The organism is Micromonospora sp. NPDC047074 (assembly GCF_040643815.1).
Classification (GTDB): Bacteria; Actinomycetota; Actinomycetes; order Mycobacteriales; family Micromonosporaceae; genus Micromonospora.
This window is the reverse complement of record NZ_JBEYVB010000010.1, coordinates 116,884-173,623: the sequence shown is the minus strand read 5'-3', so window position 1 is coordinate 173,623 and position 56,740 is coordinate 116,884. Positions and strand designations below refer to the sequence as shown.

General features: G+C 72.9%; 50 protein-coding genes and 1 pseudogene (1 of these 51 cut by a window edge). 20 read left to right on the top strand and 31 right to left on the bottom strand.

Features of this window, described 5'->3' with window-relative positions:
• From sufD to ABZ809_RS16130, 3 genes are all read right to left on the bottom strand, one after another.
• On the bottom strand, nt 1-902 hold the 5' portion of the coding sequence (gene sufD / locus ABZ809_RS16140) for a Fe-S cluster assembly protein SufD (RefSeq protein ID WP_357563270.1). The gene continues 244 nt to the left of window position 1, outside the view; only the first 902 of its 1,146 coding nucleotides appear in the window; the start codon lies at nt 900-902; its stop codon lies off the left edge, out of view.
• Between the two features lie 112 nt (nt 903-1,014).
• Entirely contained in the window at nt 1,015-2,445 is a 1,431-nt protein-coding gene (gene sufB, locus ABZ809_RS16135) for a Fe-S cluster assembly protein SufB (protein ID WP_181569380.1), read from the bottom strand.
• A complete protein-coding gene (locus ABZ809_RS16130) occupies nt 2,442-3,200 on the bottom strand; it encodes a transcriptional regulator (protein ID WP_357563269.1) in 759 nt (252 codons plus the stop codon). Before ABZ809_RS16130 ends, sufB begins: the two co-directional genes overlap by 4 nt.
• Before the next feature lie 97 nt (nt 3,201-3,297).
• On the opposite strand from ABZ809_RS16130, the gene ABZ809_RS16125 reads away from it, so the two are divergent.
• Nucleotides 3,298-4,260, top strand: coding sequence for a COX15/CtaA family protein (locus ABZ809_RS16125; RefSeq protein WP_357563268.1), 963 nt, complete (start codon nt 3,298-3,300; stop codon nt 4,258-4,260).
• Nucleotides 4,261-4,294: 34 nt separating this feature from the next.
• On the opposite strand, the gene ABZ809_RS16120 is transcribed toward ABZ809_RS16125, so the two are convergent.
• From ABZ809_RS16120 to ABZ809_RS16110, 3 genes are all read right to left on the bottom strand, one after another.
• A complete protein-coding gene (locus ABZ809_RS16120; RefSeq protein WP_357563267.1) occupies nt 4,295-5,215 on the bottom strand; it encodes a hypothetical protein in 921 nt (306 codons plus the stop codon).
• Nucleotides 5,216-5,223: 8 nt separating this feature from the next.
• Nucleotides 5,224-5,553, bottom strand: a complete 330-nt coding sequence (locus ABZ809_RS16115) for a hypothetical protein (protein ID WP_357563266.1) — start codon at nt 5,551-5,553, stop codon at nt 5,224-5,226.
• Nucleotides 5,554-6,025: 472 nt separating this feature from the next.
• Nucleotides 6,026-6,985, bottom strand: a complete 960-nt coding sequence (locus ABZ809_RS16110) for a heme o synthase (protein WP_357563265.1) — start codon at nt 6,983-6,985, stop codon at nt 6,026-6,028.
• 266 nt (nt 6,986-7,251) lie between these two features.
• Between ABZ809_RS16110 and tkt the strand changes: the two genes are divergently transcribed.
• The 6 genes from tkt (at nt 7,252) to pgl (ending at nt 15,858) form a co-directional block, all read left to right on the top strand.
• Complete coding sequence (gene tkt / locus ABZ809_RS16105; protein ID WP_357563264.1) at nt 7,252-9,390, top strand: transketolase; 2,139 nt, start codon at nt 7,252-7,254, stop codon at nt 9,388-9,390.
• Nucleotides 9,391-9,406: 16 nt separating this feature from the next.
• A complete protein-coding gene (gene tal / locus ABZ809_RS16100; RefSeq protein WP_357563263.1) occupies nt 9,407-10,585 on the top strand; it encodes a transaldolase in 1,179 nt (392 codons plus the stop codon).
• 76 nt (nt 10,586-10,661) lie between these two features.
• Nucleotides 10,662-12,311: a glucose-6-phosphate isomerase gene (locus ABZ809_RS16095; protein ID WP_357563262.1), complete on the top strand. Its 1,650-nt coding sequence runs from the start codon at nt 10,662-10,664 to the stop codon at nt 12,309-12,311.
• Nucleotides 12,312-12,313: 2 nt separating this feature from the next.
• Entirely contained in the window at nt 12,314-13,864 is a 1,551-nt protein-coding gene (gene zwf / locus ABZ809_RS16090; protein WP_357563316.1) for a glucose-6-phosphate dehydrogenase, read from the top strand.
• Nucleotides 13,865-14,001: 137 nt separating this feature from the next.
• Nucleotides 14,002-15,018: a glucose-6-phosphate dehydrogenase assembly protein OpcA gene (locus ABZ809_RS16085; RefSeq protein WP_357563261.1), complete on the top strand. Its 1,017-nt coding sequence runs from the start codon at nt 14,002-14,004 to the stop codon at nt 15,016-15,018.
• Nucleotides 15,019-15,087: 69 nt separating this feature from the next.
• The gene (pgl, locus tag ABZ809_RS16080) at nt 15,088-15,858 is read left to right on the top strand and encodes a 6-phosphogluconolactonase (protein WP_357563260.1); all 771 of its coding nucleotides are present in this window, start codon (nt 15,088-15,090) and stop codon (nt 15,856-15,858) included.
• Nucleotides 15,859-15,935: 77 nt separating this feature from the next.
• On the opposite strand, the gene ABZ809_RS16075 is transcribed toward pgl, so the two are convergent.
• The 8 genes from ABZ809_RS16075 to rapZ all read right to left on the bottom strand — a co-directional run bounded on the left by ABZ809_RS16075 (nt 15,936) and on the right by rapZ (nt 23,040).
• Nucleotides 15,936-16,286: an RNA polymerase-binding protein RbpA gene (locus ABZ809_RS16075; RefSeq protein WP_357563259.1), complete on the bottom strand. Its 351-nt coding sequence runs from the start codon at nt 16,284-16,286 to the stop codon at nt 15,936-15,938.
• 132 nt (nt 16,287-16,418) lie between these two features.
• Nucleotides 16,419-16,682 carry a preprotein translocase subunit SecG gene (gene secG / locus ABZ809_RS16070; protein ID WP_121400676.1) on the bottom strand — a complete coding sequence of 88 codons (264 nt, stop codon included), beginning with the start codon at nt 16,680-16,682 and terminating at the stop codon, nt 16,419-16,421.
• A gap of 95 nt (nt 16,683-16,777) precedes the next feature.
• On the bottom strand, nt 16,778-17,569 hold the full coding sequence (gene tpiA, locus ABZ809_RS16065; protein WP_357563258.1) for a triose-phosphate isomerase: 792 nt from the start codon (nt 17,567-17,569) through the stop codon (nt 16,778-16,780).
• Nucleotides 17,569-18,768, bottom strand: coding sequence for a phosphoglycerate kinase (locus tag ABZ809_RS16060; protein ID WP_357563257.1), 1,200 nt, complete (start codon nt 18,766-18,768; stop codon nt 17,569-17,571). The genes tpiA and ABZ809_RS16060 overlap by 1 nt, the downstream gene beginning before the upstream one ends.
• On the bottom strand, nt 18,765-19,769 hold the full coding sequence (gene gap, locus ABZ809_RS16055) for a type I glyceraldehyde-3-phosphate dehydrogenase (protein WP_357563256.1): 1,005 nt from the start codon (nt 19,767-19,769) through the stop codon (nt 18,765-18,767). The genes ABZ809_RS16060 and gap overlap by 4 nt, the downstream gene beginning before the upstream one ends.
• A 263-nt stretch (nt 19,770-20,032) precedes the next feature.
• Entirely contained in the window at nt 20,033-21,013 is a 981-nt protein-coding gene (gene whiA / locus ABZ809_RS16050; protein WP_132390411.1) for a DNA-binding protein WhiA, read from the bottom strand.
• Between the two features lie 54 nt (nt 21,014-21,067).
• Nucleotides 21,068-22,156, bottom strand: coding sequence for a 2-phospho-L-lactate transferase CofD family protein (locus ABZ809_RS16045; RefSeq protein WP_357563255.1), 1,089 nt, complete (start codon nt 22,154-22,156; stop codon nt 21,068-21,070).
• The gene (gene rapZ, locus ABZ809_RS16040; RefSeq protein WP_357563315.1) at nt 22,153-23,040 is read right to left on the bottom strand and encodes an RNase adapter RapZ; all 888 of its coding nucleotides are present in this window, start codon (nt 23,038-23,040) and stop codon (nt 22,153-22,155) included. The genes ABZ809_RS16045 and rapZ overlap by 4 nt, the downstream gene beginning before the upstream one ends.
• 296 nt (nt 23,041-23,336) lie before the next feature.
• Here rapZ and ABZ809_RS16035 point away from each other — a divergent pair, with 296 nt between their 5' ends.
• Nucleotides 23,337-23,681 carry a hypothetical protein gene (locus ABZ809_RS16035; RefSeq protein WP_357563254.1) on the top strand — a complete coding sequence of 115 codons (345 nt, stop codon included), beginning with the start codon at nt 23,337-23,339 and terminating at the stop codon, nt 23,679-23,681.
• Between the two features lie 191 nt (nt 23,682-23,872).
• Nucleotides 23,873-25,726 carry a DNA helicase RecQ gene (gene recQ, locus ABZ809_RS16030; protein ID WP_357563253.1) on the top strand — a complete coding sequence of 618 codons (1,854 nt, stop codon included), beginning with the start codon at nt 23,873-23,875 and terminating at the stop codon, nt 25,724-25,726.
• A 69-nt stretch (nt 25,727-25,795) separates the two neighbouring features.
• Here recQ and ABZ809_RS16025 read toward each other — a convergent pair whose 3' ends face one another.
• Entirely contained in the window at nt 25,796-26,638 is an 843-nt protein-coding gene (locus tag ABZ809_RS16025; protein ID WP_357563252.1) for an NmrA family NAD(P)-binding protein, read from the bottom strand.
• Between the two features lie 81 nt (nt 26,639-26,719).
• On the opposite strand from ABZ809_RS16025, the gene ABZ809_RS16020 reads away from it, so the two are divergent.
• Entirely contained in the window at nt 26,720-27,361 is a 642-nt protein-coding gene (locus tag ABZ809_RS16020) for a TetR/AcrR family transcriptional regulator (protein ID WP_357563251.1), read from the top strand.
• Between the two features lie 36 nt (nt 27,362-27,397).
• Here ABZ809_RS16020 and uvrC read toward each other — a convergent pair whose 3' ends face one another.
• A complete protein-coding gene (gene uvrC / locus ABZ809_RS16015) occupies nt 27,398-29,389 on the bottom strand; it encodes an excinuclease ABC subunit UvrC (RefSeq protein ID WP_357563250.1) in 1,992 nt (663 codons plus the stop codon).
• Nucleotides 29,390-29,584: 195 nt separating this feature from the next.
• Here uvrC and ABZ809_RS16010 point away from each other — a divergent pair, with 195 nt between their 5' ends.
• Nucleotides 29,585-30,862 carry an MFS transporter gene (locus ABZ809_RS16010; protein ID WP_357563249.1) on the top strand — a complete coding sequence of 426 codons (1,278 nt, stop codon included), beginning with the start codon at nt 29,585-29,587 and terminating at the stop codon, nt 30,860-30,862.
• Nucleotides 30,863-30,907: 45 nt separating this feature from the next.
• On the opposite strand, the gene ABZ809_RS16005 is transcribed toward ABZ809_RS16010, so the two are convergent.
• The 3 genes from ABZ809_RS16005 to rsgA form a co-directional block, all read right to left on the bottom strand.
• A complete protein-coding gene (locus tag ABZ809_RS16005) occupies nt 30,908-31,390 on the bottom strand; it encodes a Rieske (2Fe-2S) protein (RefSeq protein ID WP_357563248.1) in 483 nt (160 codons plus the stop codon).
• 139 nt (nt 31,391-31,529) lie between these two features.
• Nucleotides 31,530-34,469, bottom strand: coding sequence for an excinuclease ABC subunit UvrA (uvrA, locus tag ABZ809_RS16000; protein ID WP_357563247.1), 2,940 nt, complete (start codon nt 34,467-34,469; stop codon nt 31,530-31,532).
• Between the two features lie 270 nt (nt 34,470-34,739).
• Nucleotides 34,740-35,792: a ribosome small subunit-dependent GTPase A gene (rsgA, locus tag ABZ809_RS15995; RefSeq protein ID WP_357563246.1), complete on the bottom strand. Its 1,053-nt coding sequence runs from the start codon at nt 35,790-35,792 to the stop codon at nt 34,740-34,742.
• Between the two features lie 171 nt (nt 35,793-35,963).
• On the opposite strand from rsgA, the gene ABZ809_RS15990 reads away from it, so the two are divergent.
• Both ABZ809_RS15990 and ABZ809_RS15985 read left to right on the top strand, forming a co-directional pair.
• A complete protein-coding gene (locus tag ABZ809_RS15990; protein ID WP_357563245.1) occupies nt 35,964-36,680 on the top strand; it encodes a maleylpyruvate isomerase family mycothiol-dependent enzyme in 717 nt (238 codons plus the stop codon).
• 8 nt (nt 36,681-36,688) lie between these two features.
• Nucleotides 36,689-37,342, top strand: a complete 654-nt coding sequence (locus ABZ809_RS15985; RefSeq protein ID WP_357563244.1) for an MBL fold metallo-hydrolase — start codon at nt 36,689-36,691, stop codon at nt 37,340-37,342.
• 76 nt (nt 37,343-37,418) lie between these two features.
• Here the strand turns inward: ABZ809_RS15985 and ABZ809_RS15980 are convergent, their stop codons facing one another.
• Together ABZ809_RS15980 and ABZ809_RS15975 are read right to left on the bottom strand one after the other, a co-directional pair.
• Complete coding sequence (locus ABZ809_RS15980) at nt 37,419-38,030, bottom strand: VTT domain-containing protein (protein ID WP_357563243.1); 612 nt, start codon at nt 38,028-38,030, stop codon at nt 37,419-37,421.
• Nucleotides 38,031-38,128: 98 nt separating this feature from the next.
• Nucleotides 38,129-38,824, bottom strand: a complete 696-nt coding sequence (locus tag ABZ809_RS15975; protein ID WP_357563242.1) for a 50S ribosomal protein L11 methyltransferase — start codon at nt 38,822-38,824, stop codon at nt 38,129-38,131.
• 174 nt (nt 38,825-38,998) lie between these two features.
• Here ABZ809_RS15975 and ABZ809_RS15970 point away from each other — a divergent pair, with 174 nt between their 5' ends.
• Nucleotides 38,999-39,202 (top strand): cold-shock protein, encoded by a 204-nt coding sequence (locus tag ABZ809_RS15970; RefSeq protein WP_088983014.1) that lies wholly within the window; start codon nt 38,999-39,001, stop codon nt 39,200-39,202.
• Nucleotides 39,203-39,332: 130 nt separating this feature from the next.
• On the opposite strand, the gene ABZ809_RS15965 is transcribed toward ABZ809_RS15970, so the two are convergent.
• The 3 genes from ABZ809_RS15965 to ABZ809_RS15955 all read right to left on the bottom strand — a co-directional run bounded on the left by ABZ809_RS15965 (nt 39,333) and on the right by ABZ809_RS15955 (nt 42,574).
• Nucleotides 39,333-40,205, bottom strand: a complete 873-nt coding sequence (locus ABZ809_RS15965; RefSeq protein WP_357563241.1) for a hypothetical protein — start codon at nt 40,203-40,205, stop codon at nt 39,333-39,335.
• Between the two features lie 157 nt (nt 40,206-40,362).
• Nucleotides 40,363-42,054: a CocE/NonD family hydrolase gene (locus ABZ809_RS15960; RefSeq protein ID WP_357563240.1), complete on the bottom strand. Its 1,692-nt coding sequence runs from the start codon at nt 42,052-42,054 to the stop codon at nt 40,363-40,365.
• A 4-nt stretch (nt 42,055-42,058) separates the two neighbouring features.
• Entirely contained in the window at nt 42,059-42,574 is a 516-nt protein-coding gene (locus ABZ809_RS15955; RefSeq protein ID WP_357563239.1) for a MarR family transcriptional regulator, read from the bottom strand.
• Between the two features lie 159 nt (nt 42,575-42,733).
• Between ABZ809_RS15955 and ABZ809_RS15950 the strand changes: the two genes are divergently transcribed.
• Entirely contained in the window at nt 42,734-44,869 is a 2,136-nt protein-coding gene (locus ABZ809_RS15950; RefSeq protein WP_357563238.1) for an MMPL family transporter, read from the top strand.
• Between the two features lie 49 nt (nt 44,870-44,918).
• Here the strand turns inward: ABZ809_RS15950 and ABZ809_RS15945 are convergent, their stop codons facing one another.
• Nucleotides 44,919-46,316, bottom strand: a complete 1,398-nt coding sequence (locus ABZ809_RS15945; protein ID WP_357563237.1) for a DedA family protein — start codon at nt 46,314-46,316, stop codon at nt 44,919-44,921.
• A gap of 135 nt (nt 46,317-46,451) precedes the next feature.
• On the opposite strand from ABZ809_RS15945, the gene typA reads away from it, so the two are divergent.
• Complete coding sequence (typA, locus tag ABZ809_RS15940; protein WP_357563236.1) at nt 46,452-48,320, top strand: translational GTPase TypA; 1,869 nt, start codon at nt 46,452-46,454, stop codon at nt 48,318-48,320.
• 92 nt (nt 48,321-48,412) lie between these two features.
• On the opposite strand, the gene ABZ809_RS15935 is transcribed toward typA, so the two are convergent.
• The gene (locus tag ABZ809_RS15935; protein WP_357563235.1) at nt 48,413-49,078 is read right to left on the bottom strand and encodes a methyltransferase domain-containing protein; all 666 of its coding nucleotides are present in this window, start codon (nt 49,076-49,078) and stop codon (nt 48,413-48,415) included.
• Between the two features lie 65 nt (nt 49,079-49,143).
• Here ABZ809_RS15935 and ABZ809_RS15930 point away from each other — a divergent pair, with 65 nt between their 5' ends.
• Nucleotides 49,144-50,001 carry a serine hydrolase gene (locus ABZ809_RS15930; protein WP_357563234.1) on the top strand — a complete coding sequence of 286 codons (858 nt, stop codon included), beginning with the start codon at nt 49,144-49,146 and terminating at the stop codon, nt 49,999-50,001.
• A gap of 5 nt (nt 50,002-50,006) precedes the next feature.
• On the opposite strand, the gene ABZ809_RS15925 is transcribed toward ABZ809_RS15930, so the two are convergent.
• Nucleotides 50,007-50,804, bottom strand: a complete 798-nt coding sequence (locus ABZ809_RS15925; protein WP_357563233.1) for a tyrosine-protein phosphatase — start codon at nt 50,802-50,804, stop codon at nt 50,007-50,009.
• A gap of 116 nt (nt 50,805-50,920) precedes the next feature.
• On the opposite strand from ABZ809_RS15925, the gene ABZ809_RS15920 reads away from it, so the two are divergent.
• A complete protein-coding gene (locus ABZ809_RS15920) occupies nt 50,921-52,018 on the top strand; it encodes a dipeptide epimerase (protein WP_357563232.1) in 1,098 nt (365 codons plus the stop codon).
• 3 nt (nt 52,019-52,021) lie between these two features.
• On the top strand, nt 52,022-53,020 hold the full coding sequence (locus tag ABZ809_RS15915; RefSeq protein ID WP_357563231.1) for an NlpC/P60 family protein: 999 nt from the start codon (nt 52,022-52,024) through the stop codon (nt 53,018-53,020).
• 61 nt (nt 53,021-53,081) lie between these two features.
• Here the strand turns inward: ABZ809_RS15915 and ABZ809_RS15910 are convergent, their stop codons facing one another.
• From ABZ809_RS15910 to ABZ809_RS15895, 4 genes and pseudogenes are all read right to left on the bottom strand, one after another.
• A complete protein-coding gene (locus tag ABZ809_RS15910; protein ID WP_357563230.1) occupies nt 53,082-54,083 on the bottom strand; it encodes a TerC family protein in 1,002 nt (333 codons plus the stop codon).
• Nucleotides 54,084-54,472: 389 nt separating this feature from the next.
• Nucleotides 54,473-55,588, bottom strand: a complete 1,116-nt coding sequence (locus ABZ809_RS15905; RefSeq protein WP_357563314.1) for an AAA family ATPase — start codon at nt 55,586-55,588, stop codon at nt 54,473-54,475.
• Entirely contained in the window at nt 55,585-55,908 is a 324-nt protein-coding gene (locus ABZ809_RS15900; RefSeq protein ID WP_357563313.1) for a nicotinamide mononucleotide transporter family protein, read from the bottom strand. The genes ABZ809_RS15905 and ABZ809_RS15900 overlap by 4 nt, the downstream gene beginning before the upstream one ends.
• A gap of 94 nt (nt 55,909-56,002) precedes the next feature.
• Nucleotides 56,003-56,239: pseudogene (locus ABZ809_RS15895) on the bottom strand (nicotinamide mononucleotide transporter family protein); the annotation flags it as partial.
• 101 nt (nt 56,240-56,340) lie between these two features.
• Between ABZ809_RS15895 and ABZ809_RS15890 the strand changes: the two are divergent.
• Complete coding sequence (locus tag ABZ809_RS15890) at nt 56,341-56,634, top strand: antibiotic biosynthesis monooxygenase (protein WP_357563229.1); 294 nt, start codon at nt 56,341-56,343, stop codon at nt 56,632-56,634.
• Nucleotides 56,635-56,740: the final 106 nt, after the last annotated feature.

Here is a 56,740-nt window from a genome sequence, read left to right as displayed (position 1 = left end):
TCGGCCCGCGCGCCGTCGGTCAGCAGCAGGTTCCGGTTGATCTCGTACGTGTCGGTGCCGGTCGCCTCGGCCCGGATCAGCACGTCGCCCACCCAGACGGTACGCGCGCTCTCGCCCTGCAGGGCGCCCCGGTAGCCGACGTAGCTGCGGCAGTCCGGCACCGTGTGGTCCACCAGCTGGCGGTGCTCCAGGTGCTGCCCCGAGCCGGCGAAGTAGAGGCCGTACAGCTCGGCCTCGCCGCCCCGGTCGGTGTACTCCACCGAGGTGTTCTGCCGGACCAGGTCGCCGCCGAGCGAGACCTGGACGTGCACCACCTTGGCGTCGCGCCCCAGCCGGACCTTCAGGTGCTGGGCCTGGACGGCGTCGTCGGCCCAGTCGGCGACGGTGACCAGGGTCAGCTTCGCCCCGTCGGCCACGGCCACCTCGACGTTGTCGGCCAGCGTGGCCGAACCGACGTGCTCCAGCACCACCGTCACCTCGGCGAACCGCTGCACGTCGACGAAGGTGTGCCCGAAGGCCACGCCCTCGGCGCCGTCGCCGACGACCCGCAGGGTCACCGGCTCGGCCACCACGGCGTCGCGGGCGACCTGGACCAGCAGCGTCTGCCCGGCCGCCCCGCCGTAGGCCAGCGCGCTGACCAGGTCGACCGGGGTGAGCACGCTGCCCACCCGCGGGTCGTCGGAGCCGATCCGCTCGGCGGTGACGCCCTCCGGCAGGTCGCCGTACTCGTGGCGGACCGTGCCGGTGGCAGCCTGCGCCCCGCCGGTGAGCCCGCGCAGCCGCTTGAGCGGGGTGAAGCGCCACTCCTCCTCCAGGCCCGTCAGGGCCGGGAAGTCGGCGACGTCGTACGAGCGGAGCGCCTGCGACTTGGTGCTGGGCGGCGCGGAAGCCTGGGTAGTCATCTCTTCCTTGGTCTGTTCTACGACGATGTCATTAACTGGAGGGTGGGTCGGTGTTCGCGCGGCCCGGGCAGACGGGTCGGCGTTCGCGCGGCCCGCAGCGGGTCGGGCGGCGTCAGCCGACCGCGCCCTCCATCTGGAGCTCGATCAGGCGGTTGAGCTCCAGGGCGTACTCCATCGGGAGCTCCTTGGCAATCGGCTCGATGAAGCCGCGCACGATCATCGCCATCGCCTCGTCCTCGCTCAGGCCCCGGCTCATCAGGTAGAAGAGCTGGTCGTCGCTGATCTTGGAAACGGTGGCCTCGTGCCCCATCGACACGTCGTCCTCGCGGATGTCGACGTACGGGTAGGTGTCCGAGCGGGAGATGGTGTCGACCAGCAGGGCGTCGCACTTGACCGTGCTGCGGCTGCTGTGCGAGCCCTCCAGCACCTGCACCAGGCCCCGGTACGAGGTCCGGCCGCCGCCCCGGGCGATCGACTTGGAGACGATGGTCGAGGAGGTGTGCGGCGCGGCGTGCACCATCTTGGCGCCCGCGTCCTGGTGCTGGCCCTCGCCGGCCATCGCCACCGAGAGCACCTCGCCCTTGGCGTGCTCACCGGTCATGTAGACCGCCGGGTACTTCATGGTGACCTTGGACCCGATGTTGCCGTCGACCCACTCCATGGTCGCGCCCTCGTGGCACACGGCCCGCTTGGTGACCAGGTTGTAGACGTTGTTCGACCAGTTCTGGATGGTCGTGTAGCGGCACCGGGCGTTCTTCTTGACGATGATCTCCACGACCGCGCTGTGCAGCGAGTCGGAGGAGTACAGCGGCGCGGTGCAGCCCTCGACGTAGTGCACGTACGCGCCCTCGTCGACGATGATCAGCGTCCGCTCGAACTGGCCCATGTTCTCCGTGTTGATCCGGAAGTAGGCCTGCAACGGGATCTCCACGTGCACGCCCTTCGGCACGTAGATGAACGAGCCGCCGGACCAGACGGAGGTGTTCAGCGCGGCGAACTTGTTGTCGCCGACCGGGATCACCGTGCCGAAGTACTCCTTGAAGATGTCCTCGTGCTCACGCAGGGCGGTGTCGGTGTCGAGGAAGACGACACCCTGCTCCTCGAGGTCCTCACGGATCTTGTGGTAGACGACCTCGGACTCGTACTGCGCCGCGACACCGGCGACCAGCCGCTGCTTCTCCGCCTCGGGGATGCCCAGCCGGTCGTAGGTGTTCTTGATGTCCTCGGGCAGGTCCTCCCAGCTGGTGGCCTGCTTCTCGGTGGACCGGACGAAGTACTTGATGTTGTCGAAGTCGATCCCGGTGAGGTCGGCGCCCCAGGCCGGCATCGGCTTGCGGCCGAACAGCCGCAGGCCCTTCAGCCGCAGGTCGAGCATCCAGGCCGGCTCGTTCTTCTTCGCCGAGATGTCCCGCACCACCGCCTCGTTGAGGCCGCGCTGGGCGGCCGCCCCGGCGACGTCGGGGTCGGCCCAGCCGTACTCGTAACGACCCAGGGCGGCGAGCTGCTCTTCCTGGGTCAGGGGCTGGACGATCTGCTCGGTCATCTATCTGTCCTCACAGTGGTGACGGTGTTACCGGACTTGACACGCCCCGGCTGGGCCGGGATGTGCGTGGTGCACACCCCGTCGCCGTGCGCGATGGTGGCCAGGCGCTGCACGTGGGTGCCGACCAGGCGGGAGATCACCGCGGTCTCGGCCTCGCACAGCTGGGGGAACTCGGCGGCCACGTGCGCCACCGGGCAGTGGTGCTGGCAGAGCTGGCCGCCGGAGGCGATCGTGGACGCGTTCGCAGCGTAGCCCTCGGCGGTCAGCGCACCGGCGAGCGCCTCGGCCCGCGCGAGCGGGTCGTCGCCGGCGTCCTCCATGGCGGCCCGGCAGCGGGCCTCCAGGGCCGCGACCTGGTCGGCGGCGAACGCCTCGACGGCAGGTGATCCACCGTTGCGGGCGATCCAGCGCAGCGCGGCGGTGGCCATGTTGTCGTAGTGGTGGGTGCCGCACCGGCCCCGGGCCGCGTCGGTCAGCCCGAACACCTTCGCCGGCCGACCCCGGCCCCGGTGGCCGCGGACGGTCTGGTCGCGGGCGACCACGTCACCGTCGGCGAGCATCGCGTCGAGGTGCCGGCGGATCGCGGCCGGGCTGAGCCCGAGCGCCGAGCCGAGCTGTGCGGCGGTGGTCGCGCCCCGCTCCAGCAGCAGCCGGGTGACCCGGTCGCGGGTGGAGAGGTCGGCGACGGACGCGGACTGACCGGCGGCCGGACCGGCCGCCGGCTGGTGCCCCGAGAGCGCCGCCGCGTTTTTCACAACGCCAACGTTACGTAATTCGCCTGGGGCCTGCAAACCGGACCCCGGTGATCCGAACCACCGAGGGGGCGGAGTCACCCCATCGTGCTCCACTACGGTGCGTAGGATTTGCGCCGTGAAGCAATCCGCCCGGTTCCCGGTCTCCACCGCCCTGCTGCGCCGCCTCGCGTTCGCCTCGATCATCGCGAACGTTGGCATCGTCGTCACCGGCGGGGCCGTCCGGCTCACCGGGTCCGGCCTCGGCTGCCCCACCTGGCCCAGGTGCACCGAGGAGTCGTACGTGACGACACCGGAGATGGGCATCTACGGAGTGATCGAGTTCGGCAACCGCCTGCTCACCTTCGCGGTCGGCTTCATCGCGCTGGCGGTCCTGCTGGCCGTGCTGCTGCACCGTCCCCGGCGCCGGGACCTGGTCCCGCTCGCGGTCGCCGTGCTCCTCGGCATCCCGGCGCAGGCGGTCATCGGCGGGATCACCGTCCTCACCGACCTCAACCCATGGGTGGTCGGCCTGCACTTCCTCGCCTCGATGCTGGTGATCGCGGCCGCGTACGCGCTCTGGCGGCGGATCACCGACCCGGCGGGCCCGGCGGTGGCCGTCGTGCCGGCCCCGCTGCGGACCCTGACCGCGCTCACCACGGTGGTCAGCGCGGCCGTGCTGGTGATCGGCACCTGGGTGACCGGCAGCGGACCGCACGCGGGCGACCACGGCGCCGCCCGCAACGGGCTCGACCCGGAGACCATCTCCCAGGTGCACGCCGACAGCGTCTTCCTGCTGATCGGCCTCTCCGTGGCGCTCGTCTTCGCCTTCCGGGCGGTCGGCGCACGGCGGGCCGCGCGGGCCGCCGGGGTGCTGGTCGCCGTGGAGCTGGGTCAGGGCCTGATCGGCTTCGTGCAGTACTTCACGAACCTGCCGGCGGTGCTGGTGGGCGCGCACATGCTCGGGTCCTGCCTGGTGCTGCTGGCCACGCTCTCGGTCCAGTGGGCGACCCGCGAGCGCCAGCCCGTCGCCCCGGCTCCGGCCCCGGCACCCGGCGAACAGGCGGTCCCGGTCGCCGCCTGAACGCCGGCCCGGCGCCCGGGAGCCCCGGAGCCGGTCAGCGACCGGCGCGGCCCAGGTGGATCAGGATCCCGTCGGCCAGCCGCTCGGCGGCGCCGTCGGCGTGCCCGAGGAACAGCGACGGCTCGGTCAGTTCCAGCTCCACCAGGATCGGCGCGCCGTCCGGGCCGGGGATCAGGTCCACCCGGGCGTAGAGCAGCCGGCGCGCCCCACCGGGCACCGCCGCGAGGGCCCGCTCCGCCACCGCCAGCTGCGCCGGGGTGGCGGCGCGGGCGGCGATCTCCTCGGGCCTGAACAGCCCCTCGGTGCCGAGGTCCGGCCCCGCCAGCATGGGCCCCTTACGGATGGCGTGACTGAACGCCGGGCCGTCCGGGCCGGCCAGGAAGAGCAGCGCCGTCTCGCCGGCCGTGTCGACCGCGTCGAGGTACGGCTGCACCATGGTCAGCCGGCCCGCGTCCGACAGCCGCCGCACGTGCGCCGCGGCCAGGTCGCGGTGTTCCGGGTCGGCCAGGTCGTACCGGCCGGTGTCCCGGCTGCCCACGCTGACGGCCGGCTTGACGACGTACTCGCCCCGCTCGCCGGGCCGCCAGCTCTCCCCCGGGCCGACCCAGGTCGTCGGCACGGCGGGCACCCCGGCCGCCGACAGCTCGGCCAGGTAGCGCTTGTCGGTGTTCCAGCGCACCACGTCGGCCGGGTTGGCCAGGGTGGGCACGGTCGAGGCCCAGGCGACGAACTCGTCGCGGCGCAGCGGGTAGTCCCATGGCGAGCGGAGGACCACCAGGTCGTACGCGGCCCAGTCGACGGCCGGGTCGGTCCACTCGGCCGGCTCGGCGGTCACGCCGCGGCGGGCCAGCGGGGCGAGCAGCAGCCGGTCGTCGGGGTCGAGGTCGGGCAGTTCGGCACAGGTAACGAGAGCGACCCGGGGTCTCCCCCGGGTCGGCTGGTGGTGGGTGGTCAATTTCTATGTCAACGGGCCATCGTGCGCCGGGCCATCGACCGCCAGAGGTCGTTGCTCGGACGCATCTGGTCCATCAGTTCACGCTCCCAGGCGTTCTCGACGGTGACTCCCGCCTTCGCGCAGGCATGCCGCGCCTGAACGGTGTCGTCGGCGAACTGGTCGCCCCAGACCCCGTCCTCGCCCACGAGGACGATGCGCGCGCCACGCTTGCCGACGTACTCGATGACCGCCTTCGCCCCGCCGTGACCGGCGGCGAACGCCTTGATGCCCGCCACCAGCCCCTGGGGGGCCTGGGCGGCCTGTTCGGCGGTCAGCGTCGTATCGGAACCATCTGCCATGTCGGGAAGCGTAAGCAGAGTTGCACCCGAGCGGGCGAGAACCATGAACCTTTTGTGATGCCAATTACCCGAGGGTTTAAGGAGAACCAAAGGCGATTCGCCCTCTTTGTCCGGACATTATTGGACAAATTTTCGCCATCAACGGGCGTGGCTGGGGGCATCAGGGCGGTTCCGGACCGATGCCGATGGTGTCCCTGATGTGACACGAAACCCGGACAACTCATAAATGATGATGGTTTTACGGTGCGATACGCGCCGGGCAGCGAGACCGGCGACGAGGACTCGGCGGCACGCGGCCCCCGCGCGGCGGCCAGTACCCCGGACCCTCAAGATCGTGCTCAATCCTGGATCGAGTGGCATCCAGTCGCCAGATGGCCACTACATCCTGGATCGAGCACGATCTTGAGGGTCCGGGTGGGCGCGCGGGAGAGCGTCACGCCCCGGCCGCCACCGCCTCCGCGTGTCGGCGCGTTCAGATCAGCGCGTCGAGCGCGACGGCGGCGAAGAGGATCGTCAGGTAGGTCGTCGACCAGTGGAACAGCCGCATCGGCTTGACGGCCTGCCCCCGCACGACCCGCCGGGCGAGCTTGTGCGCCTCGACCAGGAAGATCGCGCCGACCACCAGCGCGGGTACGCCGTAGATGGCGCTCATCCCCAGCGGCCAGACCGCCAGCGAGGTGAGCACGGTCAGCCAGGCGAAGATGATGATCTCGGCGTTCACCCGCCGGGCGGAGGCCACCACCGGCAGCATCGGGATGCCGGCCCGGGCGTAGTCGTCCTTGTACTTCATCGCCAGCGGATAGAAGTGCGGCATCTGCCAGAAGAAGACCACCGCGAACAGCGCCCACGCGGCCGGCGCCAGGGTCCCGGTCACGGCCGCCCAGCCGATCAGCACCGGCGCCGCCCCGCAGGCCCCGCCCCAGAACGTGTTCGCCGTCGTGGTGCGCTTGAGCCACAGGGTGTAGACGACGTCGTAGTAGACGATCGCGGCGAGCGTGAGCCCGGCGGCCAGCAGGTTGGTGAACACCGCCATCAGCACGACCGACACCGCTGCGAGCACCAGACCGAAGATCAACGCGCTGCGCGGCGACACGGTGTGCGCCGGCAGCGGGCGCCGCTTGGTGCGCCGCATCAACTGGTCGATGTCCCGGTCGATGTAGCAGTTGATGACGCTGGCCGCGCCGGCGGCGAGCGAGCCGCCGACCAGCACCACGGCCACCAGCCAGAGCGACGGCATGCCGCCGTCCGCGAGCATCATCGCCGGAACGGTGGTGACGAGGAGCAGTTCCACGATCCGCGGCTTGGTCAGCGTCACGTACGCGGCGACCACCGCGCGGATGTCCCGGCTGGTCACCGTCGACGCCTCCGCCGCAGTCCGCACCGGCGGCTGCCCGGCAGAGTTGCTGACGGGGCGCTCGGTGATCATGCTCACGGATTGCCACCTTCCGGCGTCGGCGGGGGGAGATCGGCTCGGTCGGGTCCGCAACGGGTCCACATACCGCCCCACACACTACGCGTCGTCGTTTTGGCTGCCCGGGCGACCCGACAACGGTGCGGGCCGTCACACCCCCGGGCGAACCCCGGATCCGCCCGGACACGCACGGACCAGCATGCAGAGATCCCTGGGCGGACGTTTAGGACCGCTCGATAGGGTCACCAGTGAGGGTTCCGCCCATCTGCCGAGGAGCACAAACCATCGTGGCTGCCAACCGACCCGAGCACCCCGCACTCAACTGGTCCGACCTCGACCGCCGGGCCGTCGACACCGTCCGCGTGCTGGCCATGGACGCCGTGGAGAAATCCGGCAACGGTCACCCGGGCACCGCGATGAGCCTCGCGCCCGCGGCCTACCTGCTCTTCAACCGGGTCATGCGGCACAACCCGGCCGACCCGAACTGGCCCGGCCGGGACCGCTTCGTGCTCTCCGCGGGTCACTCCAGCCTCACCCTCTACATCCAGCTCTTCCTCTCCGGCTACCCACTCAGCCTCGACGACCTGAAGTCGCTGCGGCAGTGGGGCTCGCTCACCCCGGGTCACCCCGAGCACGGGCACACCCCCGGCGTGGAGACCACCACCGGGCCGCTCGGCCAGGGCCTCGGTAACGCGGTCGGCATGGCGATGGCGGCCCGCCGCGAGCGCGGCCTGTTCGACCCGGAGGCGGAGCCGGGCCGGTCGGTCTTCGACCACGACATCTGGTGCATCGCCTCGGACGGCGACATCGAGGAGGGCATCAGCCACGAGGCCAGCGCCCTCGCCGGGCACCAGCAGCTCGGCAACCTCACGGTGATCTACGACGACAACGAGATCTCGATCGAGGACGACACCCGCATCGCCAAGAGCGAGGACGTCGCGGCCCGCTACGAGGCGTACGGCTGGCACGTGCAGACCGTCGACTGGCGTACCGGGGACGCCGACCAGGGCGACTACCACGAGGACGTGGAGGCCCTCCACCAGGCGCTGCTGGCGGCGAAGGCCGAGACCGGCCGCCCCTCGTTCATCGCGCTGCGCACCATCATCGGCTGGCCCGCGCCCAACAAGAAGAACACCGGCAAGATCCACGGCTCGGCGCTGGGCGCCGACGAGGTGGCCGCCACCAAGCAGCTCCTCGGCTTCGACCCGGCCCGCTCCTTCGAGGTCGACGCGGAGGTGCTCAAGCACGCCCGCCTGGTGATGGAGCGGGGCGCCCAGGCCCAGCAGGAGTGGACCACGGCGTTCGACGGCTGGGCGAGGGCCAACGCGGAGCGCCGCGCACTCTACGACCGGATGGCCGGGCGGGTCCTGCCGACCGGCTGGACCGAGGCGCTGCCGGAGTTCCCGGCCGACGCCAAGGGTGTCGCCACCCGGGCCGCCTCCGGCAAGGTCCTGGAGGCGCTCGCCGGAGTGCTTCCGGAGCTCTGGGGCGGCTCGGCCGACCTGGCGGAGAGCAACAACACCACCATGAAGGGCGAGCCGTCCTTCGTCCCCGCCGTCCACGCCACCAAGGACTTCCCCGGCCACGAGTACGGCCGCACGCTGCACTTCGGCATCCGCGAGCACGCCATGGGTGCCATCCTCAACGGCATCGCGCTGCACGGCGGCACCCGCCCGTACGGCGGCACCTTCCTGGTCTTCAGCGACTACATGCGCCCGGCGGTGCGGCTCGCCGCGCTGATGAAGCTGCCGGTGGTCTACGTCTGGACGCACGACTCGATCGGCCTCGGCGAGGACGGCCCGACGCACCAGCCGGTGGAGCACCTGACCGCGCTGCGCGCCATTCCCGGCCTGGACGTGGTCCGGCCGGCCGACGCCAACGAGACCGCCTGGGCCTGGCGCCAGGCCCTGGAGCACACCGACCGGCCGACCGCGCTGGCGCTGAGCCGGCAGCCGCTGCCGACGCTGGACCGGTCGACCCTGGCCGGCGCCGAGGGCGTGGCCAAGGGCGGCTACGTGCTGGCCGAGGCGTCCAACGGCAAGCCGCAGGTCATCCTCGTCGGCACCGGCTCCGAGGTGCAGCTCTGCCTGACCGCGCGGGAGCGGCTGGAGGCCGACGGCACCCCGACCCGGGTCGTCTCGATGCCCTGCCAGGAGTGGTTCTTCGAGCAGGACGAGGCGTACCGGGAGTCGGTGCTGCCGCGCGGGGTAAAGGCACGGGTGAGCGTGGAGGCGGGCATCGGCATGTCGTGGCGCGGCATCGTCGGTGACTGCGGCGAGAGCGTCAGCCTGGAGCACTACGGTGCGAGTGCCCCGCACTCCGTGCTCTTCGAGCAGTTCGGATTCACCCCCGACCGGATCGTGGCCGCCGCGCACGCGGCACTGACCCGGATGGGCGACATCACCGGTTTCACCACCGGCAACTGAGGGGAGCGTGGACGGCATGACGGACAGGCTGAGTGAACTCACCGCCGCGGGCGTGGCGGTCTGGCTCGACGACCTTTCCCGGGTGCGCCTGAGTTCCGGCGGGCTGGACCAGCTCCGCCGGGAGAAGCACGTCGCCGGGGTGACCACCAACCCGACGATCTTCGCGAAGGCGCTGAGCGACGCCGACGAGTACGACTGGCAGCTGCGCGACCTCGCCACCCGTGGGGTGGAGGTCGAGGAGGCCGTGCGGATGCTCACCACCTACGACGTGCGGTGGGCGTGCGACGTGATGCACCCGTCGTACGAGCGCAGCGCCGGGATCGACGGCCGGGTCTCCATCGAGGTGGACCCGCGGGTGGCGCACGAGACCGACCGGACCGTCGCCGAGGCCAAGGCGCTGTGGTGGCTGGTCGACCGGCCGAACCTCTTCATCAAGATCCCGGCCACCGAGGCCGGCCTGCCGGCGATCACCGCCACCCTGGCGGAGGGGATCAGCGTCAACGTCACGCTGATCTTCGGCCTGGACCGCTACTCGCAGGTGATGGAGGCGTTCCTGGCCGGTCTGGAGCAGGCGAAGGCGAACGGGCACGACCTGTCCAAGATCGGCTCGGTCGCCTCCTTCTTCGTCTCCCGCGTCGACAGCGAGGTCGACAAGAGGCTGGAGAAGATCGGCTCCGCCGAGGCGAAGGCGCTGCGCGGCAAGGCCGCCATCGCCAACGCCAAGCTCGCGTACGAGCGCTACGGCGAGGTGTTCTCCTCCGACCGCTGGCAGGCCCTCGCCGACGCCGGGGCGCACCCGCAGCGCCCGCTGTGGGCCTCCACGTCGACCAAGAACCCGGACTACCGTGACGTCATCTACGTCGAGGAGCTGATCGCCCCCGGCACCGTCAACACCATGCCGGAGCCGGTCGTGCACGCGTACGCCGACCACGGCGAGACGCGCGGCGACACGATCACCGGCTCGTACGACGAGGCCCGCAAGGTCTTCACGGACCTGGAGGCGGCCGGGGTCGACATGACGGACGTGATCGAGACCCTTGAGCGCGAGGGCGTGGAGAAGTTCGAAGCAAGCTGGCAGGAACTGCTCGACGGCGTCCGCAAGTCGCTGGCGTCCGCGAGCCACGGCACCGACCGCCCGGGCAACGCCGCCAAGGGCAACGCAGAGGCAGCGCAGCAGGCAGGAGGCAACGCGTGAGCGAGCGTAGCGAGCGAACCATCGGGCACAGGGGGGTGGCGCCTCACGTCGCCGCCGAGCGCAGCGAGGTGGCGGCGTGAGTGATCTATTGGCTGGGGCGGTCGAAACGGCCGCCGGGCTCGCCGTGCACGGGGCCGACGCCGTCGACAGGTCGGCCCCCGCCTCGACCCGCGAGGCGCTGGTCAACGCCGGAGTGCCGGCCAAGCTGGCCGCGAAGGACCCGACACTGTGGGGCCCGGACGCCGAGGCCGAGGCGAAGATCCGCCTCGGCTGGGTGGACACCCACCTGCGCAGCCGCGAGCTGCTCCCCCAGCTCGCCGAGCTGAAGGCCGAGCTGGCCGATCTGGACCACGTGGTCCTCGCCGGGATGGGCGGCTCCTCGCTGGCCCCCGAGGTCATCGCCCGCACCCTGGGCAAGCAGCTGACCGTGCTCGACACCACCGACCCGGGGCAGATCCGGGCGGCGCTGGCCGACCGGCTGGAGCGCACCGTGGTCGTGGTGGCCAGCAAGTCCGGTTCGACGGTCGAGACCGACAGCCATCGCCGGGCGTACTGGCAGGCGTTCCTCGACGCGGGGATGACCGAGGCGGAGGCCGGCCGGCACTTCGTCGTCGTCACCGACCCGGGCTCGCCGCTGGAGGCCACCGCCGCCGAGATGGGTGCCTTCACCGTACTCGCCGACCCGAACGTCGGCGGCCGGTATGCGGCGTTGACCGCGTTCGGGCTGGTCCCGTCGGCGCTGGCCGGGGTCGAGGTGGCCGAGCTGCTCGACGAGGCGGAGGCGCTGGCGGCCTCCCTGGGCGGGGACCGCGACAACCCGGCCCTGGCGCTCGGGGCGGCCCTCGGGGCGGCGGCCACCATGGGCCGGGACAAGGTCGCCCTGGTCTCCGACGGCACCGGCATCGAGGGGCTCGGCGACTGGGCCGAGCAGCTGATCGCCGAGTCCACCGGCAAGGCCGGGGTCGGCATCCTGCCGGTCGTCGTGGAGTCGCCGCAGAGTCCCGGCGCCGCCGGCGACGACGTACTCACCGTGACCTACGGCGGCGCGCTGCCCGCCGGCGCCGTCCCCGCCGGCGGCGTCGACGCCGACGTGGCCGTCAACGGCCCGCTCGGCGCGCACTTCCTGGCCTGGGAGTACGCCACCGCGATCGCCGGTGTGGTGCTCGGCATCGACCCGTTCGACCAGCCCAACGTCACCGAGTCCAAGGAGAACACCAACCGGATCCTCGCCTCGGGTCCGCCGGCGGAGACGCCGTCGTTCACCGAGGGCGCGATCGAGGTGTACGCGCCGCAGGGCGCACCCGGTGACCTGGCCGGCGTGCTCCGCTGGCTGATCGACGGTACGGGCGCCGACGGCTACGTCGCGGTGATGGCGTACCTCGACCGGTTCGCCGACGCCGACGCGGCCCGGCTGCGGCCGCTGCTGGCCGAGGCGGCCGGGCGGCCGGTCACCTTCGGGTGGGGGCCCCGGTTCCTGCACTCCACCGGCCAGTACCACAAGGGCGGCCCGCAGGTCAGCAGCTACCTCCAGCTCACCGGGGCGGTCGCCGACGACCTGCCGGTGCCGGGCCGGCCGTACACCTTCGGGGAGTTGCAGGCGGCGCAGGCCGCCGGCGACCGGCAGGCCCTGGCCGAGCGGGAGCGCCCGCTGGTCCGCCTGCACCTGACCGACCGGTCCGTGGGCGTGGCCCAGCTGCTGGATGCGGCCGGAGCGTTGCGCACGTGACGATGAGGACCACGGACGACGCGGAGCGAGGAGGCGGCGTGAACCCGCTACGCGACCCGCAGGACCGCCGGCTGCCGAGGATCCCGGAGTCGTGCGCTCTGGTGATCTTCGGCGTCACCGGCGACCTGGCCCGCAAGAAGCTCCTACCGGCCGTGTACGACCTGGCGAACCGGGGGCTGCTGCCCCCGGGCTTCGTCGTGCTCGGCTTCGCCCGCCGGGACTGGGGCGACGGGGACTTCGAGTCACTGGCCCACGACGCCGCCAAGAAGCACGCCCGCACCCCCTGGCGGGAGGAGGTGTGGGCGCGGCTGGCCGGCAACATCAAGTTCGTCGGCGGCTCGTTCGACGACGACGCCGCGTTCGACCAGCTCGCCACCACGCTCGACGAGCTGCGCCAGTCACACGGCATCCCGGGCAACGCCGCCTTCTACTTCTCCATCCCCCCGGCGGCGTTCCCCGTGGTCCTCAAGCAGCTCGCCCGCACTGAGATGGCCGACAACGCCAAGTCCGGCGGCTGGCGCCGGGTGGTGGTGGAGAAGCCCTTCGGGCACGACCTGCCCTCGGCGAAGGCGCTCAACGACCTGGTCGACGACGTCTTCACCCGCAAGGACGTCTTCCGCATCGACCACTACCTGGGCAAGGAGACGGTCCAGAACATCCTCGCCCTGCGGTTCGCCAACAACCTGTTCGAGCCGCTGTGGAACTCCAAGTACGTCGACTCGGTGCAGATCACCATGGCCGAGGACGTCGGCATCGGCTCCCGGGCCGGGTTCTACGACTCGGCGGGGGCGGCTCGCGACGTGCTCCAGAACCACCTGCTCCAACTGCTGGCGCTGGTGGCGATGGAGGAGCCGACGAGCTTCGACGCCGACGAGATCCGCACCGAGAAGCTCAAGGTGCTCCGGGCGATCACCCTGCCGAAGGACGTCGCCGAGGGCACGGTGCGCGGCCAGTACCTGCCCGGCTGGGTGGGCGGCGAGCGGGCGGTCGGCTACCTGGAGGAGGAGGGCGTCCCCGAGGAGTCGACCACGGAGACGTACGTGGCCGTCCGGCTCGGCATCCAGAACCGCCGCTGGGCGGAGGTGCCGTTCTACATCCGGGCCGGCAAGCGGCTGCCGCGCCGCGTCACCGAGGTCGCCATCATGTTCAAGAGGGCGCCGCACCTGCCGTTCAACGAGGCCGACATGGAGTCGCTGGGCAACAACCAGCTCGTGATCCGGGTGCAACCGGACGAGGGTGTGGTGCTCAAGTTCGGCTCGAAGGTGCCCGGCACCACCATGGAGGTCCGCGACATCGCGATGGACTTCCAGTACGGCGAGGCGTTCACCGAGGCCAGCCCCGAGGCGTACGAGCGGCTGGTGCTGGACGTGCTGATCGGCGACCGCACCCTCTTCCCGGACGCCGCCGAGGTCGAGCAGAGCTGGCAGGTGGTGGACCCGCTGGAGCACGCGTGGGCGGGCACGAAGCCGGCGCCGTACCGGGCCGGCGAGTGGGGTCCCCGGGCCGCCGACGAGATGCTGGCCCGCGAGGGCCGCGCCTGGCGGCGGGCGTGAACCGGTTCTTGCGAGCCTCGCGGTCGCGAACAAGGCAGGTGCCGTGAGCGCGAGGAGTGAGCCGGTTTTGCGAGCCCCGCAGTCGCGAACAAGGCAAGTGCCGTGAGCAGGCGCAGCGAGCAAACCAGGAGGCTCCATTGATCGGCCTGTGGGACACCACCGGCAACGAGGTGGTCAAGGCGCTGGCCGCCGAGCGGCGCAGCGCCGGCGGGGTGGCCAGCGGCATGGCGCTCACCCTGATCGTGGTGGTGGACGAGAAGCGGGTCCGCGAGGCGGAGGCGGCGGCCACGATAGCCGCCGCCGCCCACCCCTGCCGGCTGGTGGTGGTGGTCCGCACCGACGTGGAGCGCGAACGCAACCGGCTGGACGCGGAGATCGTCGTCGGCGGCCGGCTCGGCCCCTGCGAGGCAGTGGTCACCCGGATGTACGGGCGGCTGGCCCTGCACGCCGAGTCGGTGGTGATGCCGCTGCTGGTGCCGGACGTGCCGGTGGTGACGTGGTGGCACGGCGAGCCGCCGGCCGAGATCGCCACGGACTTCCTCGGCGTGGTGGCCGACCGGCGGATCACCGACTCCGCGCAGGCCGCCGATCCCATCGAGGCGCTGCGCCAGCGGGCCCGGGACTACGCCCCCGGCGACACCGACCTGGCGTGGACCCGGATCACCCCGTGGCGCACCCTGGTGGCCGGGGCGTTCGACACCACCCAGGCCCGGGTGACCGAGGCGACCGTGGTGGCCCCGCCGACCGACCCGACGGCAGCGCTGATGCAGGGCTGGCTGGCCGCGCGGCTGGGCATCGAGCCGACGTGGGAACACAGCGACGAGTCCCCCCGGATGCGGGAGGTGCAGCTGCGCTGCGCCAACGGCGACTCGCTGACGCTGAGCCGGGACGACAGCGTGGCGACGTTCCGGCGTACCGGCCAGGACGACCGGCAGTTGCCGCTCGTCCGCCGGCCGCTCGGCGACGAACTGGCCGAGGAACTGCGCCGGCTCGACGCCGACCAGGTGTACGCGGAGGCGCTGGGCACCGCGGCCGGGCTGACCGGCCTGGACCAGCACCCGGCGCAGCGGGTGCACGTCTGGAAGGACCCGGCGACCGCCCAGCGGGCCGAGGCGGGCGTGACCGCGCACGCGGGCACGACCGCCGAACAGTGAGCGCCCGACGGCCGGCGGCACCACGGAACACCGACCGCGTGGGCGGCCGGAGAAACGAAGGCACAAGAGATGAGTGAGGCGAGTGTCGCCGTCCACGCCGACGCCGACCTGCTGGCCCAGGCGGTGGCCGCCCGGCTGCTGGTCAAGCTGCTCGACGCGCAGGCCGAGCGGGGCCAGGCATCGGTGGTGCTGACCGGCGGCCGGATGGCCGCGGCGGTGCACCGGGCGGTGGCGGCGTTGCCGGCCCGGGACGCGGTGGACTGGTCCCGGGTGGACGTCTGGTGGGGCGACGAGCGGTTCCTGCCCGCCGGCGACCCCGAGCGCAACGAGACCCAGGCCCGGGCGGCGCTGCTAGACGCGGTGCCGCTGGACCCGGCCCGGGTCCACCCGATGCCGGCCTCCGACGGCCCGGCCGGGCCCGACCCGGAGGAGGCGGCGGCCCGGTACGCCGAGGAGCTGGCCGGGGCGGCGCGCCCGGGGCACGCCGCGCTCCCCCACTTCGACGTGCTGATGCTGGGCGTCGGCGAGGACGGGCACGTGGCCTCGGTGTTCCCCGGGCACCCGGTGCACCATGACACCCGGCCGGTCAGCGCCGTGCGGGGCAGCCCGAAGCCCCCGCCGGTGCGGACCACCCTGACCCTCCCGGCGATCAACACCGCCGAGGAGGTCTGGCTGATGGCCAGCGGCGCGGACAAGACCCGGGCGGTCGGCATGGCGCTGGCCGGGGCGGGGCCGGTGCAGTTGCCGGCGGCGGGCGCGCGGGGCACGGGCCGGACCCTCTGGCTGCTGGACCGGGCCGCGGCGGCCGACGTGCCGGCCCGACTACGCAGCCTGCGCTGAGGTGTAAGGAAGGGCCCCCTACTAACGCATAGCGTTAGTAGGGGGCCCTTCCTTACACCCTGTGGGCGGATCGCCGCCTAGCCGGCGGTACGGCCTCGGCGGCGGCGCAGGTTGGCGAGGGCCTCGGCGAGGATGGCCGCCCCCTCCTCGGCCGTACGCCGCTCCTTCACGTACGCCAGGTGGGTCTTGTAGGGCTCGGTGCGGGCTCGGCCTGGCGGGTTCTGTGCGTCCTGGCCGGCGGGCAGCCCGCAACGCGGGCAGTCCCACAGCTCTGGCGCCTCGACCTCGGCGGCGATCCGGATCTCGGTGTGATGGTCGTTGCGGCACCAGTAGGCGACCGTCCGGCACGGGGCCGGCTGGTAGCGCTCGGCGTGACGGTCGGGCGCGGACCCGACCCGGGTGCCCCGGATGACGTTGCCACTCGGCACGGCTGCTCGCTCCTGTCGTCGGAGGGGTACCGCCGCGGATCCGGCGGCGGGCGACGCGGTGCAGCGGGTGAAACTAACTGCGCGCGGCCCGTCGATGACGGACCGCGCGCAGATTGTACGACTCGACGGCGATCAGACCGTGCCGCTGGCCATCTGGAGGCGGAGCCAGAGCCCGAGCCCGACGATGCAGGCGAACCAGACGATGCCCACCAGGACGGTGTAGCGGTCGAGGTTCTTCTCCGCCACCGAGGAACCGGCGAGGCTGGAGCTGACGCCACCGCCGAACATGCTCGACAACCCACCACCCTTACCGCGGTGCAGCAGGATCAGCATGGTCAGCAGAATGCTCGTGATGACCAGCAACACGATCAACGTGTATGCGAACCAGATCGGCATAGCTGGGGTCAGTCCTCTCGTTACGATCCTCGCCCGGGCAGATCGGGCACGGTGGCACCGACCGACGGACGGGCGGAGTCAAGGATAGCGAGCGATCAGCGGGTGATGTGCTCCGGGAACCGGCAGATCTTCGCGAACTCCTCGGCGTCCAGGCTCGCGCCGCCCACGAGCGCCCCGTCGACGTCCGGCTGCGCCATGATCGCCGCGACGTTGGAGGACTTGACCGACCCGCCGTAGAGGACCCGGACCTGGTCGGCGGTGTCCTGGCCGAAGGACTCGGCCAGCCGCTGGCGGACCGCTGCGCACACCTCCTGGGCGTCCTCCGGGGTGGCCGTCTTGCCCGTGCCGATCGCCCAGACCGGCTCGTACGCCACCACGACCTTCGTCACCTGCTCGGCCGTCAGCCCCTTCAGGCCACCGTCGAGCTGCTCGCTGCAGTGCGCCACGTGGGTTCCCTGCTCGCGGATGTCGAGCCCCTCCCCCACGCACAGGATCGGGGTGAGCCCGTTGGTCAGCGCCGCCTGCACCTTGGCGTTGACGAGCGCGTCGTCCTCGTGGTGGTAGGCCCGCCGCTCCGAGTGGCCGATCACCACGTAGGTGCAGCCCAGCTTCGCCAGCATCGAGCCGGAGATCTCCCCGGTGTACGCCCCCGACGCGTGCGGTGACAGGTCCTGCCCGCCGTAGCCGATGAGCAGCTTGTCGCCGTCGACGGCGGTCTGCACCGTACGCAGGTCGGTGAACGGCGGCAGCACCACCGTCTCGACCTCGGTGAGCTGCTTCTCGTTGAGGCTGGCCGCCAGCTTCTGCACGAGCAGGTTGGCCTCGAGGTGGTTGCAGTTCATCTTCCAGTTGCCGGCCATCAGGGGCCGGCGGGTGGCGCTCGCCATCAGTTCTCCAGGGCCGCGATGCCGGGGAGGGTCTTGCCCTCCAGGTATTCAAGGGAGGCGCCACCGCCGGTGGAGATGTGCCCGAAGGACGACTCGTCCAGCCCTAGGGCGCGGACCGCCGCCGCCGAGTCGCCACCACCGACGACGGTGAACGCGTCGCTCTTCGCGATCGTCTCGGCGACCCCACGGGTGCCGTGGGCGAACGCCGGCATCTCGAACACGCCCATCGGGCCGTTCCAGAAGATCGTCCGCGCCCCCTTGAGCGCGGCGGCGAACCCGGCGACCGTCTCCGGCCCGATGTCGAGCCCGACCCGCTTGCTGGGGATGCCGTCGGCCGGCACGGTGTCGTGCGCGGCGTCCGGGGCGAACGCGTCGGCGGCCACCACGTCGACCGGGAGCATGATCTTGCCCTCGGAGCGCTCCAGCAGGCTGCGGCAGGTCTCGACCATCTCCTCCTCCAGCAGGGAGGAGCCGACCTCGTGGCCCTGGGCCTTGAGGAAGGTGAAGCACATCCCGCCGCCGATCAGCAGCCGGTCGACCGTCGGCAGCAGCGCCTCGATCACCGCGAGCTTGTCGGAGACCTTCGAGCCGCCGAGCACCACGACGTACGGGCGCTCGGGGTCGCTGGTGAGCCGGGAGAGGACCTCCACCTCGCGCAGCACCAGCCGGCCGGCGACGTGCGGCATCCGGGCCGGTACGTCGTGCACGCTGGCGTGCTTGCGGTGCACCGCGCCGAACGCGTCGTCGACGTACGCGTCGCCGAACGCGGCGAGCTGGTCGGCGAAGGCGCCCCGCTCGGTGTCGTCCTTGCTGGTCTCACCCTTGTTGAAGCGCAGGTTCTCCAGCAGGGCGACCTCGCCGCCGGCGAGCGCGTCCACGGTGGAGCGGGCGGACTCGCCGACGGTGTCGGTGGCGAAGTGCACCGGCGCGCCGAGCAGCTCGCCGAGCCGCCCGGCGACCGGGCTCAGGCTGAACTGCGGGTCCGGGGCGCCCTTCGGACGGCCCAGGTGCGAGCAGACGACCACCTTGGCGCCGGCCTCCACCAGCGCGCCGAGCGTCGGCAGCACGGCGCGGATCCGACCGTCGTCCGTGATGTCACCGGTCTGCTTGTCGAGCGGGACGTTCAGGTCGGCGCGCACCAGCACGCGCCGACCCGACACCCCCTCGGCGAGCAGGTCGTCGAGGGTGCGGATGCTCACAGCGAGCTACCGACCAGCTTGACCAGGTCGACGAGGCGGTTCGAGTAGCCCCACTCGTTGTCGTACCAGCCGACGACCTTGACCTGGTTGCCGACGACCTTGGTCAGCGGCGCGTCGAAGATGCAGGACGCCGGGTCGGTGACGATGTCCGAGGAGACGATCGGGTCGTCGTTGTAGACCAGGATGCCCTTGAGCGGGCCCTCGGCGGCGGCCTTCAGCGCGGCGTTGACCTCGTCCACCGTGGTCTCACGGTTGACGTTGACGGTGAGGTCGGTGGTCGAGCCGGTCGGGATCGGCACCCGCAGCGCGTAGCCGTCGAGCTTGCCCTTCAGCTCCGGCAGCACCAGGCCGATCGCCTTCGCCGCGCCGGTCGAGGTCGGCACGATGTTCAGCGCGGCGGCGCGGGCCCGACGCAGGTCGGAGTGCGGCGCGTCCTGGAGGTTCTGGTCCTGCGTGTACGCGTGGATCGTCGTCATCAGGCCGTGCTGGATGCCGAACGTGTCGTGCAGGACCTTCGCCATCGGGGCGAGGCAGTTGGTGGTGCAGGAGGCGTTCGAGATGATGGTGTGCTTGGCCGGGTCGTACTGGTCGTGGTTGACGCCCATGACGACCGTGACGTCCTCGTTCTTCGCCGGGGCGGAGATGATGACCTTCTTGGCCCCGCCGTCGACGTGCGCCTTCGCCTTGGTGGCGTCGGTGAAGAAGCCGGTCGACTCGATGACCACGTCCACGCCGGCCTCGCCCCACGGCAGCTTCGCCGGGTCCTTCTCGGCGTACGCCTTGATGGTCTTGCCGCCCACGGTGATCTCGTCGGCGGTGGCCTTCACCTCGTGCGGGAGCCGGCCCAGGATGCTGTCGTACTTGAGCAGGTGGGCGAGCGTCGCGTTGTCGGTCAGGTCGTTGACCGCCACGACCTCGATGTCCGCGCCGGACGCCAGCACGGCCCGGAAGAAGTTGCGGCCGATGCGGCCGAAGCCGTTGATGCCAACCCGGATGGTCACAGGTCCCATCTCCTCGCGTTCTGGTCCGCCGGCGTAGAACCCGGGCCGGCGGAGGTTTATGCGCCGACCGTTGGAGCCGGCCGTTGACGATTCATCTCGGCCACCCCGCCGCGGTCTCGAAGGACCTGACCGCCCGAGGCGGTGGCACGACGAGGAGTGCCTGTGCCGGCCCCCTTGCCGTACGCAGCGACCCTATCCGAGCGCGCGTCGCCGCGCTGCGGCGGGTGGAGATCCCGTCCGCGGCGCGACGCCTCACCGTCCTATCAGACCACGAGCATGTCGGGCGTGACGGCCGCTTCCGTATCCGGGATGCCCAGGTCCCGGGCCCGCTTGTCGGCCAGCGCCAGCAACCGGCGGATCCGGCCGGCGATCGCGTCCTTGGTCAGCGGCGGGTCGGCCAGCGCGCCCAGTTCCTCCAGGGAGGCCTGCCGGTGCTCCAGACGCAGCCGGCCCGCCGAGGTGAGGTGGTGGGGCGCGTCGTCGGCGAGGATCTCCAGCGCCCGGGTCACCCGGGCGGCGGCGGCGACCGCGGCCCTTGCCGAACGGCGCAGGTTCGCGTCGTCGAAGTTGGCCAGCCGGTTGGCGGTGGCCCGCACCTCGCGGCGGACCCGGCGCTCCTCCCAGGCCAGCACGCTGGAGTGGGCGCCGACCCGGGTGAGCAGCGCGGCGATCGCGTCGCCGTCCTTGACCACCACCCGGTCCACCCCGCGTACCTCGCGGTTCTTGGCCGTGATGCCGATCCGGCGGGCCGCGCCCACCAGGGCCAGCGCCGACTCGGGACCGGGGCAGGTGATCTCCAGCGCGCTGGAGCGGCCGGGCTCGGTCAGCGAGCCGTGCGCCATGAACGCGCCCCGCCAGGCCGACACCGCGCAGCAGACGTTCGCGGCGACGACGTGCGGTGGCAGGCCCCGCACCGGGCGGCCCCGGACGTCGAGCAGCCCGGTCTGCCGCGCCAGTGCCTCACCGTCCTTGACCACCCGGACGATGAAGTGGCTGCCCTTGCGCAGGCCCCCGGACGCGAGCACGTGGATCTCGCTGGGATAGCCGTAGACCTCGGCGATCTCCCGCCGCAGCCGGCGGGCCACCGCCCCGGTGTCGAGTTCGGCCTCCACCACGACCCGGCCGGAGACGATGTGCAGCCCGCCGGCGAAGCGCAGCAGCGCCGCCATCTCCGCCCGCCGGCAGCAGGGCTTGGGCACGTCGACCCGACTCAGCTCGTCCTTGACCGCAGCCGTCATCGCCATTGTGCGTCCCCTCACGGACCTGTTCCGGCGTGTCGCCGGAGATTACGTACGTGTCTAACGATCGGCGCCCAGGACAGGCACCAGTGCGGCGCCCAGGGCGGCCGGATCATGACGGGGAGTGCCGTCGGTGACCGCGACGGGAGCGAGAACCAGTCGGGCACCCAGCGATTCTGCCGCACGTTCAACCGGTTCGGGGTCACCCGCCGCCTTGGAATCGGCCACCACCCGGTCGACCCTCAGCTCCGGCAGGTACCAGCGCAACGCGGCCAGATGGTCGGCCTGGGAGAGCCCGGAGGTCTCCTTCTCCGCCGCGAGGTTCAGGGTGACCAGCCGCCGGGCGGGGCTGGCCACGATCGCGGTGGCCAACTCCGGCACCAGCAGGTGCGGCAGCACGCTCGTGTACCAACTGCCCGGTCCGAAGATCAGCCAGTCGGCCGCGCCGATCGCGGCCACCGCCTGCGGGCAGGCCGCCGGTGCGGCGGGGGTGAGACACAGCGACTCCACCCGGCCGGTGGTCACCGCGACCTGGTGCTGGCCGGTGATGGTCCGCACCTCGTCCGGCCGGCGCGGGTCGGCGCCGCGCACCCGCGCCTCGATCCCGACCGGCTCGCAGGACATCGGCAGCACCCGGCCGACCGCGCCGAGCATCGCTCCGGCGTGTTCCAGGGCGGCCACCGGATCGCCGAGCAGCTCCATCAGCCCGCAGAGCACCAGGTTGCCGACCGCGTGCCCGGTCAACCCGTCGTGCCCGGTCGCCCCGTCCGGGCGGGCCGCGCCGGCGCCGCCGCGTTCGCGCGATGCCGGTGTGGAAGGGGCCCTTCCTCTACCGGAAACGTTAGGAGGGTGCCCTTCCACACCGCCGGCCGGCGACCCCGGCACCTCCACGAAGCGGTGCTGGAACAGCCCGGCGCTGCGCCGGGTGGCGGGATGGTCGCCGGCCAGCGCGACCAGCGCCTGCCGCAGGTCGCCCGGGGGCAGGCCGCCCCGCTCGGCCCGCAGTCGGCCGCTGGAGCCGCCGTCGTCACCGACGGTCACCACTGCCGTGATGTCCAGATCCAGCTCCGGGGCGCACCGACGCAGGGCGCGCAGCGAGGCGGACAGGCCGTGCCCACCCCCGAAGGCGACCACCCGCGTCGCCGTCACTCGCGCCCCAGGTCACGGTGCTGGGCGTTGGCGGCCAGACCCGAGTGACGCAGCCGCGCGGCCAGCTCCTCGGCGATGGCCACACTGCGGTGCTTGCCGCCGGTGCAGCCGACCGCCACGGTGAGGTAGCGCTTGCCCTCCCGCTCGAACCCGGTTGTGGTGGCGTTGACCAGGTCGGCGTACGACGTGACGAACGCGTCCGCGCCCTCCTGACCCAGCACGTACGAGCTGACCGCCTCCTCCCGGCCGGTGTGCTCACGCAGCTCGGGCACCCAGTACGGATTGGGCAGGAACCGGGCGTCGAGCACGAAGTCGGCGTCCGGCGGCAGGCCGTACTTGAAACCGAAGGAGATCACGGTGATCCGCAGCCGGCGCGCGTCCTCGCCGCCGAACAGCTCCTCGATCCGGCGGCGCAGCTGGTTGACGTTCAGGTGGCTGGTGTCGATGATCACGTCGGCCTTGTCGCGGGCCTCCTCCAGCAGGCCGCGCTCGACCGCGATGCCGTCGGCGAGCCGTCCGTCGCCCTGCAACGGGTGCGACCGCCGGACGCTCTCGAACCGCCGGATCAGCACCTCGTCGTCGGCGTCGACGAAGACGACCCGGGGCGAGAAGCCGCGCTCCTTCAGCTCCCGGATCGCCCCCGCCAGGTCCGTGGAGAAGGCGCGCGAGCGTACGTCGAGCACCATGGCCGTGCGGCGGGCCGCCCCGCCCGCCTTGAACGCCAGCTCGGCCATGTCGAGCATCAGCGCCTGGGGGAGGTTGTCCACCACGTAGAAGCCGACGTTCTCCAGCGCCCGGGCCACCGTGCTGCGGCCGCCGCCGGAGAGACCGGTGACCACCACGAGGGTGGTGTCCGACTCCGCCGGTGTCTGCTCCCCGGTCACCGTCGCGTCCCGATCCTCGGCCGTACGCGCCTCGCTCACCCAACTACCCCCAAGCCGTGGCGCCGCGGCCGACACCCCCGGCCGCGTGGTCAATCTGCGACTCTATCCCGCACCGCCCGTGCGCTGCCGACACGCCCCACGCCGCGCCGCCGCGGTGCTGGCGACCGCCGCGGCAGCCGGTCGGGCCTGCGGCGCGAGGGTCGCGCTCCCGACAGGCGGACGCCTTGATGACGATCAGTGAGTGTTCATACGCTGCACGCAATCGCCGCAGGTGGCGGCCGGTTTCTGGAGGCGGGATGCACGATCTGGCGGAAAAGAACAAATATGTCGGCTTCCTGTTCATGAGGATCAACCCGGAATACTTCGCCCTGGGCCGGGAGGGCATCCACGAGGTCTCCGCCGAGCACGCGCGCGACCTGGGGCGCTTCGCCAAGCAGCTCACCCACGTGGTCTGCACCGGGGTCAACGGCCGCTACGACCAGGTGACCATGGTCGAGGCGGACACGCTGGAGGAGATCAACGCGGCGGCCACGGCGTTCCGGATGGGCAACAAGGCCCGCTACATCGAGATCGTCGACATCGTGGTCGGGATGAAGGCCCCGCCGCGCGCACTGGCGAAGAAGTCCGCCCAGCCCGGCTGAGCGACCCACCGCCGTCTAGGCGCGACGACGAGGGTGAGCGAGATCTTGGTGAGTTTCGGCCCCTCGAAGGGCCGAAACTCACCAAGATCTCCGGCCAGGGCGATCGCGTCCAGGCCGGGGTGACGAAACTTGTTCGCCGCGGCAGGGTCGTGTCCCGCGGGGTTGTCGGGCAGGGTTCGTAGAATCCCCGGATGGCTTCCCCCACCGACCTGCGCTCCTCCGACGCCCTGGAGGTGCTGCGCCGGGTGTTCGGCTACGACGCCTTCCGCGGCTTCCAGCAGGAGGTGATCGACCACGTGGTGGCCGGCGGCGACGCGCTGGTCCTGATGCCCACCGGTGGCGGCAAGTCGCTGTGCTACCAGATCCCGGCGCTGGTCCGCGACGGCGTGGCGGTGGTGGTATCCCCGCTGATCGCGCTGATGCAGGACCAGGTCGACGCGCTCACCGCGGTCGGCGTCCGGGCCGGCTTCCTCAACTCGACCCTGGATCTCGACGCCCGCCGCGCGGTGGAGCGGGCGTTCGTCGGCGGCGAGCTTGACCTGCTCTATCTCGCCCCGGAGGCGCTGGGCACCCGCGGCGTGCAGCAGTTGCTCGACCGGGGCAGGATCGCGCTGTTCGCCATCGACGAGGCGCACTGCGTGTCGCAGTGGGGCCACGACTTCCGCCCCGACTACCTCGCCCTGTCGATGCTGCACGAGCGCTGGCCCGACGTGCCCCGGATCGCGCTCACCGCCACCGCCACCAGCGCGACCCGCGCCGAGATCGCCACCCGGCTGAAGTTGACCGACGCCCGGCACTTCGTGGCCAGCTTCGACCGGCCCAACATCCAGTACCGCATCGTGCCCAAGCGGGAGCCGCGCAAGCAACTGCTGGGCCTGCTGCGCGACGAGCACCCCGGCGACGCCGGCATCGTCTACTGCCTCTCCCGCGCCTCGGTGGAGAAGACAGCCGACTTCCTCACCGCCAACGGCGTCGCCGCGCTGGCCTACCACGCCGGCCTGGACGCGGCCACCCGCGCCCGCAACCAGCAGCGGTTCCTGCGCGAGGACGGGCTGGTGATGGTGGCGACCATCGCCTTCGGCATGGGCATCGACAAGCCCGACGTCCGGTTCGTCGCCCACCTCGACCTGCCGAAGTCGGTCGAGGGCTACTACCAGGAGACCGGCCGCGCCGGGCGCGACGGCCTCCCGTCGACGGCCTGGCTGGCGTACGGGCTCCAGGACGTGGTGCAGCAGCGCAAGATGATCGAGACCTCCGAGGGCGACCTCGCCCACCGGCGTAATCTCGGCGCCCATCTCGACGCGATGCTCGCCCTGTGCGAGACGGTCCGCTGCCGGCGCGGCCAACTGCTCGACTACTTCGGCGAGCAGGCCACCGCCGCCTGCGGCAACTGCGACACCTGCCTCGATCCGCCGGAGTCCTGGGACGGCACCGTCCCGGCGCAGAAGCTGCTCTCCACGGTGTTCCGGCTGGACCGGGAACGCAACCAGCGTTTCGGCGCCGGGCACTGCGTCGACATCCTGCTCGGCCGCGTGACCGACAAGGTCAGCCAGTACGGCCACGACTCGCTGACCGTCTTCGGCATCGGCGGCGAGCTGCGCGAGGCCGAGTGGCGCGGTGTGGTGCGGCAACTGCTCGCCGAGGGGCTGCTGGCCGTCGAGGGCGACTACGGCACGCTGGCCCTGACGGAGGCCAGCGCGGAGGTGCTGGGCCGCCGCCGCACGGTGATGATGCGCCGCGAGCCGGAGAAGGTCGCCTCGTCCCGGTCGGCGAAGCCACGCGGGGCGGCCACCGTCGTCGCCGAGTTGTCCCCGACCGCCGCCGGGGTCTTCGAGCGGCTGCGCGCCTGGCGAGGGGCCACCGCCAAGGAGCAGGGCGTCCCGGCGTACGTGATCTTCCACGACGCCACGCTGCGGCAGATCGCCACCGACGCGCCCACGTCGCTGGCCGAGCTGTCCGGCGTCGGGGGCGTCGGCGAGAACAAGCTCGCGAAGTACGGCGAGCAGATCCTGGCCGTGCTGGCCGAGGGTGCCGATCCGGCCTGACCTCGCCGGCTGCCGGCACGACGCCACCGGCACGCCGCGCCGCCGACCCGGCTCCGTCGGCCCACGGCGTCAGCGGAAGCGGCCGGCGTGCTCGGCCACGAAGTCGGCGAGCGTACGAGCCGGGCGGCCGGTCAGGTCGCGGACGGTCGTCGTCGTGCTCGCCCAACGACCGTCGCCGACGAGGCGCATCAGGTCGGCGAGATCGTCGGCCGCGGCGGCCGGCAACCCGGCCACGCGGAGGCGCTCGGCCATCGCGGGCACGGTCAGGTCGACATACCGCACGGGCCGGTCCAGGGTCCGGGTCAGCGTTTCGGCGATCTCCTCGTGCGTCGGCGCGTCGGGTCCGGTCAGCACCAGCGTCCCGTTCCGCTCGACGGTCCCGGTCAACAGGACGGCGGCCACCGCCGCGATGTCCCTGGCGTCGATGTAGCCCACCCGGCCCGGGCCGTAGGAGCCGTGGAACCGGCCCTGGTCGCCGTCGAACGCGACCTCGGTGAAGAGGTTCTGCATGAAGCCGACCGGCTGGAGGATCGACCAGCCGAGCCCCGAGTCCTTCAGGTGTGCCTCGACCTCGCCGTGCATGCCGAGGCCGAGCAGCCCGCCTCGGGCGGCGTCCCGCACCGACACCTTCACGACGTGCGCGATGCCCACCTCGGCGGCGAGGTCGATGAGCGCCCGCTGCTGCGCCACGAAATCCGGCCCGAGCGCGCCGTTCAGCAGCAGTCGCGCCCCCGGGACGAGGGCCCGCCGGATCGATTCGGGCTCGCCGAAGTCGCCGAGGACGTAGTCGCCGCCCAGTTCCGCACCGTGCCGATGCTGCCGCACGACCGCCCGGCGGGGCGCGCCCGACCGGTCGAGTTGCTCGATCAGCGACCGACCGATCTGTCCGGACGCCCCGGTCACCACGATCACGAGATCCCCCTAAGCGGAATACAGCCTTCCGGTTACGCGGGATACGGTAACCGGAACAAGGCGTTCCGGATAGGGGTCAGGATGAAGATCGGCGACGCGGGACCCGAGCCGCTGCGGGCGGACGCCTCCCGCAACCTCGGCAAGATCCTCGCCGCCGCCCGGGCGATGGTGGCCGAACAGGGGCTCGCCGCCCCGATGGACCTGATCGCCCGCCGGGCCGGCGTCGGCATCGGCACGCTCTACCGCCGGTTCCCCACCCGTGAGGCACTCATCGCCGCTGTCGCCGAGGAGTACGTCACGGATCTCGTGGCCGTCACCCGCCAGCTCGGCGAGAGCGGCCGGGACGCGCGGACGGCGCTGCGCGGGCTGGTCGACTGGTGTGCGGACCCGGGCCGCGGCGCCCTCGCCGCCGCGCTGGCCGACCTGCCCACGGAGAGTTTCCACGCCAGCCCGTCGTTCGCCCGGGCCCGGCACGAGTGGCTCGAACTCCTCGACGACCTCGTCCGTCGCGGGCAGCGGGACGGGCTGGTCCGGCAGGACGTCGGCACCGGCGACGTCGTCCTGCTGCTGAACGTCTTCGCCTGCCACCCCGACCGGCTGCCGGGACCTGTCGCCACGCAGCCCGCGCGCTACCTGCACCTCGTGTTCGACGCGCTCATGACCGGCCCGCCGAACCCGGACGACCTACCGGGCGCGCCCGTCGACCTCGACGCCGTCCGGTAGACCACCCGCGACCCGCCGGCGATCCCCTGGCGCGCGTCAGCCCGCGCCGCCCCGTTCCGCCGGCTCGACGCTTCCGCCGGTCAACCGCGCGAGGATCGCCTCGGCGGTGCGCCGGCCCACGCCGGGCACCTCGGTGATCTCCTCCACCGTGGCCGCGGAGAGCCGCTTGAGTGAGCCGAAGTGCCGCAGCAGCGCCTTGCGGCGCACCTCCCCCAGGCCGGGCACCTTGTCCAGCTCCGACTCGGTCATCCGCTTGGAGCGCCGCTGCCGATGGAAGGTGATGGCGAAGCGGTGCGCCTCGTCGCGCACCCGTTGCAGCAGGTAGAGCCCCTCGGAGGTGCGCGGCAGGATGACCGGGAACTCGTCGTCGGGCAGCCAGACCTCCTCCAACCGCTTGGCCAGGCCGCAGAGCGCCACGTCGTCGATGCCCAGCTCGGCCAGGACCTGGGCCGCCGCCGCGACCTGTGGCGCGCCGCCGTCGACCACCACCAACTGTGGCGGGTACGCGAACCTGCGCGGTCGCCCGGTGGTCGGGTCGACCAGGGCGCCGACCCGGGGCTCGTCGGGCCCGGCCTGCCCGGCCGGGGCGGCGGGGTCGTCGGCCGGCTCGACGCCCACCTCGCCGGTCTCGGCGCGGGCGTCGAGATAACGGGCGAAGCGGCGGCGCAGCACCTCCGACATGGCGGAGAGGTCGTCGGTGGCGCCACGGATGACGAAGCGCCGGTATTCGCTCTTGCGGGGCAGCCCGTCCTCGAAGACGACCATGCTGGCCACCACATCGGTGCCCTGCATCTGGGAGATGTCGAAACACTCGATGCGCAACGGCGAGGTGCGCATGTCGAGCGCCTCGCTGATCTCGTCGAGCGCCTTGCCCCGGGTGGTGAGATCGCCGGCCCGGCGCAGCTTGTGCCGGGCGAGGGCGTCCTTGGCGTTGCGCTCGACCGTCTCCAGCAGGGACCGCTTGTCGCCGCGCTGCGGCACCCGCAGCGTCACCCGGCTGCCCCGGTGGCCGGAGAGCCAGTCGGCCAGCGCGTCGGCGTCGGCGGGCAACTCCGGCACGAGCAGCTCGCGGGGCACGTCGGCCTCGCCCTGCTCGCCGCCGTAGACCTGCGTGCAGAAGTGGTGCACCAGGTCGCCCGTGCTCAACTCCTCGGTCTTCTCCACCACCCAGCCGCGCTGGCCACGGACCCGACCGTCGCGGACGTGGAAGACCTGGACGGCCGCTTCGAGGGGGTCGTCGGCGAACGCGACCACGTCGGCGTCGGTGCCGTCGCCGAGCACGACGGTCTGCTTCTCCATCGCACGGCGCAACGCGGCCACGTCGTCGCGCAGCCGGGCGGCCCGCTCGAACTCCAACTGCTCGCTGGCCTCGGTCATCTCCCGCTCCAGCCGGCGCACCATGGTGTCGGTGCGGCCGGCCATGAAGTCGCAGAAGCCGTCGACGATCTCCCGGTGCCGCTGCGGGGTGACGCTGCCGACGCAGGGAGCCGAGCACTTGTCGATGTAGCCCAGCAGGCAGGGACGGCCGACCTGCCCGGCCCGCTTGAACACCCCGGCCGAGCAGGTGCGCGCCGGGAAGACCCGCAGCAGCAGGTCGAGGGTCTCCCGGATCGCCCAGGCGTGCGAGTAGGGCCCGAAGTAACGCACCCCCTTGCGCTTGGCGCCCCGCATCACCTGCAACCGGGGGAACTCCTCGTCGAGGGTGACCGCGAGGTAGGGGTAGGACTTGTCGTCGCGGTAGCGGACGTTGAAGCGCGGGTCGTACTGCTTGATCCAGGTGTATTCGAGCTGGAGCGCCTCGACCTCGGTGCCGACGGTGACCCAGTCCACCGACTCGGCGGTGGTGACCATCTGCTGGGTGCGCTGGTGCAGGCCCCACAGGTCGGCGAAGTAGGAGTTGAGCCGGCTGCGCAGGTTCTTCGCCTTGCCGACGTAGATCACCCGGCCGGTGCCGTCGCGGAAGCGGTAGACCCCCGGTGACTCCGGAATGGTGCCGGGTGCGGGGCGGTAGGTCGAGGGGTCAGCCACGGCCGCAAGCCTAGTCCGCGCCCCCGACAGCCCCCCGGACCCGCGCCCGCCGCCCCGCCCGCGACGGCGGAGGGTCAGGGCATCGTTCCGTGGGCGAGGGCGGCGGCCCGGGCGCCGGTTATTCCGGTGCCGCCGGGTGGCGCTTCCGGCTAACCTCCGCCCACGGGCCGGCCGACGCGGGGGGAGCACGGTGAGATGGGCACGAACCCCGCCGGACACAGCCGGGGAGGCGCGGTCCTCGTGGCGGCGCTCACCGTCGACTCGATCGGCAACGGGCTGTTCCTGCCGCTGTCCCTGGTGTATTTCCTGCGGCTGACCGACGTGCCCCTGGCGCTGCTCGGGGTGCTGATCAGCGCCGCGACCGTGCTCACCCTCCCGGTGCCGCTGTGGGCGGGGGCACTGGCGGACCGGGTGGGCGCGCTGCCGGTGGTCGTCGCCTCCCAGGTGCTCCAGGCGGCCGGCTACCTCGCGTACGCCTGGGTGCGGGGGCCGGTCGGCGTCTTCGTGGCGGCGGCGCTGGTCGCCGTCGGCGTGCGGTTCTTCTGGTCCGCCGTCTTCACGGCGGTGGCCGACTACGCCGACGGTCGCCCGGGCTCCTGGCCCCGGGACACCTGGTACGCGATCAGCAACGGCGCGCGTACGGCCGGGCTGGCGGTGGGCGGCCTGGCCACCGGGCTGGTGGTGGCGGACGGGCGGGCCGGCACCTACCGCGCGGTGGCCTACGCGGCGGCGGCGTGTTTCGCCCTCGCCGCGGTGCTCATCGCCATATGCGTACGGACCCCGCCGGCGGCCGCCCGCCCGGCCGGCCCGGGGCGCGCGGGGTACGGCGCGCTGGTCCGCGACCGGCCGTTCCTCGCCCTCATCGGCCTGAACACCGTCTTCGCGCTGACCAGCATGATGCTCGGCCTGGCCCTGCCCACGGTGATGCTCACGGACGCGCAGGGCCCCGCCTGGCTGACCTCCGCCATCCTGGCCGGCAACGCGTTCCTCGTGGCCCTGCTGTCCGCGCCCGTCGGGGCCCGCCTGCCACGCCACCGCCGCACCCGCGTGATCGCGCTGGCGGCGGGCCTGTGGACGGCCTGGGGCCTCGCCATGGCCACGGTCGGCCCGGGGAGCCTCGGCATGGTCGTCGCGCTGCTGACCGCGACGACGCTGCTGTTCACCGTCGCGGAGCTGGTGCACGCACCGGCGTCGGCCGCGCTGGCCGCGGCTGTCGCGCCGGCCGCCGCCCGGGGCCGCTACCTGGCGGCGTTCCAGTACTCCTTCGCCATCGCCTCGATGATCGCGCCGGCCTTCTTCGGCACCCTCTACGAGATCGGCACCGCCGCTCCCTGGCTGGTCCTGGCGCTGCTCAACGCCGCCGGCACCGGCGGCATCCTGCTGCTGGAGCGGATCCTGCCGCCGGCCGCCCTGCGGGAAACCCCGGCGGCGGCGCCACGGCCGGCGGCCGACGCGTCCGTCCCGGCGACCTGAGCGCGGCCGGCGGCCCGGGTGGGCCGCCGGCCGGCACGGGACCGGTCAGGCCAGCGAGATCTGGTCTCCCGTGACCTTGATGTTCTTCGGCGCGAGGGGCTTGGTGGCGGGGCCGCCCTTCACCGAGCCGTCCTCGATCGAGAACTTGCTGAAGTGGCAGGTGCAGTTGATGGTGCCGCCGTCGACGTTCGACACCGGGCAGCCCTGGTGGGTGCAGATCGGGTCGAACGCCTTGAACTCGCCCGCGGTCGGCTGGGTGATCACCACGCCCTGCGCGGCGAACACGGCGCCGCCGCCGACCGGGATGTCGGTGGTGCGGGCCAGCGACTGCGCGCCCTGTCGGTCGCCGCCGCCCGCGTCGCCGGTGCTGGGGACCGCCGGGCCGGCGCTGGTCGGGGGCGCCCCGTCGCCGGAGTCGTCGCTGCCGCAGGCGGACAGGACCACCGCGGCACCGACGGCGCCCGCGCCCGTGAGGAAGACGCGCCGCGTCCCCGTCGCCGGGCCGGTCAGCTCCTGATCGTCACTCATGCCTCGCCTCTCTGTCGGCTGCCGCCGCCTGGTGATGATCCGCGGCCGCACTCGTCTACCCGGATCACTGTGCCCGACAATTCACCTGATCGGCGACCTCGGGTGCCCCCGGCCCGGCCCGTGGGCACCGGCACGGGCGTCAGCGGGCTCCGGCCGGGACCTTGCGCGAGCGGGACTTCGCCCCGTTGGCCTTGGCCGCCCGGGAGGTGGCCGCCGCCGCGCCCCTGGCCTCGCCGTCGAGCCTGAGCACCTGCCGCAGGAACTGCCCGGTGTGGCTCTCGGCGACCTCGGCGACCTCCTCGGGGGTGCCGGTGGCGAGCACCGTGCCGCCCCGGTGACCGCCCTCCGGGCCCATGTCGATCAGCCAGTCGGCCGACTTGATCACATCGAGGTTGTGCTCGATGGTGATCACCGTGTTGCCCTTGTCGACCAGGCCCTCCAGCACCATCAGCAGCTTGCGGATGTCCTCGAAGTGCAGGCCGGTGGTCGGCTCGTCGAGGACGTAGACCGTCCGGCCGGTGGAGCGCTTCTGCAACTCCGAGGCGAGCTTGACCCGCTGCGCCTCGCCGCCCGACAGCGTCGGCGCCGGCTGGCCGAGCCGGACGTAGCCGAGGCCGACGTCGACAAGCGTCTTGAGGTGCCGGTGGATCGCCGGGATGGCGGAGAAGAACTCGGCCGCCTCCTCGATCGGCATCTCCAGCACGTCGGAGACGGTCTTGCCCTTGTAGTGCACCTCCAGGGTCTCCCGGTTGTAGCGGGCGCCCTTGCAGACCTCGCACGGGACGTACACGTCGGGCAGGAAGTTCATCTCGATCTTGATCGTGCCGTCGCCGGAGCACGCCTCGCAGCGACCGCCCTTGACGTTGAACGAGAACCGGCCGGGGCCGTACCCCCGGACCTTGGCCTCGGTGGTCTCGGCGAAGAGCTTGCGGACGTGGTCCCAGACCCCGGTGTAGGTGGCCGGGTTGGACCGCGGCGTGCGGCCGATCGGCGACTGGTCGACGCCGACCACCTTGTCGACGTGCTCCAGGCCGGAGACCCGGGTGTGCCGGCCGGGGACCAGTCGGGCCCCGTTGATCTGGTTGGCCAACACCGTGTAGAGGATGTCGTTGACCAGCGTCGACTTGCCGGAGCCGCTGACGCCGGTGACGGCGATGAGCTGGCCGAGCGGGAACGAGACGGTCAGGTTGCGCAGGTTGTGCTCGCGGGCCCCGTGCACCACCAGCTCCCGGCCGGGGGTCTGCGGACGTCGCCCCTGCGGGGTCGGGATCGACCGGCGGCCCGACAGGTACGCCCCGGTCACCGACTCCGGGTTCTCCAGCAGCGCCGGCACGGACCCGCTGTGCACGATCTTGCCGCCGTGCTCGCCCGCTCCGGGGCCGATGTCGACGATCCAGTCGGCGGTACGGATCGTGTCCTCGTCGTGCTCGACCACGATCAGCGTGTTGCCCAGCCCGCGCAGCCGGACCAGGGTCTCGATGAGCCGGTGGTTGTCCCGCTGGTGCAGGCCGATCGACGGCTCGTCGAGCACGTAGAGCACGCCGACCAGGCCGGAGCCGATCTGGGTGGCCAGCCGGATGCGCTGCGCCTCGCCGCCGGAGAGGGTGCCGGCCGGCCGGTCCAGGGAGAGGTAGTCCAGGCCGACGTCGAGCAGGAACCTCAGCCGGGCGTTGATCTCCTTCAACACGCGCTCGGCGATCATCTTCTGCCGGTCGGTCAGCTCGATGCCGGCGAGCAGGTCGGCGGCCTCGCCGACGGACAGGTTGCAGACCTCGGCGATGCTCTTGCCGGCCAGGGTCACCGCGAGCACCTCGGGCTTGAGCCGGGCGCCGCCGCACGCCGCGCAGGGCACGTCGCGCATGTAGCCCTCGTACTTCTCCCGCGACCACTCCGACTCGGTGTCGTTGTGCCGGCGCTCGATCCACTGGACCACACCCTCGAAGCCGGTGTAGTAGGAGCGCTCGCGGCCGAACTTGTTGCGGTAGCGCACGTGCACCTGGTCGCCGGAGCCGTGCAGGATCGTCTTCTGCGCCCGCGACGGCAGGGCCCGCCAGGGGGTGTCGACGTCGAAGTGCTCGGCCTCGCCGAGGGCCTCCAGCAGACGCAGGAAGTATTCCAGGTTGTGCCCGGTCGACCAGGGCTGGATCGCCCCCTCACGTAGGGTGCGCTCCGGGTCGGGGACGAGCAGCTCGGGGTCGACCTCCTTCTTGGTGCCGATGCCCGTGCACTCGGGGCACGCCCCGTAGGGCGCGTTGAAGGAGAAGACCCGGGGCTCCAGGTCCTCGATGGCGAGCGGGTGGTCGTTGGGGCAGGCCAGGTGCTCGGAGTAGCGCCGCTCACGCTCCGGGTCGCCCTCGGGCAGGTCGACGAAGTCGAGCAGCACCAGGCCGTTGGACAGGCCCAGGGCGGCCTCGACCGAGTCGGTCAGCCGCTGCTTGGCGCTCGGCTTGACGGTGAGCCGGTCGATCACCACCTCGATGGTGTGCTTCTCCTGCTTCTTCAGCTTCGGCGGCTCGGTCAGCGGGTGCACCACGCCGTCGACCCGGGCCCGGGCGTAGCCCTTGGCCTGGAGTTCGGCGAAGAGGTCGACGTACTCGCCCTTGCGTCCGCGCACCACCGGCGCGAGCACCATGAACCGGGTGCCCTCGGTCATCGCGAGGACCCGGTCGACGATCTGCTGCGGGGTCTGCCGGGAGATCCGCTCCCCGCAGACCGGGCAGTGCGGCTCACCGATGCGGGCGAAGAGCAGCCGCAGGTAGTCGTAGACCTCTGTGATGGTGCCCACCGTCGAACGCGGGTTGCGCGAGGTGGACTTCTGGTCGATGGAGACCGCCGGGCTCAGGCCCTCGATGAAGTCGACGTCCGGCTTGTCCATCTGGCCGAGGAACTGGCGCGCGTACGACGACAGCGACTCGACGTAGCGGCGCTGCCCCTCGGCGAAGATCGTGTCGAAGGCCAGGCTCGACTTGCCCGACCCGGAGAGGCCCGTGAAGACGATGAGGGCGTCCCGGGGCAGGTCGAGACTGACGTCACGCAGGTTGTGCTCGCGCGCGCCACGGATGATCAGTCGGTCGGCCACTGTCCGTGTACTCCCGGGTGAAGACGATGAGGAGGAAATGTCCGCTCCATGGCGATCCTGAGCGGTTGTCGAGCGATTCTCTGGAGGCTGTCTGAGTGGTGGTGGGCGCGCAGAAGGGCGCCTCGGCAACTCTAGCCCCGAGGTACGACAGTTTCCCTCGCCGGGATGTTTCCCCAGCTCAGCCCGGTTCGCCACGCACCCGGAACGGGCGGGGCCGGTCGACGACCGGCCCCGCCCGCACTCACCCCGCCCGGGCGTGCCCGCCCGCTGTCAGGGGCGGGCGGCCCGCCGACGGCCGGAACGCCAGCCGCCCCGCCGCTCCGCGGCCAGCCGGGTCTCCCGCCGCCGGCTCTCGTACGCGATCTCCCGCTGCAACCGGCGCCAGCTCTCCCAGCGCCGGGTCGGCAGGTCGCCGCTCTCCAGCGCCTCGCGCACCGCGCAGGCGGGTTCCCCGTCGTGCCCGCAGTCGCCGTACCGGCAGCCGGTGGCCAGCTCGGCGATGTCGGCGAACGCCCGGTCCAGGCCCGCCGCGCCGTCCAGCAGGCCGACCGCCCGCACCCCGGGGGTGTCCAGCACGGCGCCGCCGCCGGGCACCGGGAGCAGCGCCCGCCAGGTGGTGGTGTGCCGGCCCTTGCCGTCGACGCGCCGGATCGCCTGGGTCGGCATCAGCGCCGCCCCGGCGAGCGCGTTGACCAGGCTCGACTTGCCGGCGCCGGACGGGCCGAGCAGGCCGAGCGTGCGGCCGGGCAGCACCTCGGCGCGCAGCGGGTCGAGCCCGGTGCCGCGTTCGGCGCTGACCGCCAGCACCGGCACCCCCGGGGCGATCCCGGCGAGCTGGCGCGCGACGGCCCCGGGGTCGGCCGCCAGGTCGGCCTTGGTGAGCACGACCAGCGGCCGGGCGCCGGACTCGTGCGCCAGGGAGAGCAGCCGCTCGATCCGGCCGACGTCCGGCTCGGGATGCACCGGCTCGACGACCGCGGCGGCGTCGAGGTTGGCGGCCAGCACCTGGCCGCTGGCGTCCTTGCCGGCGGTGCGCCGGACGAGGGCGGTGCGCCGGGGCAGCACCGCCTCCACGGTGACGTTGCGGTCGGGCCAGGTGCCCAGCAGCACCCAGTCCCCCGCGCAGGGCAGGCGGGTCAGGTCCCGGGCGGCGTCGGCCAGGACGGCCCCGCCCAGGGTGGCGCGGACGGGGCCGTCCGCGCAGAGCACGGTGCAGACCCCCCGGTCCACCCGGGCCACCCGGCCCGGGCGGTGGCCGCCGCGTCGTGGTACGTGTGCCGCCCGGTCGGCGTCCCAGCCGAGGGCGGTCAGGTCGATGGTCATGGCATCCTCATCGGTGTCGGAGCGAGTGGCGGACGCGTGCTGCTACCGGCATGGCCACCACCTCCCCCGTCTGCCCGGTGCCGCGTTCGACGCCGACGGTAGGACGCGGCACGCCCCGCCGAAAGCGATTTCCCCGGCGACGCGGGCCCGAGCGGCGGATAGGGTCGGTGGGTGACCACGGATCCGCTGCTGCTGACGGGCGAGGTGGACGCGGCCGCAGGCCGCCTGCTGCGGACCGCCGGCACCTTCGACGGCGCGGGCCTGGCCGCCGCGTCGCTGCTGCCCGGCTGGAGCCGGGGCCACGTCCTGGCCCACCTGGCCCGCAACGCCGACGGCTTCGTCAACCTGCTCACCGCGGCCCGCACCGGTGAGCCGATCCCGATGTACGCCTCCGCGACGGCCCGGGACGCCGACATCGAGGCCGGCGCTCCCCGCCCACCCGCCACCCAGCTGGACGACCTGCGCCGCTCCGCCGACCGGTTCGCCGAGGCGGTCGCCGCGATGCCGGTCGAGGCATGGGCGGCCACGGTCCAGACGCGGCGCGGCCCCTGGCCGGCGGCCATGCTGGTCTGGGGCCGGCTGCGCGAGATCGAGGTGCACCACGTGGATCTCGACGCCGGCTACCGGCCGGCCGACTGGCCCGAGGCGTTCGGCCAGCGGCTGCTGCACGAGGTGGCCGGCGGGCTCGCCGACCGGACGGACGTGCCGCCGATGGTGCTGCGCTTCGACGGCAGCCGGCACGAGCTGGTCGTCGGCGACCGGGCCGACGCGCCGACGATCACCGGCGCCGCCTGCGAACTCGCCGCGTGGCTGATCGGCCGCAGCCCCGGCACCGTGCTGACCGTCACCCCCGACGGTCCTCTGCCGCGACCACCGGAATGGATTTAGGCAACCTCATGACCTACAGCGGAGACGTCACGCCCGGCGGCGCGCCGGCCGTACGCGAGCTCGACCGGCTCACCATCACGAAGGTGTCGGTGGGCCCGATGGACAACAACGCCTACCTGCTGCGGTGCCGGGCCACCGGCGAGCAGGTGCTGATCGACGCCGCCAACGAGGCACCCCGGCTGCTCGACCTGGTGGGCGACGCCGGGCTGGCCACCGTGGTCACCACCCACCAGCACATGGACCACTGGGTGGCGCTGGAGGAGGTGGTCGCCAAGACGGGCGCCCGCCCGCTGGTGCACGCCGACGACGCGGCCGGGCTGCCGATCGGGGCCGAGACGCTCACCGACGGCGACAGCGTGCCGGTCGGCGACTGCGCGCTGGAGGTCATCCACATCAAGGGGCACACCCCCGGCTCGATCGCCCTGCTCTACCGCGACCCGGCGGGCACGCCGCACCTGTTCACGGGCGACAGCCTCTTCCCGGGCGGGGTCGGCAACACCGACAAGGACGCGGAGCGGTTCGCGTCACTCATCGACGACGTCGAGCACAAGCTCTTCGACAGGCTGCCCGACGAGACCTGGTTCTACCCGGGTCACGGCAAGGACAGCACCCTCGGCGCGGAACGCCCCGCGTTGCCCCAGTGGCGCGCCCGCGGCTGGTGACGTCAGCGGGGCCGGGCGCGGATCACGCCCGGCCCCGCTCCCCCGTCGACCGCGTCCACCCCCCGGCCGGCGCGGGTCAGGCCCCGGTGACCGCGCGCAGCCGGCGTCGGGTGCCCATCAGCACCGCACCCGCCAGCACGAGGCCGACCGCCATGGTGACCAGCATCGGGCTGGACTCCCCCGGCAGCAGCCCGGTCAGCGACCGCGACACCGTGGCCAGCACCAGGTAGAGGCTGGCCCAGGCCGTCGCGCCGAGCGTCGCGCAGCCGAGGAAGCGCGGGTACGACATCCGCAGCCCGCCCGCCGCCAGCGGCAGCAACGCGTTGAACACCGGCAGGAACGGCGCGACCAGCACCATCCGGCCGCCCCCGCGCCGGAGGATCGCCTCCGCCGCCGCCCAGCGCTCCTCGCCGACCCAGTCGCCGAACCGGCTGCGCCGCAGCCGGTCACCGTACCGCCGACCGGCGAGGAAGCTCAGTGACCAGCCGGCGAGGCAGCCGGTCACCACGACGGCGAAGGTGGCGGCCCCGGTGCCCGGACCGCCGACCCCCATCGCGGCCAGGATCGCCACGTCGCCGGGGACCAGCACCCCGAGCAACGGTACGGCGTCGAAGAGCATCACCACCCCGAGCACCCCCATGAGCAGGGTGGTGGGCAACTCCCCGACCTGGGCCAGCCAATCCGCCATGCCCCGTACGCTAGGGCCGCCCGGCCACCCCGGGCATCGGGTCCGTTCCCCCACCACCCCCTGGGATCTTGCTAGGGGTGCACCCTGAGACCTCGGGGTCACCGGGGACGCAGCACCTGCACCCGGCGCACGGACGAGTCGACGGAGGGCTCGGTGGTCGGCACGGGGTAGCTCGTCACCGCGGCCAGCACGTCGCGCGGCAGGTGTCCCCGCCCGGGATCGCCGACCAGCACGTCGGCACCCGTCGCGGCGGCCCGCCGCAGGAAGGGCAGCACCCGCGCCGCCAGTTCCCTGTCGTAGAACACGTCCCCGGCCACCAGCAGGTCCACCCCGTCGGGATCGGAGTCGAGCAGGTCGTGGTCGGTGGCCGCGACCGTCACCCGGTTGGCGCGGGCGTTGACGGTGACCGCCGCGGCCGCGTACGGGTCGATGTCGTTGGCCACCACCCGGTCGGCGCCGGCGAGCGCGGCGGCGATCGCCACCACGCCGGACCCGGCGGCGAGGTCGAGCACCCGGCGGCCGGCCGCGAGTTCGGGGTGGTCCAGCAGGTGGCGGGCGAGCGCCTGGCCACCGGCCCAGACCGAGGCCCAGTAGGGCGGGGGCAGGGCGTGCCCGGCGTGCGCCTCCATCCGGGCCCACCAGACTATGGCGTCCTCGGCCAGGTGCAGCCGGACCTCCGGGACGAACGGGATCGACACCAGCCGGAGCCGGTCCAGCCCGCCGCCCGGAGCGTCGATTTCCCGCTCCAGCTCGGTCAGCGCGACGGCTGCGGTACCCCCCACCGGCGCAAGCATGCCCCAGCGCACCGGTCACCGCACCGCTTTCGCACACCGTGCCCGTGATTTTCAACTCGCCGCCTGCGGCACTTCAGGCAGCAGATCGGGGTCCGGCCGGTTACTGTCGGGGTGGTATCGGGCGATCTTTCGGTCGAGGACCGAGGTCACCTGCTTTGGAACAGGGAGAGATGCATGGCAACCGGCACGGTTAAGTGGTTCAACTCGGAAAAGGGCTTCGGCTTCATCGAGCAGGACGGCGGAGGGCCGGACGTCTTCGTCCACTACTCGGCCATCGCGACGAGCGGTTACCGGGAGCTGAACGAGGGCCAGAAGGTCGAGTTCGAGGTGACCCAGGGGCAGAAGGGTCCGCAGGCGGACAACGTCCGTCCTCTGTAGATCCGTGCCGGTGGCGGCGGCCGGTCGACGGCCGCCGCCGCAGCGCGTTTCAGAGCGGCTCCGGCGCGACGGGCCGGTCCCGTCGCCGCCGTAGCGGCCCGAACTGCTGTTGCCGGACTGTCGGTCGCCGTCAGGCGGCCAGTCGGCGGGCCAGTTCGTCGGCGACCTGCTTCGCCTGATCGGCGGGCAGCGCCGCGGCGATGCGCTGGGCCAGGGTGGCCGGGTCCAGGCCAGCGATCACCCCGGCGATGATGGCGGCCTCGTCGACCTGGTCGACGCCGGTCTGCGCGGCGGTCACCCGGCTGAGCGCGAGTGTCTCGTTCAACACCTTGAGCGTGGACATGCCGGTGGGGATACCGCCGCCGACGTACTGCCACGGCATCGCCCGCAGCAGCGGCACGACGCCCGGATCGGCCAGTGCGGCCTTGAAGTGCCCGAGGAACTCTCCACGGTCCATGTCGTCGTCTCCCTCGATGAGTCCGATGCCGGTCAGGTAGCGGCGGAACAGCGGGGTCTGGTCGCGTTTCGCCTTGATCGAGTCGCGGAAGAAGCTGATGTGGGTGTGCCACAGGTGCGACTTGTCGCCGCTGGTCCGTTTGCGCAGCCGGTCCCACCGCCGGACCACCTTGCCGTCCGGGGAGTAGATGATCTCCCGGATGTCGCGACTGTCCGAGGTGCCGGCGACGCACTGCGCCACGCACCAGGTGGAGAAGCTGCGCAGGTCGTGCGTACGGCCGCCGCTGCGGACCTCGAACTGACCGACGTCGAGCGCGGCCGCGTCGAGGGTCAGGCCGGTCGAGTCCCGGGAGGACTCGACGACCGAGTAGTCCCGGGGCAGCACCCGGTCGGAGCCGCAGTGGTAGCCGCCCCGGTGGGCCGGGTCGCCGACGATGCCGACCTCGGCGGATTCGAGGTCCTGACCACGGGACCTGTCGGGGTCGATGTCGAGGTGGTCGAGCAGCAGCCGGCGCACGGCCAGCAGATTTGCCGGTGCCCGCGTCATGGGATTCCCCCTTGCGGATGGTCGGGGGCCGGGCACGACCGTGACACCGCGTAGGCGGTGTGAGAGCCTCACGTGCGGGCCCGACCGAGTGGTGCACAGCGTCGGGCGTTACCCCAACGATAACCCCGTCGATGAATAAATGCCCAGTTCAGAGGGGTTATTTTCGGCTGTGAGGCAGCTGTATGGGCTGCGGCACGATCGGCAGGACCACTGCGGACGGAGACTGCGGGTCATGCAGGACCTCCCGCCACCCAGCACGCAGGGTGACGGCGGTGCCGAGAGGTTCCCCGGTGCCGGGGTTGCGCGCGTAGCGCGGGTGGGCACCCCCGGAGACCTGCACCCGCAGGCGGTGGCCGGGAGCGAACCGGTGCGCCGTGGGCCAGAGTTCCACCGGTACGCGCACCACGCCCGCCGCGTCGGCGGCGAACCGGTCGGGCGTGACCCGGACCAGCCCGTCGCAGACGTTCCAGGACCGGCCCCGCCGGTCCACGTCGCACAGTCGCACGAAGACGTCCAGGTGGGACAGTTCGCTGCGCAGGTGGATCTCGGCGCGTACCGGGCCGATCACCTCGACGGGCGCGTCGAGCGGGGCGCCGGTGAAGGTGAGCACGTCGGGCCGGGCCTCGATCGGGCGGTTGTCCACGGGCCCGGCCCGCTGGGCGACGAGCAGCGGGCCGCCGAGCGAGGGCGTCGGGTCGGCCGGGTCGTAGTGGAAACGCTCGGGCGCCGACGGGACCGGCGCCGCGGTGCTCAGTCCACCTGCCGGGTGCAGGTGCCAGGGTGTCGGCACCGCCGGCGGCGGCCAGTCCGGCAGGTCCCGCCAGCCGCCACCGGCGCCGCCGACGTGCACGCGTACCGGGGCCGACTCCCGCCGCCCGGCGCGGACCGGTCCCGGGGGACGCCGCCCGGCCAGGTGCTCTTCGAGGTGGTCCAGGCCGTCGCGCAGGGCGGCGACGAAGAGACCGGGGCTGCCGTGGGTCCACGGGCCGACGGTCAGCCGGGGGTGGGCGCCGGCCGCGCGGAGCGCCGCGAAGTCACGCAACTGGGCCGGCAGGAAGATGTCGTGCCAGCCGCTGACCATCGCCAGCGGCGCGCGGACCTCGGCGATCCGGTCGCCGAAGACGCGGGGGCGCCAGTAGTCGGCGTCCGGGGTGTGGTGGCGCAGCCACTCCTGGAAGAACGGGACGGTGACGCCGGTGGCGACCCGGTCGGCCTCGACCAGCGGCAGGTGCGCCAGCGCCGCGACCAGCCGGGGCTGCCCGCGCTTGAGCTCCCACTGCCGGGCCAGCCACGGCACGGTCTGCGCCTGGAGCAGCTCGGCCCAGGTGAGCACCGTGTCCAGGGCGAAGGACTCCCCGGCGTACGTCGAGTCGCGGGTGCCCGAGGCGGTCGCGACCGCGACCATCGCCCGCAGCCCCTCCCCCGCGTCGGCCGCGAGGGCCCACTGCACGAAGCCCTGATAGCTGGCGCCGAACATGCCGAACGCGCCGGACCACCAGGGTTGGCGGCGCAGCCAGTCGAGGGTGTCCAGGCCGTCCTCGCGCTCGTGCAGCAGCGGGGCGAACGTGCCGCCCGAGCCGAACGTGCCGCGGCAGGACTGGATCACCACGTGGAAGCCGCGTTCGGCGGCGATCCGGCCGAGCAGCCGCATCGGCCCGCCCCGCCCGTACGGGGTGCGGATCAGCACGGTGGGCGCGCCGGGCAGGTCCGGGGCGTAGTGGTCGGTACGCAGGCAGACGCCGTCGCGGACCCGCACCGGGACACCCCGGGTGAGGGTGACCCGGCGGGTGCGTGGGGGTGGCAACCGCAGCGCGACGGTGGCGAGGCGGGCCGCCAGCCGATCCAGCACGACGTCAGCCGTTCGCGCGTCGGGCCGGCTCGTCGCGGGCGGCGCGGACCGCGTCGCGGTGCTCCCCCATCGAGGTGGTCATCGCGACCATGAAGCGGTGCACCACCGCCAGCTCGTCGTCGCTGAAGCCGGCCATCACCTCGTCGGTGCGGCGGCCGAGGGGGCGGAAGAAGTCCTTGGCGAGCAGGGCGCCCCGCTCGGCGTAGTGCAGGAAGACCTTGCGCCGGTCGGCGGTGTCGCGGTCGCGGCGGATGTGCCCGGCGCGCTCCAGCCGGTCGATCAGGGCGGTCACCGAGCCCGACGACAGGTTGAGCTGCTCACCGAGGCGGCCGGGGGTGATCGGCTGGCCGAACAGCTCGGCGTCCATCACCGCGATCAGCGCCTGCAGGTCGGTGGCGTTGAGCCCGTGCAGGCCGGCGAAGGCGTGCCCGATGTGCTGCGCGTCGACCGAGTATCGGCGCAGCTCGGCCGAGATCTCGGCGATCAGCCGCGCGCGGGGCGTGTCGCGCCGTCGGTACATGCCGTGGCCTGTCAACTCGGTCGCTTCCTCCCGCCGTCCCTCGGTTTGCAGCATAACTCACCAGCCGATAATCTCGTTTATCAAGATACTTGGCCTTCGGCATTTTGCATCGGTCGTGAGGCTGAGTGCGTCGAGGGAAACCCGTCGAGAGGGCATCCGATGTCAGTGTTCACCCGCGTGGCGCGCGGACGGCTCGCCGCGTGGCTCACCGTGGTCGCCGCGATCGTCTTCGGCGCGGTCGTCTTCGGGCTGCCCAAGCCCGACAACCCGGCACCCGTGTCGTCCACCGGCCTGTCCGTCGAGTGGCAGTCGACCCAGGTGGAGCGGCTCCAGGACCAACTGCCCTCGCGTGATGTCCAGCCCGCCATCGTCGTCGTCAGCCGCACCGACGGCGGCCCGCTCACCGAAGCCGACCGCGCGACTCTCACCGGCCGGTCCGGCGACCTCGGCCAGTTCGCCGTCGGTGGCCGGATCAGCCCGCCGCAGGTCTCCCCGGACGGCACCGTCGCGCTCCTCGCCGTGCCGCTGTCCACCGCCGGGGGGCAGGAGGAGGTAGCGAACCGGATCGACCAGCTCCGCACCTCCCTGGACGACGTGCCCGAGGCGCTCACCGTGGAGGTGACCGGCGGGCCCGCGTTCGCCACCGACCTCACGAAGGTCTTCGACGGCGCCGACACCACGTTGCTCGCCGTCACCGCCGCCGTCGTGGCGCTGCTGCTGCTCGTCACCTACCGCAGCCCGTTCCTCTGGATCGTGCCGCTCGCCGTCGTCGCGGCGACGGAGCAACTCACCCTGCGCGCCCTCGACACGGTCGTCCCCGCGTTCGGCCTCAACCTGCCCGGCGGCGCCGTCACCGGCATCGCCAGCGTCCTCGTCTTCGGCGCCGCCACCGACTACGCGCTGCTGCTCATCGCCCGCTACCGCGAGGAACTGCGCCGCGAGGAGGACCGCTTCGTGGCGATGCGGGCCGCGGTGCGACGGACCGCCGAACCGATCATCGCCAGCGGCTCCACCGTCGTCCTGGGCGTGCTCACCCTGCTGCTGTCCGAGCAGGAACTCAACCGCTCCCTCGCCGTGGCCTGCGCGACGGGCGTCGTGCTCGCCATGCTCTCGGCGCTGTTCGTCCTCCCGGCGGCACTGGTGATCTTCGGCCGCGGCCTGTTCTGGCCGTTCGTGCCCCGCGTCGGCGGCGAGGTACGCGAGGGCCGGCTGTGGGGCCGCCTCGGCGCCGCCGTGGAGCGTCGCCCCGTGCCCGTCGCGTTGCTCGCGACGCTGCTGCTCGCCGGGCTCAGCCTCGGTGGCCTCGGCATAAACACCGGCCTGTCGGAGACCGAGCAGTTCCGGGTCAAGCCGGAGGCGGTCGCCGGTGCGGAGACCCTCGCCCGGTCCTTCCCCGCCGGCACGACCCAGCCGGTCGCCGTGCTCACCACCCCCTCGGCGGCGCAGGCCGTCACGGCCGCCGCCGCGGCCGTGCCCGGCGTCGCCTCCGCGCGGCCCGGCGAGGCGGGCGCACAGGTCGCCCAGGTCGACGTCGTGCTGGAGGCCGAGCCGGGCACCACGGCCGCGAACCGGGCCGTCGAGGCACTGCGGGACGCGGTCGTGGCGGTTCCCGGATCCGCCCCGCCCGCCGTCGAGGGCGCACCCGCGTTCGACGGAGCGGTGGTCGGCGGCGCCGTCGCCGCCACCTACGACGAGAACGAGGCCAACGGCAAGGACCTGCGGCTGATCATGCCGATCATCCTGCTGCTCGTCGGCGGGGTCCTGGTGCTGCTCCTGCGCGGCCTGGTCGCCCCGGTGCTGCTGGTGCTCACCGTGATCGCGTCGTACTTCGCCAGCATCGGCGCGTCGTGGCTGCTCTTCGAGCACGTGCTCGGCATGCCGGCGCTCGACAGCGGCGTGCTCCTGCTCGCCTTCGTGTTCCTGGTGGCGCTCGGCGTGGACTACAACATCTTCCTCGTCACCCGGGCCCGCGAGGACGCCCGGCGGACCGGCACCCGCAACGGCATGCTCTCGGCCCTGCGGGTCACCGGCGGCGTCATCACGAGCGCCGGCATCCTGCTCGCCGCGGTCTTCGCCGTCCTCGGCGTCCTGCCGCTGATCCTGCTCACCCAGATCGGGATCATCGTCTGCATCGGCGTCCTGCTGGACACCCTGCTCGTCCGGACGGTCCTCGTGCCGGCGCTGGCGTTCACGCTCGGCGACCGCTTCTGGTGGCCGGGCCGGATCGCGCGCCGGGCCGCCGGGGACGGCGACAGCGCGGCGAGGCGCCAGGAAGCGGTGCCCGCCAAGGAGTGACCACCTGACGGGGACGGGGCCGTGCCGGCGTCGGCACGGCCCCTTGCCGTCAGGCGTCGGCGCGGACCGCCACCGGTTCGGGTGCCGCCGCGTCGCCGCCGACCGCCCGGTCGCGGGTGGCCCAGGCGACCATGAACAACGCCGTCCAGGCCACCCCGAGCAGCACCGCCGTGGCGCTGCCGCTGGCGGTGCTCAGCCCCAGGTAGAGGCGGGCGCCGACGATGCCCACCACCCCCGCCGCCGTGGCCGTCCAGGCGGCCACCGCCACCGGCCAGCGCGCCCCTCGGGACAGCAGCCAGGCCAGGGTGCAGAGGCTGGCCGCCACGACGGCGTTCTGCGTCGGGAACGGGGCGCCTTCCCCGCCGGCCGGGCCGCCGGCCGGCGGCCCGGCCAGGTCGACCACCACGGCGAGCACCACGAGCGGCACGAACGCCCCGACCGTGCCGACCACGCTGAGCAGGTCCGCCCGCCAGGGCCGGTGCCGCCAGGCCAGCACCGCGGCCACGAGCGCCACCAACGCGATCAGGGACGATCCGCGCAGCGCCGAGACCACCGCGAGCGTGACGTCGACCGCCCCGGGCGTACGCCGGTCGGCGAACCAGCCGGCGATCGCGCCGTCGAGCACCGCCAGCCCGCTGTGCCGGACCACCGCACCGAGCACCCAGGCGATGGCCAGCCCGGCCACGAAGAGCAGCAGCAGGCCGGCGACCAGGTTGATCAGCAGCGTCCACGCCGGCCCGACGTGCATGGAGAGCAGGAAGAACAGCACCCCGTACCGGCCGCTGAGCCAGCGCACCGGCCGCAGCCCCGCGGCCCGGGACGCCAGCGACCGGGCCGGATCCGGGTTGCGGCCCAGCCACCGCCCCGCCAGCACCACCGCCACCAGCGCGGCCACCAGCACCAGCACCGCGCCGGTGGCCCGCCCGAGCAGCCGGGACACCGTCTCGTACGACTCACCGGCCAGGTAGCCGACGAGCACCGAGCCGCCCACCCAGGTCACCACCCCGGCCAGGTTCCACGGCGCGAACCGCCGGTACGGCATCCCGGCCGCCCCGGCCAGCCGCGGCACCAGGGTGCGGGCGAAGGCCACCCAGCGGGCGGTGAACACCCCGCGCCCGCCCAGCCGGGCGAGCATCGCGTCCGCCCTGCTCCACCGCTGGTGTCCCACCCGGGCACCCAGCCGGCCGGCACGCAGCCGAGGCCCGTACCGCCGGCCCGCCCGGAACGCGAGTGTGTCGCCGATCACGGCTGCAACGATCATCACCAGCAGCGCCGGTACGAGCCGCAGCGTCCCCGCGTACGCTAGGAAGCCGACCAGCAGCAGGGTCGCCTCTCCCGGCACCAGCAGACCGAAGATCACAGCGGTCTCCCCCGCGACGACAATCGCGGCGATCACATAGATCAGCAGGGACGGCAGGCCCTGCAGCGAAGTCAGCAGGTCATGCATCGGGCCCCGAATCTCACGGGCTCAGCATGCCAGGCGTGGAAACGGTCGGGACATCAGTTTCGGCAGAGATCCGGGCTATCCGGGGGGATACCCCCGACGCGTGCCCCGGCAACCGCAGACAGGAGTATGGAGGGTATGCAGCTTCGCACCGACCTCCGCAACGTCGCCATCATCGCCCACGTCGACCACGGCAAGACGACCCTGGTCGACGCCATGTTGCGGCAGGCCGGCGCCTACGGCGCCCGCGGCGAGGTAACCGAGCGGGTCATGGACTCGATGGACCTCGAACGGGAAAAGGGCATCACCATCCTGGCCAAGAACACCGGCGTGCGGTACGTGCCGGCCGATGGCGCCGACCCGGTGACCATCAACATCATCGACACGCCCGGCCACGCCGACTTCGGCGGCGAGGTGGAACGCGGCCTGACCATGGTCGACGGGGTGGTGCTGCTGGTCGACGCCAGCGAGGGCCCGCTGCCGCAGACCCGGTTCGTGCTCCGCAAGGCGCTCAAGGCCCGCATGCCGATCATCCTGGTGATCAACAAGGTGGACCGCCCCGACGCCCGGATCAAGGAGGTCGTGGACGACACCTACGAGCTCTTCCTCGACCTGGACGCCGACGAGGAGCAGATCGACTTCCCGATCGTCTACGCCTGCGCCCGCGACGGCATCGCCTCGCTGACGCAGCCCGCCGACGGCGCGGTCCCCGACGACAGCCACAGCCTGGAGCCGCTGTTCCGCACCCTGCTCGACACGATCCCGCCGCCCGCGTACGAGCAGGACGCGCCGCTGCAGGCGCACGTCACCAACCTCGACGCCTCCCCGTTCCTCGGCCGGCTGGCGCTGTGCCGGGTGCGGCAGGGCACCATCAGCAAGGGCCAGACCGTGGCGTGGTGCCGCACCGACGGCAGCACCCAGCGGGTCCGCATCTCCGAACTGCTGATGACCGAGGGCCTGGAGCGCAAGCCGGCCGACTCGGCCGGACCGGGCGACATCATCGCGGTCGCCGGCATCCCCGAGATCATGATCGGGGAGACCCTGGCCGACGCGGAGAACCCGCAGCCGCTGCCGCTGATCACCGTCGACGAGCCCGCCATCTCGATGACCATCGGCACCAACAACTCGCCGCTCGTCGGCCGGGTCAAGGGCGCCAAGGTCACCGCCCGGATGGTCAAGGACCGGCTCGACAAGGAACTGATCGGCAACGTGTCGCTGCGGGTGCTGCCCACCGAGCGCCCCGACGCGTGGGAGGTGCAGGGCCGTGGTGAGCTGGCGCTGGCCATCCTGGTGGAGCAGATGCGCCGCGAGTCCTACGAGCTGACCGTGGGCAAGCCGCAGGTGGTCACCCGGGAGATCGACGGGAAGACCTGCGAGCCGGTCGAGCGGCTCACCATCGACGCCCCGGAGGAGTACCTCGGCGCGATCACCCAGCTGCTGGCGACCCGCAAGGGCCGGATGGAGCAACTGGTCAACCACGGCACCGGCTGGATCCGGATGGAGTGGCTGGTGCCGGCCCGCGGCCTGATCGGCTTCCGCACCGAGTTCCTCACCGACACCCGGGGCACCGGCATCCTGCACCACGTCTTCGAGTCGTACGAGCCGTGGTTCGGCGAGCTGCGCACCCGCAACAACGGTTCCCTGGTCGCCGACCGCTCCGGCGCGGTCACCGCCTTCGCGATGATCAACCTCCAGGAGCGCGGCCAGCTCTTCGTCGAGCCGGGCACCGAGGTGTACGAGGGCATGATCGTCGGCGAGAACTCCCGCTCCGACGACATGGACGTCAACATCACCAAGGAGAAGAAGCTCACCAACATGCGGGCGTCGACGTCCGACGAGACCGAGAAGCTGATCCCGCCGCGCAAGCTGTCGCTGGAGCAGGCCCTCGAGTTCTGCCGCGAGGACGAGTGCGTCGAGGTGACCCCGGCCGCGGTGCGCATCCGCAAGGTGGTGCTCGACCAGACGGCACGCGGCCGGGCCGCCGCCCGCCGCAAGCACGCCGGCTGACGTACGACGGCAGCCTCCCCGGAGCCCGGACCGCGCCACGCGGTCCGGGCTCCGCCCGTCGGGGCGCCCCGCGACGGGCGTCGGTGAAGACCTCAGGCGGGGCGGGTGGCGAGGAAGGCGAACAGGTCGGGCACCCGGCCGGACCCCGCCTCGGCGGTGCGGACCAGCGTCAGGCCGGCATCGGTGACCGCGTTGAGCAGGCCGGCCATCGGGACGTGCCAGGCGCCGACGCGCACCCGCACCCCGTGCGGCGACCAGGCCCGGAAGCTGCGCTCCCGGTCGGCGTAGCCGCCGTCGACCACGATCCGCGCCGGATCGGACCGGTCGGCGAACGCCCCGACGAAACACGGGTGCACCCCCACGTGGACGAACCGCCCGCCGGGCGCGAGCACCCGCGCGGCCTCGGCGACCACCGCCGCGTAGTCGGGCACGTCGGTGTGAGCCAGCACGCACGCCACCGCCGGCACCGAGGCGTCGGCGACGGGCAGCGCCGCCGCGTCTGCGCGGGCCACCGGCAGGCGCGGACGGGCATGCCGCAACTGCCCGCCGGACAGGTCGACCCCGACCGGCTGCCAACCCAGCCGGCGCAGCTCCGCCGCCTGGAGGCCGGTGCCGCAGCACAGGTCGAGGCAGCGGCCGGGGCCGGGGCCCAGCAGGTCACGGAGCTGGCCGCGGACCCGGTCCATGTAGTCGCTGGACGTGTCGGTGGCGAACGCCTCGTACCAGTCGGCGTGCGCGTCGTAGGCGGCAACCGTCATCCCCGCACGGTACGGCCGATCGCCCCGCCCCGCCGCCCCGTCGACGATCCGCTACGGTCAGCCACATGACCTGGGACGCGCTCGACGCCCACCTGGACGGGGTGCCCGGCACCGTGTCGGCGTACGTGGGACGGGTCGGCGCCGCCCCCACCTGGACCCGGCGGGCCGACGCGACCCACTACGCGGCCAGCACCATGAAGGCCGCCGTGCTCGTCGCACTGCACCGCGCCGCCGAGGCCGGCGCCCTCGACCTGGACGCCCCGGTGCCGGTACGCAACGAGTTCGACTCGGCGCAGCCCGGCGCCCCCCGGTTCGCCTGCGCGCGGCACTACGACAACGACGAGGCGGTCTGGGAGCGCGTCGGCGGCAACGCGCCGCTGCGGTGGCTCGCCGAGCGGATGATCGTCCGCTCCAGCAACCTCGCCACCAACCTGGTCATCGGCCACGTCGGCCTACCGGCGGTGGCCCGGGTGTGGGCGCTCGCCGGAGCCCGGCACAGCGTGACCGGCCGGGGCATCGAGGACTTCGCGGCCCGCGACGCGGGCGTCACCAACCTCGTCACCGCCGCCGACCTGGCCGCCCTGCTCGGCGCGCTGGCCGCCGGCGCGGACGCCCCCGGCCCGCTCGCCACGCCGGCCGGCTGCGCCGCCATGCTCGACGTGCTGTTCGCGCAGGAGCACCGCGAGGACCTGGCCGCCGGGCTGCCCGAGGGCACCCGCATCGCGCACAAGAACGGCTGGGTACGCGGCGTGCGGCACGGCGCGGGGGTGGTCTTCCCCGACGACGCGCCACCGTACGCGGTCGTCGTCTGCACCACCACCGACCTCGCCGACGGCGGCGCCTCCGGCGAGGAGGACGACGACGCCTGCCGGCTCATCGCGGACGTCTCCACCGCCGCCTGGGCCGCCCGGCACGACCTGTAGAGCCGTCACTCCAGCAGGTGGGCCCGCAGCGCCACCAGGACGTCGTCGGTCACCCCGAGCCCGTCGCGCAGGTACGCCCCGAACGACCCGTGCACCCGGTGCACCTCCTCGTACGCGGCGTCCAGGTACTCCGGGCGCACCTCCAGCACCGGGCGCACCACCTCGACGTCCATTCCCGGCTGCCGGCGTCGCATCGCCTCCAGGATGACCGCCCGCAGGCTCTCGGTCAGCCGGTTGTTGGCCAGGTAGTCCGCCCGGATCGCGTCCTCCGCCACGCCGAGCGCGCTCAGCAGCAGCACCGTCAGCCAGCCGGTGCGGTCCTTCCCCGCCGAGCAGTGGTAGACCAGCGGCAGGTTCTCCGCCTCCGCCGCCAGCCGCACCGCCGCGCCGAAACTCTCCCGCGCCGACTCCCCCGTGACGAACCACCGGTAGATCGCCGCCATCGCCCCCGGCGTGCCCTGCTCCGCCAAAGCCGCGTACGCGCCCAGGTCGTGACCGAGCAGCACCGCCGAGACGTACGTGAAGACGGGGTGTTCGGCGTCGTGCACCGGCAGGTGCACGACCCGCGGCTCGCCGGACAACCGGTCCGGCGGAGCGACCACCATCTCCGAGTGGTCCCGCAGGTCGACCACGCACGCCGGGCCGAGCTTGGCCAGCACCGGCAGGTCCTCGTCGGTCAGCCGCCCCAACGCCGGGGTACGGATCAGCACCCCCGGACGCACCCGCCGGCCGTCGAAACCGACCAGCCCGCCCAGGTCCCGCGCGTTCGGCGCCCCCACCAACTCCCAACTACGCTCGCTCATGCCGGCACTCCGCTCCGCTCCGCGCCGCCATCAGGCCCGCGTTGGATGATTCGCTCGCTACGCTCGCTCATGCCGGCCTCCCCTTCGCCTGCCCGTGTCCGTATAGGGTGCCGCACATGACGATCGCCGCGGTACGCACCCACCGGCTCTCCGCCCCCTTACACACCCCGTTCGTCACCGCGCTGCGCCGCACCACCACCGTGGAGACCCTGGTGGTGGAGGTGGTGGACGCCGACGGCCGGTCCGGCTACGGCGAGGCGCCCCAGGTGTGGCAGGTGACCGGGGCCTCGGTCGCCGGCTCCGAGGCGTGCGTCCGCGAGCTGATCGGCCCGGCGCTCACCGGTCGCGACGCCGACGACCTGGTGGCCCGCTGCACCGAGGTGCAACGCGTCGTCGTCGGCAACGAGGCGGCCAAGGCGGCCGTCGACGTCGCGCTGCACGACCTGGCGGCCCGGCGGCTCGGCGTACCGCTGGTGCGGCTGCTCGGGGGCACCGCCCTGCGGGTGCCGACGGACGTCACGCTCGCGGCCGGCGACGCCGTGGACCTGGCGGCGGCGGCCCGGCAGCGGCGGTCGGAGGGCTTCGGCGTGCTCAAGCTGAAGGTGGGCACGGACGCCGCCGGCGACCTGGACCGGGTCCGCGCCGTGCGGGCCGCCGTGGGCGACGGGGTACGCATCCGGCTCGACGCCAACCAGGGCTGGACCCCGCGCGAGGCGGTCCGGGTGATCCGTGGCGTCGAGGACGCCGGGCTGGACGTGGAACTCGTCGAGCAGCCCGTCCCCCGCTGGGACCTGGACGGGCTGGCCTGGGTCAGCGACCGGGTGGACGTGCCGATCCTCGCCGACGAGGCGGTCTTCGGCACCCGCGACCTGGTCGAGGTCATCCGCCGCCGGGCCGCGGACATGGTCAACGTCAAGCTCGCCAAGTGTGGCGGCCTGCACCCCGCCCGGACCCTGCTGGAGCTGGCCGCCGCACACGGGCTCGGCACCGTCGTCGGGTCGATGATGGAGAGCGAGGTGGGCATCGGCGCCGCCGCGAGCCTCGTCGCCGCCTACGGCACCACGGCCGTGGCCGACCTGGACGCCGCCTGGTGGCTGGCCTGGTCACCGGTGCGCGGCGGCCTCCGGTACGACGGCCCGACCGTCGTGCTGCCGGACGCGCCGGGCCTGGGCATCACGTCGGTGACTGAAGCAAAGATGCAGACTGATGGTTGATGCGTGACGGAAATTTTCATATGGTCGGAGGGGACATTTCGGCGCGAGCTGGGGGTGGACGTGGAGCTGCAACCGGGCCGGGAGGCCGTGGTCAGGGTCGCCGTCGCGACCCTCTGGAGCTGCCCCGAGGCCGTACGCCCCGTCGACGGCCCCGCCCTCGCCTCGCCCACCGACATCGGGGCGTGGATCTCCGGAATGGACACCGATCAGCAGGTCGGCGACTGCGTGCTGAGCCAGCTGCTGCTCGGTGAGCGGGTGCTCGTCACCGAGCTGCGCCCGGACGGCTGGGCGCACGTGGTCGCGGTCGAGCAGCCGGCCCCCCGACTGCACCCGGGCGGCTACCCCGGCTGGCTGCCCGTCGACCAGCTCGCCCCGGTGGGCGACGGCGACGGCGCCCCGCGGGTCGACGCCCCCCACGCCGACCCGCTGGTCGTCGATGCCACCGTCACCACCCTGCGCGCCACCCCGGGCGGCGCCGAGGTGCTCCCCGGGGTCATCCTGGGCACCCGGCTGTCCCCCGCCGGGCCGGTCGTCGACGGCTGGCGCCCGGTACGCGCGCCGGGCCACACCGACCCGCTCTGGCTGCCCGGCGACGACGCGGTACCGGTGCCCACGACACCCCCGACGGCCGAGGAGGTGCTGGCCGTCGCCCAGCGACTGGTCGACATCGTCTACATCTGGGGCGGGGTGTCGGCGTACGGCATCGACTGCTCCGGCCTGGTCCATCTGGCCTGGCGGCGGCTCGGCGTGCTGCTGCCGCGCGACGCCAGCGACCAGGCGACGGCCACCACGCCGGTGCCGCTGGGCGCGGAACGCCCCGGCGACCTCTACTTCTTCGCCCGCCCCGGGCGCCGGATCCACCACATCGGCATCGTCACCGCCGACCCGCGCCCCGGCGACGATCGCCGGATGCTGCACGCCTGTTACGTGCAACGCCGGGTGCTGGAGGAGCGGCTGCCCGACGAGCGCACCGCGACCCTGGTCGGCGCGCACCGGGTCTGACCCGGATCCGACACGAGGGGCGCTCCCGGCCGGGAGCGCCCCTCGTCGCGTCGCGTACGCCTCAGTGACCGACCCCGGTCAGCACCGCGCGCCGGTCGCGCGAGGACTTGATCAGGCTGGCCACGGTCGCCACGGCGAGGGTGCCGAGAATGATCGTCAGCGAGAGCCAGATCGGGATGTGCGGGGCCCAGGAGACGTGCTCGCCGCCGTTGATGAACGGCAGCTTGTTGTCCGCCAGGGCCTCCAGCACCAGCTTGACGCCGATGAAGCCGAGCACCACGGCCAGGCCGTAGCTGAGGTAGATGAGCCGGTTCAGCAGGCCGCCGAGCAGGAAGTAGAGCTGCCGCAGCCCCATCAGCGCGAAGACGTTGGCGGTGAAGACCAGGTACGGCTCCTGGGTGATGCCGAAGATCGCCGGGATCGAGTCGAGCGCGAAGATCAGGTCGGTGGTGCCGATGGCGATCATGACGATCAGCATCGGCGTGAAGATCCGCTTGCCCTTCTCCGTGTGGGTGGTCATCCTGGCGCCGTCGTAGTCCCGGGAGATCGGCAGCGCCTTGCGGCTCCACCGGATCAGCAGGTTCTCGGAGAACTCGTCCTCGTCCGGCTCACCCTGCCGGGCCAGGTTGATCGCGGTGTAGATCAGGAACGCGCCGAAGATGTAGAACACGAACGAGAACTGGGAGATCAGCGCCGCGCCGGCCGCGATGAAACCGCCGCGCATGATCAACGCCAGCACGATGCCGATCAGCAGCACCTTCTGCTGGTACTGCCGCGGCACCCCGAAGCGCGCCATGATGATCACGAAGACGAACAGGTTGTCGACCGAGAGGCTGTACTCGGTCAACCATCCGGTGTAGAACTGCCCGGCCGCGCTGGCCCCCGAGGCCAGCCAGACACCGGCACCGAAGAGCAGGGCCAGGGCGACGTAGAAGCCGACCCAGAGGCTCGACTCACGCACGCTGGGCTCGTGTGGCCGCCGACCGATGATCAGCAGATCCACGAGCAGGATCCCGGTCAGGACGACGAGCGTCCCCGCCCAGACCAGTCCGGACACGTCCAAGGTTCATTCCTCCGGCAGACACGCAACGACGGGCACACCGTACGCCCTTCACGGGCGCGGTGTGCCGGCGGCGCTGACTCTGGTGACTGTCGGAGGTCTCTTCCGTCGCCGTCCCCCGAGGGAGGGGCGGCGACCGACGGAGCCGGGTCGCGCTGCCAGGTTCGGCGGTCGACCGTGCTGACGACTCCGTCGCGGGGGAATACTCCCCTCCTCGTCCGACATTCTCGCCCACCGCCGCCAGTCGTCGCATCCCGGCGGTGAGTGTCCTTTCCCACGCCGCATCGATGACGGCCGGTGCCGGGTGGCGGCTGCTGTCGGCCACCCAACCCCGTAGGGCTTCCTAGGAGGCTAGTGTGACGGGGTGGCATCCCCGTTCCGGAACACCGGCGCTACCGGTCCGCGGCCACCAGCGGATCGGCGAGCGGCCAGCCAGCCGCGAGCAACGCGTCGCAGGCGGCCACGGCCCGGGCCAGCCGCCGCCGGTGCGGGCCGGTGAGTTCCACCACCGGCACCCCGCAGCTCGCCAGCTCCGCCCGGAACCGCCCGGTCATCCACGCCCGAAGGTGCTCGCCGTCGCGCAGCCCGTCGTCGTCGAACGGCACCCCGACGTGGTCGGTCAGCAGGTACAGCGCCGGCCGCCGGGCCGCCCCGCGTACCCGCGCCGAGGTCGACCCGAGGTACCGCTCCTCCCAGACCGCGGTGGCCCGGGCATCCGTGTCGCAGAACAGCAGCGGGCCGCACGACCTCGCTGCGGCGTCCTCCGCCGCCTGCTGGTCCCGGACCACCTCGGCGAAGTCGTCGCGGTCCCAGACCACGTCGAAGACCGTGGCCGCCGGATCCCGCTCGCGCAGCCGGGCCAGCTTCCGCGCGGTCAGCTCCCGGCCGTACTCGGGGACCCAGCGGGTGCCGTAGTGCGCGGCGAGGGCAGCGGCCATCGTCGTGGTGCCGGTCGACTCCGCGCCGACGACCACCACCCGCCGGACGAACCACGCCCGCACGGGCGGGCTCAGCCGGTCCCAGTTGCCCGCCGGGTCCGCCCGCACCGCCGTTCCCGACACCGGCACGCCGCGCCGCCCCGGATCCACGCAGACCGAGACGGCGTCGAACCGCCGGGCCAGTTCCTCGCCGTACGCCTCGGAGGAGAAGACAGCGTCCACCGGCGCCCCGCCCAGCGCCTCGCGGAACACCGCGCAGTGCAGGTCCCAGACCGCCGGATCGGCGTAGTCCACCGGATGGTCGTCGTAGCGACCGACGAAGCGGACCCACGGGGTGGCCGCGTGCGCCTCGCGCAGCCAGTCCAGCCGCAGTCCGAGCGGGATCGACTCCCGCCTCGACGGCGCCACCACCACGGTGACCGCGGCGCAGCGCGCGGCGGCGGCCTCGATCAGCGCGTGGTGACCCGCGTGCGGCGGATAGAACTTGCCCACCACCATCCCGTGCCGGAACTCCGGCACCGCCGGCCCGGCGCCTCCTGCCCGGGACCCGCCGGCGGCCGCCCCGGTCATGCCGCCGCCGGGGCCGGACCGGACGGCACCGGCGTCGGGACGGCACCGCGCCGCAGATCCGCCCGCCAGTCGCGCAGCCCGAGCACGCACAGCCCGAGGAAGATCACGTAGAGCGCCGCGGTGAGGTACAGGCCCTTGTAGGCGTACAGCGGGATGTAGACCAGGTCGGCGGCGATCCACAGCCACCAGCTCTCCACCCGCTTGCGGGTCTGCCCGTACGTGGCCAGCAGGGACAGCGCGGTGGTCAGCGCGTCCGGCAGCGGCACGGTGGAGTCGGTGGCCCGGTCCAGCAGCATCCAGAGCGCCCCGGTCAGCGCCACGCCCGCCGCCGCCAGCAGCCACCACTCCCGGGTGCCCGGTCCGGCTGACCGCGAGCCGGGTACGCCGCTCGCCGCCGTAGAGCCACGCCCACCACCCGTACAGGCCCAGGCCGACGTAGACCACCTGGAGGCCGGCGTCGGCGTACAGGCCGGCGGTCCAGAACAGCAGCATCAGCAGCAGCACGTTGGCGATGCCGACCGGCCAGTTGGCGATCCGCTGCCGGGCCACCAGCCAGACGTTGAGCACGCCGGTGGCGAAGCCGAGCAGCTCGGCCCAGGTGGTGCCGGTGCCCGCCACCGTGAACGCCGTGCCGGTGAGCCAGTCGATCATTGCGCCCCTCCCCTGTCGCGCGCCCACCCTAGATCCGTCCGGCCGGCGGGAACAGACCCCCGCCGGGTCCGAGCCTGGCGACGGCGTGAAAGGCTCCCGGCATGGTGCTTGAGGTCGCGCTCATCGACGTACTGCCGGGACACGAGGACGAGTTCGCCGCCGCGTACGCCAAGGGGCATCCGGTGCTCGCCGGGACGCCCGGCTGCCGGTCGGTGCGGATGACCCGGGGCGTCGAGTCCCCGAGCCGCTTCGTGCTGCTGGTCGAGTGGGACTCGGTCGAGGCGCACAACGACAACTTCCGCGCCACCGAGCGCTTCGCGCAGTGGCGGGCGCTGATCGGCCCGCACTTCGCCAACCCGCCGCTGGTCGAGCACTTCATCGACGTCCCGGCCTGAACTGTCGTACCCCTGCCCTAGGCTACGCCCGCACGCGAGGGCGACCGGTCCCGACGGGCTCGGGGGCGCCGGGCCCGGTCGCCGCGCGGCGCTGCCCGCTGCCCGC

Bases quoted from the DNA above. Each gene is read 5' to 3' on its own strand.
- sufB (WP_181569380.1), bottom strand. From the start codon at position 2,445: ATGACCGAGCAGATCGTCCAGCCCCTGACCCAGGAAGAGCAGCTCGCC.
- ABZ809_RS16115 (WP_357563266.1), bottom strand. From the start codon at position 5,553: ATGGCAGATGGTTCCGATACGACGCTGACCGCCGAACAGGCCGCCCAG.
- tal (WP_357563263.1), top strand. From the start codon at position 9,407: ATGACGGACAGGCTGAGTGAACTCACCGCCGCGGGCGTGGCGGTCTGG.
- zwf (WP_357563316.1), top strand. From the start codon at position 12,314: ATGAGGACCACGGACGACGCGGAGCGAGGAGGCGGCGTGAACCCGCTA.
- pgl (WP_357563260.1), top strand. From the start codon at position 15,088: ATGAGTGAGGCGAGTGTCGCCGTCCACGCCGACGCCGACCTGCTGGCC.
- secG (WP_121400676.1), bottom strand. From the start codon at position 16,682: ATGCCGATCTGGTTCGCATACACGTTGATCGTGTTGCTGGTCATCACG.
- tpiA (WP_357563258.1), bottom strand. From the start codon at position 17,569: ATGGCGAGCGCCACCCGCCGGCCCCTGATGGCCGGCAACTGGAAGATG.
- whiA (WP_132390411.1), bottom strand. From the start codon at position 21,013: ATGGCGATGACGGCTGCGGTCAAGGACGAGCTGAGTCGGGTCGACGTG.
- ABZ809_RS16035 (WP_357563254.1), top strand. From the start codon at position 23,337: ATGCACGATCTGGCGGAAAAGAACAAATATGTCGGCTTCCTGTTCATG.
- recQ (WP_357563253.1), top strand. From the start codon at position 23,873: ATGGCTTCCCCCACCGACCTGCGCTCCTCCGACGCCCTGGAGGTGCTG.
- ABZ809_RS16020 (WP_357563251.1), top strand. From the start codon at position 26,720: ATGAAGATCGGCGACGCGGGACCCGAGCCGCTGCGGGCGGACGCCTCC.
- ABZ809_RS16010 (WP_357563249.1), top strand. From the start codon at position 29,585: ATGGGCACGAACCCCGCCGGACACAGCCGGGGAGGCGCGGTCCTCGTG.
- ABZ809_RS16005 (WP_357563248.1), bottom strand. From the start codon at position 31,390: ATGAGTGACGATCAGGAGCTGACCGGCCCGGCGACGGGGACGCGGCGC.
- rsgA (WP_357563246.1), bottom strand. From the start codon at position 35,792: ATGACCATCGACCTGACCGCCCTCGGCTGGGACGCCGACCGGGCGGCA.
- ABZ809_RS15985 (WP_357563244.1), top strand. From the start codon at position 36,689: ATGACCTACAGCGGAGACGTCACGCCCGGCGGCGCGCCGGCCGTACGC.
- ABZ809_RS15980 (WP_357563243.1), bottom strand. From the start codon at position 38,030: ATGGCGGATTGGCTGGCCCAGGTCGGGGAGTTGCCCACCACCCTGCTC.
- ABZ809_RS15975 (WP_357563242.1), bottom strand. From the start codon at position 38,824: ATGCTTGCGCCGGTGGGGGGTACCGCAGCCGTCGCGCTGACCGAGCTG.
- ABZ809_RS15970 (WP_088983014.1), top strand. From the start codon at position 38,999: ATGGCAACCGGCACGGTTAAGTGGTTCAACTCGGAAAAGGGCTTCGGC.
- ABZ809_RS15965 (WP_357563241.1), bottom strand. From the start codon at position 40,205: ATGACGCGGGCACCGGCAAATCTGCTGGCCGTGCGCCGGCTGCTGCTC.
- ABZ809_RS15955 (WP_357563239.1), bottom strand. From the start codon at position 42,574: ATGTACCGACGGCGCGACACGCCCCGCGCGCGGCTGATCGCCGAGATC.
- ABZ809_RS15950 (WP_357563238.1), top strand. From the start codon at position 42,734: ATGTCAGTGTTCACCCGCGTGGCGCGCGGACGGCTCGCCGCGTGGCTC.
- ABZ809_RS15945 (WP_357563237.1), bottom strand. From the start codon at position 46,316: ATGCATGACCTGCTGACTTCGCTGCAGGGCCTGCCGTCCCTGCTGATC.
- typA (WP_357563236.1), top strand. From the start codon at position 46,452: ATGCAGCTTCGCACCGACCTCCGCAACGTCGCCATCATCGCCCACGTC.
- ABZ809_RS15935 (WP_357563235.1), bottom strand. From the start codon at position 49,078: ATGACGGTTGCCGCCTACGACGCGCACGCCGACTGGTACGAGGCGTTC.
- ABZ809_RS15930 (WP_357563234.1), top strand. From the start codon at position 49,144: ATGACCTGGGACGCGCTCGACGCCCACCTGGACGGGGTGCCCGGCACC.
- ABZ809_RS15925 (WP_357563233.1), bottom strand. From the start codon at position 50,804: ATGAGCGAGCGTAGTTGGGAGTTGGTGGGGGCGCCGAACGCGCGGGAC.
- ABZ809_RS15920 (WP_357563232.1), top strand. From the start codon at position 50,921: ATGACGATCGCCGCGGTACGCACCCACCGGCTCTCCGCCCCCTTACAC.
- ABZ809_RS15905 (WP_357563314.1), bottom strand. From the start codon at position 55,588: ATGACCGGGGCGGCCGCCGGCGGGTCCCGGGCAGGAGGCGCCGGGCCG.
- ABZ809_RS15890 (WP_357563229.1), top strand. From the start codon at position 56,341: ATGGTGCTTGAGGTCGCGCTCATCGACGTACTGCCGGGACACGAGGAC.